Source organism: Pseudomonas sp. HMSC08G10 (genome assembly GCF_001808425.1).
GTDB lineage: Bacteria > Pseudomonadota > Gammaproteobacteria > Pseudomonadales > Pseudomonadaceae > Aquipseudomonas > Aquipseudomonas guariconensis.
The window spans coordinates 1-55,254 of record NZ_KV793297.1; the positions used below are offsets into that span (position 1 = coordinate 1).

The window sequence follows — 55,254 nt, forward strand, 5'->3', positions numbered from 1 at the left end:
ATCTGCGTGAGCAGGTAGGGGTTTTGTCTTTTAGGTCTCTGAAATAAACGCCTATACAAATCGCGTCGCTGCCCTGGCTCCGTCAGCCACGCGCCAGCTCTGCCAGGTGTGCGGTCGCCTCTTCACTCTTGAGGACCAACACGTCCCCTTCCAAGGCGTCGAGAACCACTTCCGAAGTATTGCCAATCAAAGCACCGGAAATGCCTGTGCGGGCCACAGTACCCATAACGGTCACCACCGCATCGAGCTGTTTTTCGGTGTAAGGAATAAGAACGTCTGCCGGGCCTTCGGCAATGTGCAAGTGATCATCAGAAATACCGAATTCGGCCTGAAAGGCCGTGCAGGCTTCGCGATATTGCTGCTCGATGGTTTCGGAGAGCTGGTAAGTCGGGTCAGACGCCGAAAGCATGGGAGAAGGGTGGGCGGTGATGACGTGCAGGTCACCCTTGGCCAGGCCGGCAATCGCATAGCCATGGTCGATGATGCTGGCATGTAGACGCCTGTGGTCTTCATCGTTGTTGCCTACATCCACAGCGGCAAGAATCGCGCCTCCCGTCCAGGGCCGCTCGTTCTTCACCATTAGGACTGCACAGGGGCAATAGCGCAGAAGTTTCCAATCGCTAGGGGTCAGCAGTGCCTTGCGCAGTGGATTGTCTGGCCGGTGCTCCTTGATGACCAGTTCGCAACCTTCGGCCTGCTGCACCTCGATGATGGATTCATGCAGGCTTTCATGCCAGGTCTGTTCATGGGTGATGTTGTCATACCCGTCATCGTGTAGCTGACTGCTCAGCAGGCTGAGTAGGGCACTGTGGTCCTGGCGCTTGTCACACATTAGCAAGTGCAGGCGTGCGCCTGTCACCCCGGCGATGAGCTTGGCGCGTGTCAAGGCGCGACTGTGGGCGTGTTCGGGGTCCAGGACGACGAGTATGCTGCGGACGGCTTGCATGGGCATTAACTCCCTTGGTAGGTGGCGGCCAGTGGCTGACTATAGTCAGCATCCCGCGCAGTGCCGCTTGATATGTATCAGCATAGTCGCTGGCGATCAGCGCCACCGCCGGTATAATCGCCAATCCTGCCGTTGGCCTGTCGTTGTGAGCTTATGTCCCTGATTCCTGAAATCGATGCCTTCCTGGGCTGTCCTACCCCCGACGCTTGGATCGAAGCGGCGCTCGCCGACCAGGAAACCTTGTTGATCGATCACAAAAACTGCGAGTTCAAGGCCGCCAGTACCGCGCTGAGCCTGATCGCCAAGTACAACACCCATCTTGACCTGATCAACATGATGTCGCGCCTGGCCCGTGAGGAGTTGGTGCATCATGAGCAAGTCCTGCGCCTGATGAAGCGTCGTGGTGTTCCGTTGCGACCGGTGTCGGCGGGGCGTTATGCGTCCGGTCTGCGGCGCCTGGTGCGGGCTCACGAACCTGTCAAGCTGGTCGATACGCTGGTGGTTGGTGCTTTCATCGAGGCCCGCAGTTGCGAGCGTTTCGCAGCGTTGGTACCGCACCTGGACGAAGAGCTCGGGGCCTTCTATCACGGCCTGCTCAAGAGCGAAGCGCGCCATTACCAAGGCTACCTCAAGTTGGCCCACCAATATGGTGAGGCCACTGACATCGCTCGGGTCGTAGAGCAGGTGCGTGAAGCCGAGGCGGAACTGATCAGTTCGCCAGATCAGGAACTGCGCTTCCACAGCGGTATCCCAATGGCCATGGCGGCCTGAGCGGTCCGGTGATCGGGCGAGTCAGCGTCGCTGGCCCAACACAAGGCCGATCACCAGCCCCACACCCGCAGAGATTGCCACCGTCTGCCATGGGTGTCCGCCCATATAGTGCTCGGCAGCTTCTATCGCAGGCTGTGCCTTGCCTCGCAGGGTATCCGCGGCCTGGCGTGCTTGGCGCAGCTTGAGGGCGACCTGTGCCCGTAAGGTATCGGCCTCGTCCCCCACCAGCGCAGCACTGTCTTGGAGCAGACGCTCCGATTCTTCGATCAAGGCCTGCAGTTCGCTGAAAACCTGGTCCTTGATTTGTTCGTTGTCGCTGTGCGCGGCGATTTTCCTGGCCATGAATGTGTCCTCGATCGTAGGGGGTTGAGCAATGGATGCCGCGCCGTGCGGAAAGTTGCCGCGGCGTAACGGTTGCTCGCCGCTACAGTGTAAGATAGCGGCCATTTTCAAGCGGTAGGTAATCCCATGAGTTTCAATCTGGCCAACAGAAGCTTCGAGGAACGGGCACAGATCGAGGCAGAGAAGTCCCGGCTGTTCGAACATTGGCAGAACAACCTCGGCAAGGCTAAGGGCGAGGCTGCGCGGTTGATCGGTGAGAAGCCGCGGCGCAAGAGCAAATGGGCGGAATGGGTTCGCGCCGAACTCGATGGCATGTCGCCCCCTGAGTTCGCCAACATGGTGCGCAGCGAAGTCAACAAGATGATGGCCGCGGCCAGCAGCAATCGCTGATCCACACCGCCTACGCGATCACCAGGTCGCGCTACCGACAGTGGGCAGGTCGAGCTTGCCCTTGTCGGTGAAGCGCACGGTCCCTAAGGGGCCGCCAGCCATCTTGCCCTGCAGCACGTAGGGCAACCCTTGCAGTGAGCCCAGCCTTCCCAAACCATAGGCTTGGCGCACCATCGCAAAGGCCGTGACGCTCATGGGCACGACGATGACCGCTTCGTCGTAGCGGCCAATGTGCCCCTTCTGATCGCTGACCCCGGCAGCCAGGGGCTGGCCGTTGACCTCAAGCTTGAGCGCAATGCCGTTGAAATCGACAGGCGCCTCGTTGGGATTTTGCACACGGATTTTCACTGCCATGCGCATTTCAAGCTCCGCGGACGGCAGTGGTTCGATCCCGACGACGCTGATGTTCAATGGATCACGCGCCTGGAACAGGGCGCAGGCATTGAGGGTGAAGGCCAACAGGGCAATCAGCCAGAATCGGAGGCGGCGAGTGGTCATGGCAATGGCCTTGGCGTAACGATCAAGCCCGCAGTGTGGCAAAAGGGTGCAGGCGTTGAAAGACCCTCTGTACAGAGTCCTCCGAAAGACTCAGGCGAAGGCCTCCCGCAGGTCTTCGGCAAAGGCTTGCTGCGCCTCACCCGGTGCTTGGGCACGATGCCGGGCGAGGGTAAAGGGCACGCTGAAATCCAGGCCCGGATCCAACGCCCGTAGCAGCCCGCGCGTCTCCCAGGACGCGGCGCAATGGAGGGGCAGGTAGCCGATGTGGCGCCCCGAAAGGATGAAGGTCAAGGCACTGTCGATCTGCTCGGCCAAGGCAGAGCTGCGTCGGCTCTGGAAGGGCTCACCCGCTTTGAGGAAGCGGTAGGGGTGGCGGACCTGGTCAGCTTCGAGCAACTCCTCCCCCGACACCTGCATAACCGAAAACAACGGGTGTCCCTGGCCGCAATACAGCCGTTGGGTTTCGTTGAACAGCGGCTGGTAATCGAACGCAGCCTGGCTACCGGAGAAGTAGCTGATGGCGTAGTCCAGGCGCTGCTCGAGAAGCAGCCGCTCGAGCTCAGCCGGCGGCGCGCTGATCAACTCCAGTTGCACCGACTCCTCGCGTTGGCGAAAGCGTGCGATGGCATTGGCCAGACGAAGCGTGACGCTGGCGTCCTGGTTCTCGGCCATGCCGATGCGTACCGACCCCAGCAGCCGTCCGCCCACACCATTGGCCTGCTGACGGAACTGCTCGATCTGGACCAGTAACTCCCGGGTAGCCTTGAGCAGCAACTCGCCTTTTTCGGTCAGGCGAAATCCACCCTTGCCACGCCTGCACAGGCGGTATCCCAGGCGGGTTTCGAGGCGCCCCATCTGCTGACTGATGCTGGGCTGACTCAGGCCCAGCACGCCTTGAGCGGCACTGAAGCCGCCGGCCTCGACTACAGTGACGAACAGCCTCAGCAGGTGCAGGTCCGGGTCGTGCAGTTGTCCGAGCATTACATCACTCCTGGTGAATGTCAGCTTTGCAAACTTGCGATTTTTTCAATGTAACCCGGCTGGCATGCTGACGGCATCCACTCATTTGCCGAGGTGTTCGCCATGCGTCGATCGCTGTGTCTGCTGTCCCTGGTCCTGGCTTTGCCGCTCCAGGCCGAAGAGAAGGTCGTCAACCTCTACAGCTGGGCCGACTACGTCGCGGAGTCGACGCTCAAGCGATTCGAGCAGCAGACCGGTTACAAGGTGCGCTATGACACCTTCGACACGCCCGAAGTACTGGAGACCAAACTGCTCACCGGCGGTAGCGGCTATGACGTGGTGGTGCCTTCATCCACGGTGCTGGCCAGGGCCCTCAAGGCCAATGCGTTGCAGCCCTTGCAGGCCCAAGAAATGCCCGGGTACAGCAACCTCGACCCGGATATGCTGGCCAAGCTGGCCGAGACCGATCCCGGCAATCGCTATGCGGTGCCCTACACCTGGGGCACCCTGGGGTTGGGTGTGAATGTCGAGGCGGTGCGAGAACGTCTGGGGGACGTACCGCTGGACAGCCTTGATCTGCTGTTCAAACCCGAATACGCCAGTCGCCTCAAAGGCTGTGGCATCGCCTTGCCCGACTCGCCTCAGGAAGTGATCGGCGTAACGCTCAATTACCTGGGCAAAGACCCATACAGCCAGAGCAAGGCCGATCTGGATGCCGCTCAGGCTTTGCTACGTCAGTTGCAGCCCTCGGTGAGCTACGTGGCCAACGGCCGGCAGATCAATGACCTGGCCAACGGCAGCGTATGCCTGGCGTTGACCTACAACGGCGATGCGGCGATGGCTGCTGACCAGGCGCGTCGTGCCGGCAAGGCCTTCGAAGTGATCTACCGCATCCCGCGCGAGGGGACGTTGGTCTGGCAGGATAATTTGGTCATCCCCAAGGACGCCCCGCACCCGGAGGCTGCTCGCGCCTTCATCGCCTTCATGCTGCGTCCTGAATCCGTGGCCGAACTGACCAACACGCTGTTCTTTGCCAATGCCAACCAGGCTGCCACGCCACTGGTGGACGATGCCGTGCGCAACGACCCGGACATCTACCCATCCGCCGAGGTCCGCCAGCGCTTGTATGGCGACCGCGGCATGGCGCTGTCCGACTTGCGCCAGCGCAATCGGATGTGGACTGCGTTTCGCAGCCGTCAGTAACGAATAACGACAACCAGGAGCTCGACCGTGGAACACGCCCACAACAATGACCAGGCCATGACCCGCGATAGCCTCTACGGTACCGCTGCAGAAAGCACCTACGCTGGCATTACCAGTTTCTCTCGGCGCCGCTATAGCCGTGACCTGCGCGGCGTCGATGTGGTGGTCAGCGGTGTGCCGTTCGATACCGCCACCAGCAACCGTCCCGGGGCCCGCTTCGGACCGCGGGCCATCCGCGCCGCCTCGGTGCAGCAGGCCTGGGCCAGACATTGGCCGTGGACGTTCGACCCCTTCGATCATCTGGCGGTGATCGACTATGGCGATTGCGCTTTCGACAGTGGTACACCCGAGTCGGTCCCGGCCAGCATCGAGGCCCATGCCAGGCAGATCCTCGACGCTGGGTGCGCCATGTTGACCCTCGGGGGCGATCATTTCATCAGTTATCCACTGCTCAAGGCCCATGCCGAGCGCCACGGAGCTTTGGCGCTGATCCACTTCGACGCGCACAGCGATACCTGGCCGGACGAGGAGGGCAAGCGTATCGATCATGGCACCATGTTCTGGCACGCAGCCCGTGAGGGGCTGGTAGACCCCTCCTGTTCTGTGCAGATCGGTTTGCGCACCACTAATGACGACACACAGGGTTTTGCCATTGTCGACGCGCGCCAGGTGCACCGTCAGGGCACCGAGGCTGTGATCGCGGCGATCCGCCAGCGCGTGGGAGATCGACCGGTGTATCTCACGTTCGACATCGACTGCCTCGATCCTGCGTTCGCACCTGGCACGGGTACGCCGGTCTGTGGCGGCCTGAGCACGGTGCAGGCGCTGGAGATCCTGGGCGGGCTGCGCGGCATCAACTTGGTGGGGATGGACATGGTGGAAGTGGCGCCGGCCTATGACCACGCCGACATCACCGCCCTGGCTGGCGCCACGCTGGCCATGGAGATGCTTTGCCTGTATGCCGCTCGGCACAAGGTCGACGCCAAGGTTTGAGAACCTCGATCAAGGCCGCTCGCGCCATTGAGCGATGAGTGGTCCTTGTGTCGCGAAAGCCCAGCAGGGCAATCCCTTGGGCTCATACTGAAACATCAGGAAACCTCTCTCCCTGGATTCGCACTTTTGCTGCGAACCTGTCGCGTCTTAGGCTATCCAACGCTTTAGCGCGCGGTTGCGTATAGGAGGTGGAGCATGAATCCCACGATATCCGCTCTGGTTATCGGCCTTTCGCTGAGCCTGCCGCTGTCGGCCGCACCGTTCCCCGAACCGTTGCTCATTGCCGCCGACCGCAACAATCCCTACAACAGCCCGATCCAGCGCGCCAACCCCAATAGTCGCCAAGGCAGCATGCAGGCCACACCTCCGGTCCGCGGGCCGTCCACTCAGCCGATCATCCGGCCTCCAACGCTGGACAACCGTGGCATAGGCAATGGCGATAACCTGCGGCGCGAGCAGCAAAGCCCGAACCTGGAACCTACTCGGCCGCCGCGTGATAACCAACGCGCGCCTTGAGCCCCACTGGAAGGAACCGAGCATGACCCGTAGAACCTGGCTGGCCACCTTCGCCCTGATACCCCTGTTGGCCCAAGCGGCTCCTGAACAGCGCTTGCCCAGCGAGGAGGGGCAACTGACGGTCAGCACGATTGCCGAAGGTTTGCGCAACCCCTGGGCCTTGGCCTTTTTGCCAGGCGGCCAGGGAATGCTGGTGACCGAGCGCCCCGGCAACCTGCGGGTGGTCAGTGCCGAGGGCAAGGTCGGTCCGCCACTGAGCGGTGTGCCTGTGGTCTGGGCCCAGGGGCAAGGCGGACTGCTTGATGTGGTGCTGTCCCCCGGGTTCACCAAGGACCGCACGATATACCTCTCCTATGCCGAGCAAGGCGCCGACGGCAAGGCCGGTACCGCGGTCGGTCGTGGCCAGCTGTCCCAGGATCTCGCCCGGTTGGAGCATTTCACAGTGATCTTCCGCCAGCAGCCGAAGCTCTCTGAAGGCATCCACTTCGGCTCACGCCTGGTATTCGACCGTGACGGTTATCTCTTTATCGCGTTGGGTGAGAACAACCAGCGTGCCACCGCTCAGGACCTGGATAAACTCCAAGGGAAGATCGTGCGTATCCTCCCGGATGGCGAAATTCCCAAGGACAACCCTTTCGTCGGTCAGGCCAACGTGCGCCCCGAAATTTGGTCCTTTGGCCATCGCAACCAGCAGGGCGCCGCGCTTAACCCTTGGACTGGCAAGCTCTGGACTCACGAGCACGGGCCCCGGGGCGGTGACGAGATCAACATTCCTGAGCCCGGCAAGAACTACGGCTGGCCTATCGCGACCCATGGAATCAACTACTCGCTGTTACCGATCCCCGAAGCCAAGGGCCAGCACGTGGAGGGCACCCAGCCTCCCCACCATGTCTGGGAAAAGTCGCCCGCCATCAGCGGCATGGCGTTCTATGACAGCCCGACCTTCAAGGCCTGGGACCACAACCTGTTCATCGGTGCCCTGGCTACGCAGGAGCTGATTCGCTTGCAGCTCAAGGGTGACAAGATCGTGCATGAGGAGCGCCTGCTGGGTGAGCTCAAGGCGCGCATCCGAGACGTGCGGATCGGGCCGGATGGTTATCTATATGTGTTGACCGATGCGAAGGACGGGGCGCTGCTCAGGGTGGGATTGAGCGAAGACTGACGGGCGTTTGCCCCCAGCAAGCCCGAATGCGTAGGATGCGTTCTTTTACCGAGCGTCAGGGCATGTCCTTCGATCCGCAAACCCTTTATCGCCAAGCTATCGACGAGCATGGGTTCGTCCATGACGGCGCCCAGGCGCTGGCAGTGGACGCGCTCCAGGCGTGTTTCGAGGCGCTGCGATTGGGCAAGCCCACTTTGGGCGTGTACCTTTGGGGCCCGGTCGGGCGAGGCAAGACCTGGCTGATGGATCAGTTCCACCGCAGTCTGCAGGTCCCGTCCCGACGCCAGCATTTCCACCACTTCATGGCCTGGGTGCACCAGCGGCTGTTCCAGCTCAATGGCACCCGTGACCCCTTGCAGGCCTTGGCCAAGGCCCTGGCGACCGAGATCCGCGTGTTGTGCTTCGATGAGCTGTTCGTCAGTGACATCGGCGACGCAATCATCCTGGGGCGCCTGTTTCAGACCCTGTTCGACCAGGGGGTGACGATCGTCGCCACCTCAAACCAGCCGCCGGAGCAGCTCTACCGAGACGGTTTCAACCGTGAGCGCTTCTTGCCGGCGATCGCCGCCATCGGGCGGCACATGCGTGTGCTGAACGTGGCGGGCGAGCAGGACCATCGCCTGCATCCAGGCGCCCTTCGACAACGCTATTGGGTCGCTGAACCCGGGCGGCCCACGGCCCTGGGGGCTGTGTTCGATCAACTGAGCCAGGACGGGCCTGCCACTGACCAGCCGTTGTCGATCGGTTCGCGGCAAATCCGCGTGATTCGTCGCAGTGAACAGGCGATCTGGTGCCATTTCAGCGAGGTGTGCGAGCAACCCTTGTCGGCGCTGGAGTTCATGGGGCTGTGCGACCGCTTTTCGGCGATTCTAGTCCAAGGCATCCCGGCATTGGGCGGTGCCCAGCGGGCGGGACGCATTGCACGTGGCACCGAAGATGGGGCCCAGCGAGTGGTGGCCGGAGACCGCGACTTGCCGACGCTGGCACCCAAGGATGACAGCGTGCGTCGCTTCATCGCCCTGGTCGACGAATGCTACGACCGTCGGGTCGCCTTGTACCTGGAAGCCGAAGTCCCGCTCGAAGCGCTCTACACTCAAGGGTATCTGGCGTTCCCGTACCAGCGGACCCTGAGCCGGCTACGGGAGATGCAACTGCAACGCTTCGCCTGAAGGAGTCGACCATGGAGCCGCTGTCGCATCATCTGCTGACCCAGGCCTACAACAATGGCTGGGCTAACCACCGCCTATACAAGGCATGCCTGCAACTGACCCAGGACGAGTTCGTCGCCCCTCGTTGCAGCTTCTTTCCTTCGATCAAGGCCACGCTCAACCACCTCCTGACGGTGGACTGGTTCTACCTGCATGCGCTGGAGTGCGAACAGCGCGGGGAGGCACCGGACCCGGACGGCGAGCGATTTTTCGAGCCCGAGCAGCCTTTTGCCACCTGTGCAGACCTGCATGCCGAGCAGGCCCAGGCCGACCACCGGCTGATTGCCTATTGCCAGCTTCTGCGCGATGACCAATTGCAACGTTACGTGAGCATCGTGCGTCCGGATCGCCTGCAGCGTGAGCAACGCCTGCGCTTGCTGTCGCACCTGTTCGAGCATCAGATCCATCATCGTGGCCAGGTGCACGCCATGCTCAGTGATACGACGGTGCGTCCGCCTCAGCTGGACGAGTTCTTCTGTGAAGAGGAGGCTTGCCTTCGGGCCGATGACTTCGCCGAGCTGGGATGGACCGAGGCGTTGGTCTGGGGACGCTCGTAAGGGCGGCAGGCCTCGTGCGAGACTGCTCTTGCAAGGCTCAACGTCGGACTACGGTCAGCGTCCGTGCATCCAGCCCAGGGTGATCATCGCCAGTACCAGGTAGCGCCCGCCCTTGGCCAAGGTCACCAGCAGCACGAAGCGCCAGAACGGTTCACGCATGATGCCGGCGATCAAGGTCAATGGGTCGCCGATCACCGGCATCCAGCTCAGCAGCAGCGACCATTGTCCCCAGCGGTGATAACGCTGCTGGGCGCGCTCCAGCTGTTGGGCACTGAAGGGGAACCAACGTCGATCGCGCAGGTGCTCGATGGCCCGCCCCAACAGCCAGTTGACGATCGAGCCCAGCACGTTGCCGAGGGTGGCCACCAGCAGCAACGTCACCCAGGCTTCGGGTTGGCGCAGCAGCAACCCCACCAGCACCGCCTCCGATTGCAGCGGCAGCAAGGTGGCGGCACCGAAGGCGCTGAGAAACAGCGCCCAGAGACTGAGCATCAATAGTTGGCCAGCACTTCGTCCTTGCCTTCCTGGGTCAGGCCGATGACCTGGTAGGCGTCCTTGTGGTCACCCATCTCCATGCCGGGCGAGCCCATGGGCATGCCCGGGACGGCGATGCCCTTGAGGTCATTACGCTTGGCGAGCAGGCGGATCTGTTCGGCCGGCACATGACCTTCGACGAACTTGCCGTTGATCACTCCGGTATGGCAGGACGCAAGACGTGGGGCTACGCCCAGGCGCTGCTTGACCTCGCTCATGTTTGGCTCGACGTGATCGTTGACCGTGAAGCCATTTTCCCGCAGGTGGCTGATCCATTCCTTGCAGCAGCCGCAATTGGGGTCGCGGTAGACGTCGATGGTCTCGGCGGCCTGGGCCAGGCCGGCAATCGCCAGAAGGCCGAGGGAGAACAGGTGTTTGCGCAGCATGGTGATAGTCCTCTAGATACGCAGGCAGATACTGGCGTCTGGATGGGCCGCTTGCATGTCCGCGATGTGCTGGGACACGCGCGAACAGCGTGGTCTGGAAGGGCGGCCCGTAACCCTGAATTGACCCGCAGCATAGCGTAACCGGCCTTCTGGCGCAGCGCAGTCGGTTGCCACCTGTACCGGCGGCCTGCACGATGTTCGCCTTCGCCAGCTGTCAGCGGCCTGAACGCAGCATTACAGATCTGTCAGGCGCTTGTGCTCCAATTCCAGGTCGCGCATCAGCAATCCGTATTCCAGAGAGACTTGTTCGGGAATGGGCAGGTAAACCACATGGCCATCGCCTGGCGCCACCTGGATGGTCTGTTGATGGCGGTCGCGCAGGTGATTCAGGTCGAAGTGATAGTTGCCCCGCGGGGTCATCAGTTCCAGGTGATCGCCCACGGCGAAACGGTTCTTCACCTTGACCTCGGCCAGACCCTCCACCCGTGCGCCGGTCAGTTCGCCCACGAACTGCTGGCGCTCGGAGACCGAGTTGCCGCGTTGATAGTTCTGGTACTCATCGTGCACATGGCGTCGCAGGAAGCCTTCGGTGTAGCCCCGTTGGGCGAGGGACTCCAGATTGCCCATCAAGCCGCGATCGAAGGGCCGTCCGGCCACGGCATCGTCGATGGCCTGACGGTAGGACTGGACGGCGCGGGCGCAGTAGAAGTGCGACTTGGTCCGGCCTTCGATCTTCAGCGAATGCACACCCATTCGGGTGAGCCGCTCCACGTGCTGGATGGCGCGCAGGTCCTTGGCATTCATGATGTAGGTGCCATGTTCGTCTTCGAAGGCTGGCATTTCTTCGCCTGGGCGGTTGCTTTCCTGAAGCAGGAACGCCTGCTCGGTCGGCGCGCCGATGCCCAGGGTCGGCTCGACCTGCTGGACGATTTCACCGGTAGCGTTCTCTGTGGCCGGGGTGGCTTGGTATTTCCAGCGGCAGGCATTGGTGCAGGTGCCCTGGTTGGCGTCTCGACGGTTCAGGTAGCCAGACAGCAGGCAGCGACCGGAGTAGGCCATGCACAGGGCGCCGTGGACGAACACTTCCAGCTCCATGTCGGGCACGTGCTGGCGGATTTCCTCGATCTCTTCGAGCGACAACTCGCGCGAGAGAATCACCCGGCTAAGGCCGAGCTGCTTCCAGAACTCGACACTGGCCCAATTCACCGTGTTGGCCTGCACCGAGAGGTGGATCGGCATCTGCGGGAAGTGCTGGCGAACCAGCATGATCAAGCCCGGGTCGGACATGATCAGGGCGTCGGGCGCCATCTCGATGACCGGGGCGAGGTCCTTGATGAAGGTCTTGAGCTTGGCATTGTGCGGCGCAATGTTGACCACCACGTAGAAGCGCTTGCCCAAGGCATGCGCCTCGCGGATACCCAGCGCCAGGTTGGCGTGGTCGAACTCGTTGTTGCGCACGCGCAGGCTGTAGCGCGGCTGGCCAGCATAGACCGCATCGGCACCGTAGGCGAAGGCGTAGCGCAGGGTCTTGAGGGTGCCGGCGGGAGCCAGCAGTTCGGGCTTGGCGGGAGGGGTCATGTGCGCACCGGGGCAAAGGCGCGGATGCTAAAGCCAGCACGTCGATGCGACATTGATCTGGATCAACGGCACTTTTGCCCAAGCGGCGGGCACTAAAGGGATGACCCCCGCGAGAAAACTCCATGAACCAGACCGCACTGCAGAACAAGGCCCTGACTGTCCTCCTGGCGTTGGTGACCATCGCCTTCCTGTGGATCTTGCTGCCGTTCTACGGTGCGGTGTTCTGGGCGGTGATCCTTGCCATCCTGTTCTCCCCGTTGCAGCGTGACCTGATGCTGCGCTTGGGGGGACGGCGCAACCTGGCGGCAGCCTTGACGTTGCTGGTGTGCCTGCTGATCGCCATCTTGCCGGTGATCATCATTGGTACCTTGCTGGTGCAGGAGGGCGCTAGCCTGTATCAGCGCATCGAGAAGGGCGAGCTGGATATCGCCGGTCATCTGGAAGGTTTCAAGTCATTGTTGCCGGCCTTCGTCCAGAACGCCTTGGAGCGCCTGGGCATGGGCGATCTGGAAGGGCTGCGGGACAAGATCACCAAGTGGGCCACGCAAGGCAGCCAGTTCCTGGCGGGCCAGGCGTTCAGCTTTGGTCAGGGTACGTTCGATTTTCTGGTGAGCTTCGGCATCATGCTGTACCTGTTGTTTTTCTTCCTGCGAGAAGGCGGCGAGCTAGCGCGCAAGGTACGGCTGGCCGTGCCGCTTCCCGAGCAGCAAAAGCGTCGCCTGCAATTGAAGTTCAGCCGTGTGGTACGTGCCACGGTCAAGGGCAATCTGCTGGTGGCCATTACCCAGGGGGCGCTGGGTGGTCTTATCTTCTGGGTGCTGGGCATTCCCAGTGCGTTGGTCTGGGGCGTATTGATGGCGTTTCTGTCGTTGTTGCCAGCGGTGGGGGCGGGCATCGTCTGGGCGCCGGTGGCGGTCTATTTCCTGGCCACCGGCGCAATACTGCCAGGGGTGGTATTGATCGCTTTTGGTGTGCTGGTGATTGGTCTGGTGGACAACCTGCTGCGGCCGATCCTGGTGGGCAAGGACACCAAGATGCCCGACTACCTGATTCTGATTTCCACCCTGGGCGGCCTGGCGGTGTTCGGCCTCAACGGATTCGTCATCGGCCCGCTGATCGCCGCGCTGTTCATGTCCAGCTGGGCGATCTTCACCAGTCGGTTGCAGGTACAGTTGCCGTCATGACCTTTCAGAGAAAGCTGTAGGACACGCCGGCGTAGACACCAAAGCCTTCGCCCGGCGTGGAGCGTGGGTTGTCCTTGCCCTGATCGTCATACCCAGGCGTCACCGTGGCGGCATAGCGTTTGTTGGTCAGGTTGCGCAGGTCCAGCCAGGTCTGCCAGTCCTGCTTCGGAGAGTTCCAGCCCAGGCGGGCGCCGAGGAGGGTGTAGGCATCGGCGTGGTAGCTGTTGGCGTAGTCGACCTGGACTTTGGACGCCATTTGGGTGTTGAGGCCAGCGTAGAAGCCGCTTGGCCAGTCGTAGCGCACCTCGGCCTGGTAATAGTGCATCGGGATGCCTGGCAGGCGGTTGTCGCCGAAGGTATCGTCGTCCCGGTAGTGGAAGTCGCTGAAGGTATAGGCCTGGCGCAGGGATACCCTGCCGATGCCGGCCTGTTCCCAGAGCGTGCTGTCCAGGCTAGCCTCGACGCCTTGGTGTACGGTGGGGCTGGCGTTGAATTCCTTGGGCAGGGCGCCTTGCACGATTTCAACGGCCAGCAGTTCATGACGTACTTGCGAGTAGTACCAGGCCAGGTCCCAACGCCCCAGTTGCGAATCGCCACGTGCACCCAGTTCCAGCGTGGTGGCGGTCTGGTTTTGCATTTCGATCGGTTGGGTAGGGACTGTCGAGCTCCAGATCAGCGACCAAGGGTGTGGAGGTTCCACGGAGCGGCTCAGGTTGCCATACACCTGCACTTGTGGACTGATGTCATACCGCAAGCCCAGACGAGGCGCGTAGTCCCAGTCATGCTGGCTGACCTTGCCGCCATCCTGCGGGTAGGTCACATCGCTTTCGCGGCGGGTATAGATCATTGCCAGGCCGGTGGTCAGCCACAGGTCAGGCATGAGTTCTAGGTCGTTGCCGACATGCAGTACGGTGTCCGAGCCCTGGTAGCTGAAGTCCCGAGTACGAGGGCCGAAGACATCGCCAGTGCGCACGAACTGCGAGGCGCCGCTGTTGGGCAAGTGTTTGGTGGTGCGCCAACCGATGGTGGTGTTGCTCTGATGCCCGAACAGGGTGTCGCGGCGCACATAGTTGAGGGTCCCGCTGACATCGGTGTAGGCGACCTTAAGGCGCATGGGGCCTTCGCGCAGGTCCATCGGGTAGTCGTGGTAGACCAGTCCCGCTTCCAGGCGAGCGTCATCCTCCAAGTAGAAAGTGGTCTTGTTGGCGACCCAAGTGCTACCCGGCTGCGGACGACTGTCGTCTCGGGCCAAGTAGGCTGGATTGGCAGCACGTGGATCATGCTTGACCTGTTCTTTGGTCAGGCGTCCAGCCAGGTCGTTCTCTGTTTCGCGGTAGCGCAGGTAGAAGCGTGTTTCCAGGTTGGGATTGAAGCGATAGCCGACGTTGGCGGCGAAACCCTTGGCGCTGCCGCTGCTGTGTTCCTGATAGCCATCGTATTCGGCGTCGGTCAAGGCCACGTAGTAATCTAGATCACCCAATACCTGTCCGGAGCTCACGTGCCGATGGGCGTATCCGCGACTGCCCACTTCATAGCGCACTTGAGCAGGCGCAGCGTCGTAGCCGGTATGGGTCACATAGTTGATCGCGCCGCCGAGGGCCAATGCCCCCCGGTCGAAGCCATTGGCGCCACGCAGCACTTCGGCACGGCTCAGCCACAGGGGTTCGAACAGCTCGTAGGGCGTGCCCCCTGGGCCCGTCAACGGCAGGCCGTCGAACATCGTGTAGACACCAGAACCATGGGCACCGGGTGCGCGATTGATGCCTGAGCCGCGGATCGAAAGTTTGATGCCATCGTTGCCGGACGACTGGGCGAAGACACCAGGCTGATAGGCCAGCACGTCCTGATTGGTGGCGACGCGCCCTTGCTCGACACGTTGCATGTCGATGAGGTTGGTAGCCCCTGGGACCTCCCGTAGGCGCTGCGCGACAGACTCCAACTCACTTTGCTGCTGGCCTTCGATCACGACCTGCTCCAGCTCCAAAGGCACAGCGGCCATTGTCGAATTGCCGGTAGCAACGACCCATAGGCCGACAGCGCAAGGGAAAGGTGAAACGGGACGCATCGTACAACTCCGGGCAGTAGGGCGGGTAACAGGTGTCAGACGTACGCAAAATCCTTCAGAGCACGTCGCTTTTATGGGGAAAAAGTGCCCCTCTGCATGTAGGACGTTTTGTGTAGAGCGTCTATCTACAACCCTGGGCGCTGGAATCAAGCGGCGACGGCTTCGTAAGGTTCAAGCACATCAAACGTAAATGCCTTTGGGCTCTTATGACCGTAGGAGAGTGCCTCATGAACCTGCAACGCCAACTGGTACCTGACGTCGACGCCGATCAGCCCATCCACCTTACCCCCAGAGAACGGGAAGTGCTGCTGTGGTGCGCCTACGGCAAGACCTCCTGGGAAATCGGCCAGATCGTGGGCTGCAAGGAGTCAACGGTCAATTTCCATGTCAGCAATATCTTGCGCAAGTTCGCCGTGAACACCCGGGTAGCGGCGGTGATCAAGGCGATACGTTACGGCATGCTGAACAATCAGTGAGTGGAGGGCGAGCCGTGAGTCGGGATTCTTACGCCCCATTTGAGTGCCGGCCCAAGCGCTATCTGGTCTACCACGATCCGTTCTGGCCGCGGATAGAGCTTGGACGGTTGCGTGAGCGACTGGGGTTGTCATCGGAGGTCAGCGATACGCGATTGGAGCTCGCCGCCAGGGGCTCGATGGAGGTTGCAGCGCGAGAGTTCGCTGATTGGCGCCGTTGCCTGCGCGAGCGTGGCTATCGGCGGCTGATCGATGTCGACGGTCATGAGCAGGGGCGGGCACTTTCGATTTGCTATCTGCGTCTGGTGGAGGCCCGGACCCGCTGGAGCCTGGCCCAACAGGTCAGGGAAACGACGGTGAGCGGTGCCGGTAGCGAAGCGCTGGGGGGTCAATGCTTGACAGGGCGATGGGTCAATTCTTCGAGACGACGTTCCAGCTGAGAGATGCGCAACTTGTCCTCGATGGTCGCGCGGATGGCTTGCAGATCCAGTGCCGACAGGGCCCGCAACTGATCGAGCAGATCCGCCTCCCAAGCAGAGGGATGCCCTTGAGGGAGGGATGCGCTGGATGTTCGGTTTTGTTGCCCGTCCCCTAGAAGCAGCCAGTCGAGGGACACCCCTTGTTTCTGCGCCAACTCCATGCACAACGCGTAAGGAATACTCCCGCGTATCTTCCAACTGCTCAAGGTTTGCGGGCTGATACTCAATGCTTTGGCAAGTTCGGCATCGGTTCTGGCGCCGGTGAGGTCCTTCATTCGATGCAATATCGCAGACAGGGAAAGTGTACTCATTATGAATACCAAAAAAGGACTGTGTATGAGATCTGTAGGCAAAAATATGCGATAAGAATATATTGGGGGCACCAAACAAATCGGTAACGGTATGAATGATGATCGCAGCGAAAATGCCTACATTTGCTCAGCTATATACCTACAACAACAATCAATCAAGCTTATGGACAAATCTCAGGCAAAAGATAGTCAGGCAGGACGCTTGGTTCGGCTATCGCAGGACGGAGAAAGTACTCAATACGAGTAAATGTTTCTGCAAGCCCATGAGCCGAACCCATCTGGATGGATGGGTGAAGCTCCACTCAGCGTCGGATGGTAAGTAACATGAATTTATCGAGAAGTCTTAAATCGGTGGGGGCGGACACTGACAGTGATCGTCACGGTGTCTTACACGCGGCGAGGGTACCCAAAAGGAGGTGCCTGTGAGCAGCTACAAATTGGTATGCCCTCATTGCACCGGCAAAATGCGGATTCGCACCAGTGAAGGGCGTCATATCTTCCTCCGTATCGCCTACCTGCAATGCGTCAACGAGGCCTGCGGCTGGTCGGTGCGTGCCCAGTTCGAGATGACCCATGAACTCTCCCCCAGCGGTATGCCAAATCCAGATGTCCACCTGCCGAGCGCCTATGGTGAGTTGCGGCGCGCCGCCCACAACCCGGGCTGTACACGCAAGCCGGCGCGTAATGGCAAAAATACACCAAGCACAGCATGACACCCGCCTTCGCCTACATGGAGCAGAAAACAAAACACCCCGCATGTGCGGGGTGTTTTGTTTTTGCAGATTGATCAGCCGATCAATTGCAGGCCGGCTTGTTGGACCAGTTCCAACAGAGGCTGTGGGTACACGCCCAGGACGAAGGCGAGGATAGCGATGGCCAGCAGCATGACGCCGCCAGTGCGCTGTTCCCACTTCAGCGGAGCGTCGTGGCGACGCAGGTTTGGCTCTACCAAGTACAGGGTGACCATGACGCGCAGGTAGTAGTACACGCCGATGGCGCTACCGATTACCAAGGCACCGACCAGCCACCACAGGTGCGACTCGACGCCAGTGGCGATGATGTAGAACTTGCCGATGAAGCCTGCGGTCAGCGGGATACCTGCCAACGACAGCATCATGACGGTCAGTACCGCGGTCAGGTACGGACGGCGCCAGAACAGGCCGCGATATTCGTACAGGGCATCGGCATCGCGACCGGCATAGGGCGAAGACATCAAGGTGATCACGCCGAAGGCGCCCAGGCTGGTGATGACGTAGGTCACCAGGTAAACACCCATGGCCTCCAGGGCCAGGCCCTTGCTGGCGACCAGAGCGATGACCAGGTAGCCAAAGTGGGCGATGGACGAGTAACCGAGCAGACGCTTGAGGTTGCTCTGGGTCAGCGCCAGCAGGTTGCCGATCAGGATCGAGGCGACAGCGATCACGGCCAGTACGGTGCTCAGCACACCGCTGCTGGCGGCAGGGGAGAGCATGAACAGGCGAACGACCACGGCGAATACCGCGACCTTGCTGGCAGTGGCCAGGAACGCGGCGACCGGCGCCGGAGCACCTTCGTACACGTCCGGGGTCCACAAGTGGAACGGTACCAGCGACAGCTTGAAGGCCAGGCCTACCAGCATCATGCCAAGGCCCAGTTGGGCCAGCAGGCTCGGCATGCTGGTGGCAGCCAGTGCCTTGCCGATCTGGTCGAAGGTCAGGCTGCCGGCATCGGCGTACAGCAGGGCCATGCCGAATAGCAGGAAGGCAGAGCCTGCCGCCGAAAGCACCATGTACTTGATACCGGCTTCCAGCGAACGCTTGTTGAAGAATGCATACGCCACCAGGCCATAGACCGGTACCGACAGCAGTTCCAGGCCAATGAACAGGCCAGCCAGGTGGTTGGCGCTGACCAGCACCAGGCCGCCCAGGGCGGACATCAGCAGCAGCAGGTACAGTTCTTCACGGTTGCCCGGGTAGCCCTTGGACCCTTCGCCCAAGTAGGCATGGGCGAGGGTGACGCAGGCCAGCGTTGCCACCAGGATGATCGCCATGTACAGGCAGGCGAACTTGTCGATGGTCACCAGCGAGGTGACCGCCAGCGGCGCGACCTTCAGCGCCGGCAGGATCGACAGCAGGGCCAGGTTCAGGCCCACGGTGGACAGCAGGAAGGTCTGCGAGTGATTGCGCTTCCAGGCGATCGCCAGCATCACCACCACCGTCGTGACGGTGGTGATGAGCATCGGCGCCAATGCGATGAAGTGTTGAGTGGTGAATTCCATAGCGCTCTTACCGGGCCGAAGCGAGTTGAGTGAAAGCGGAACCGATCCACTGCTGCACACCGCTCATGGTGGCGGCAGAGGTGTCCAGGAACGGCTGCGGGTACACGCCGAGCAGGATCAGCAGGCCGGCCAGGCCCAGGACCATGACCAGTTCGCGACCGTCCATGCCGGCCAGTACGGTGTCGGACTTGGCCGGACCGAAGTAGGCGCGGTGGATCATGATCAGCGAGTAGACCGAGCCAAAGACCAGGCCAGTGGTGGCGATCACGGTGATCCAGGGTACATGGACGAAGCTGCCGATCAGGATCAGGAACTCACCGACGAAGTTGCCGGTACCTGGCAGGCCCAGGGAGGCAGCGGCGAAGAACAGGCTGATGGCAGGAAGATAGGCGATGCGGTGCCACAGGCCGCCCATTTCGCGCATGTCACGGGTATGCATGCGCTCGTACAGCTGGCCGGCCAGGATGAACAGCGCCGCGGCCGACAGACCGTGGGCCAGCATTTGGATCACTGCGCCCTGCAGGGCTTGCTGGCTGCCGGAATAGATGCCGATCAGCACGAAGCCCATGTGCGAGACGCTGGAAAAAGCCACCAGGCGCTTGATGTCGGTTTGCGCGAAGGCCAGGAAGGCCCCGTAGAAGATACCGATCAGGCCCAGGGTCATGGCGATTGGCGCGAACTCGGCCGAAGCGTTCGGGAACAACGGCAGGGCGAAGCGCAGCAGGCCGTAGGCCGCGGTCTTCAGCAAGATACCGGCCAGGTCCACGGAGCCTGCGGTCGGTGCCTGGGCGTGAGCGTCAGGCAGCCAGGAGTGGAACGGCACCACCGGCAGCTTCACGGCGAAGGCGATGAAGAAGCCCAGCATCAGCAGGTATTCGGTACCGGCTGGCAGTTCGGCCTTGAGCAGGTCGCTGTAGTTGAAGGTAATGACGCCGGTGCTGTTGTAGTTCACCAGTACCAGGCCAAGGATCGCCACCAGCATGATCAGGCCGCTGGCCTGGGTGAAGATGAAGAACTTGGTGGCGGCGTAGATCCGGGTCTTCTTGCCGTCGGCGGAGCTGTGACCCCAGAGCGCGATGAGGAAGTACATCGGCACCAGCATCATTTCCCAGAAGAAGAAGAACAGGAACAAGTCCAGGGCCAGGAACACACCGACCACACCGCCCAGGATCCACATCAGGTTGAGGTGGAAGAAGCCGACGTGGCGCTGGATCTCTTTCCAGGAGCACAGGACCGAAAGCACACCCAGCAGGCCGGTGAGCAGGATCATCAGCAGCGACAGGCCATCGAGGGCCAGGTGAATGCTGATGCCGAAGCGCTTGATCCACTCGACTTTGTATTCGAGGGTCCAGGCCGGTTCCGCGCCCGGGGCAGGGGCCAGGGTGTAGTCGCCGTTAGCCCACAGCCACAGGCCGATGCCAAGCAGCAGGGACATGGTCAGCAGCGCGATCCAGCGGGGCAGGGTGGCGCCGAAGCGCTCACCCAGCCAGCACAGGAGGCCGCCGATGAAGGGGATCAGGATCAGCCAAGGCAGAATCATGACGGGTTCGTTTCCTTTCGCAAAGTCGCAAGGTTCATAGTCATACCGCGGCCACTACCACGGCGCCGAGTACCAGAACGGCACCCACGGCGATCGAGGCGGTGTACCAGCGCAGCTGGCCGGTTTCGGTCTTGCTCATGGCGACGTGACCGCCGCGAGCCATCCGAGGAATCAGGCCGATGCTGCGGTCAACCGGATCCTTGCGCAGGATGTGGCTGATCAGCAGATAAGGTTTGACGAACAGCTTGTCGTAGATCCAGTCGAAGCCCCAGGCGGCGAACCACCAGGCCGACAGGACGCGACCGATGCCGCTGTTGGCGATTGCGCTGACCAGGGTGCGTTTGCCCAGGAACAGCACCGCTGCCAGCAGGATACCGGCGATGGCGATGGCGCCAGAGACGATTTCCAGCGAGTGCTGCGCTTCGCCGCCGGCATGGCCGACGCTCTGTGGCAGCACGCCAGCCAGAGGCGGGTGGATCCAGGCGCCGACGAAGGTCGACAGCACGATCAGCACACCCAGTGGCAGCCAGTGGGAGATACCGTGGCCGGCGTGGGCTTCGGTCTTCGCTTCGCCGTGGAAGGCGATGAAGATCAGGCGGAAGGTGTACAGCGAGGTCATGAACGCACCGACCAGGCCAGCGTACAACAGGCCGGTATGGCCGCTGGCGAAGGCTTCCCAGAGGATCTCGTCCTTGGAGTAGAAGCCCGCGGTCAGGATCGGCAGGGCGGCCAGGGCGGCACCACCGACCACGAAGCTGGCGTAGGCCAACGGCAGTTTCTTCCACAGGCCGCCCATCTTGAAGATGTTCTGCTCATGGTGGCAGGCAACGATGACCGCACCGGAGGCAAGGAACAGCAGAGCCTTGAAGAAGGCGTGGGTCATCAGGTGGAAGATCGCGCCTTCCCAGGCACCGACGCCCAGGGCCAGGAACATGTAGCCGATCTGGCTCATGGTCGAGTAGGCGAGGATACGTTTGATGTCGGTCTGGACCAGCGCGGCGAAGCCGGCCAGGACCAGGGTCACGCCACCGACGATACCCACCAGGTGCAGGATGTCCGGCGCCAGCAGGAACAGGCCGTGGGTACGGGCGATCAGGTAGACGCCCGCGGTCACCATGGTTGCGGCGTGGATCAGCGCGGAGACCGGAGTCGGACCGGCCATCGCGTCGGCGAGCCAGGTCTGCAGTGGCAGCTGGGCCGATTTACCGACGGCGCCGCCGAGCAGCATCAGGGTCGCCAGCACCATCCAGGTATCGCCTGCCTGGAACTTCTGCGGTGCCAGCACCAGCAGTTCCTGGACGTTCAGGGTACCCAGCTGGGCGAACAGGATGAACAGGCCGATGGCCATGAACACGTCGCCGATACGGGTGACGATGAAGGCCTTCAGTGCAGCGTTACCGTTGTTGCGATTGCTGTAGTAGAAACCGATCAACAGGTAGGAACACAGGCCCACACCTTCCCAGCCGAAGTAGATGAACAGCAGGTTGTCGCCCAGCACCAGGAACAACATGCTGGCGATGAACAGGTTGGTGTACGAGAAGAAGCGCGAGTAACCGGCTTCGCCGCGCATGTACCAGGATGCGAACAGGTGGATCAGGAAGCCCACGCCGGTGACCACGCCGAGCATGGTGATCGACAGACCATCCACGTACAGGGTGAAGTTCGGCGCAAAGCCGTCCACCGACATCCACTGCCACAGCAGCTGGCTATACGCACCGCCTTCAGGCGGCGCGACATTGAATTGCCAGATCACATAGGCGGCCACGGCGGCCGACAGGCCGACGGAACCGACGCCGATCAGCGCGGAAAGGTTCTCCGAGAACCGCCCGCGCGAGAACGACAGCAGCAGGAAGCCGATCAGGGGGAAGACGAAAGTCAGGAAGATAAGGTTCATCCGCGCATCTCACTGGCAGCATCGATGTCGAGAGTGTGGAAGCGGCGATACAGCTGCAGCAGGATCGCCAGGCCAATGCTGGCCTCGGCGGCTGCCAGGCTGATCACCAGAATGAACATCACCTGACCGTCGGGTTGAACCCAACGGGCGCCGGCGACGATGAACGCCAGGGCTGCGGCGTTCATCATGACCTCCAGGCTCATGAGCACGAAGAGGATGTTGCGGCGGACCATCAGGCCAACCAGACCTAAGCAGAACAGGATGCCGGCGACCGCCAGCCCATGCTCGAGAGGGATAGCACCCATGATTTACTCCTTCGCCTCGTTGCGGCCCAGGTGGAAGGCGGTGACGGCCGCGGCCAGCAGCAGCATCGAAGCCAGTTCGACCACCAGCAGGTAAGGACCGAACAGGCTGATGCCCACGGTTTTGGCGTCCACGGTAGTACCGCTGATGGCCGCGCCGCTTGGCTCGGCGAACAGCACGTACAGCAGCTCCAGCAGCAGCAGGGCGGCCAGGAACACGGGCCCTGCCCAGATACCCGGCTTGAGCCAGCCACGCTCCTGGGCGACCGAGGCCGGCCCGAGGTTGAGCATCATCACCACGAAGACGAACAGCACCATGATGGCGCCAGCATAGGCGATCACTTCCAGGGCGCCGGCGAACGGCGCACCCAGGGAGAAGAAGATCATCGCCACGGAGATCAGGGAAATGATCAGGTAGAGCAGGGCGTGCACGGGGTTGGTGCCGGTCACCACCCGAAGGGTGGAAACCACGGCGATCCCGGATGCGAAGTAGAAAGCGAATTCCATCTTTCTGTCCTTATGGGAGCAAGCTCTTCACGTTGATCGGCTCGGCTTCGTTCTGTGCAGCGCCCTTCGGCTTGCCAGCGATCGCCATACCCGCAACACGGTAGAAGTTGTAGTCAGGGTTCTTGCCGGGGCCGGAGATCAGGAGGTCTTCCTTCTCGTACACCAGGTCCTGACGCTTGAACTCGGCCATTTCGAAATCCGGAGTCAGCTGGATCGCGGTGGTTGGGCACGCTTCCTCGCACAGGCCGCAGAAGATGCAGCGCGAGAAGTTGATGCGGAAGAACTCCGGATACCAGCGGCCGTCCTCGGTCTCGGCCTTCTGCAGCGAGATGCAGCCAACCGGGCAGGCCACCGCGCAGAGGTTGCACGCCACGCAGCGCTCCTCGCCGTCGGGGTCGCGGGTCAGGACGATGCGACCGCGGTAGCGCGGTGGCAGGTACACGGGCTCTTCGGGGTATTGCAGGGTGTCGCGCTTGCGGAACCCGTGGGAGAACACCATCACCAGGCTGCGCAGCTGGGTGCCGGTGCCTTTAACGATGTCGCCGATATATTTGAACATGGGTCAAATCCTCACTGGGCCGCGACGGCTGGCGTGTTGTAGAGCACGATCGCAGCGGTCACCAGCAAATTGATCAAGGTCAGCGGCAGGCAGAACTTCCAGCTGAAGTCCATCACCTGGTCATAGCGTGGGCGCGGAATCGAGGCGCGCAGCAGGATGAACAGCATGATGAAGAACGCAGTCTTCAGGGCGAACCACAGGAACGGAACCTGTGGCAGCAGGCCGAACGGGCCGTGCCAGCCGCCGAAGAACAGCGTCACCAGCAGCGCCGAGATCAGGATGATGCCGATGTACTCACCGACGAAGAACATGCCCCACTTCATGCCGGCATATTCAATGTGGTAGCCGTCAGCCAGTTCCTGTTCCGCTTCTGGCTGGTCGAACGGGTGACGGTGAGTCACGGCGACGCCAGCGATGAAGAAGGTGCAGAAGCCGAAGAACTGCGGAATGATGAACCACAGGTTCTGTGCCTGGTAGTCGACGATGTCGCGCATGTTGAACGAACCGACCTGAACCACTACGCCCATCAGCGCCAGGCCCAGGAACACTTCGTACGACACGGTCTGGGCCGAAGCACGCAGGCTGCCGAGCAGGGCGTACTTGTTGTTCGACGACCAGCCAGCGAACAGCACCGCATACACCGACAGACCGGCCATGGCGAAGAAGAACAGCAGACCGATGTTCAGGTCAGCCACGCCCCAGACCGGGGTGATCGGGATGACCACGAAGGCGATCAGCAGGGCGCTCATGGCCACGACCGGCGCCAGGGTGAAGATCATGCGATCGACGAAAGGCGGGTTCCAGTCTTCCTTGAAGAACATCTTCAGCATGTCGGCAGCGATCTGGAACATGCCGAACGGGCCGACACGGTTCGGACCGTAGCGGTCCTGCCACCAACCCAGCAGGCGACGCTCGACGAAGCTGAGCAGCGCGCCGCAGACCACCACCGCCAGCAGGACCACGATGGCCCGGACGACGGTGAGGATCACATCGATCACTTCGGGGGTGAACCAGCTCATTGTGCTGCCTCCTGCAGACCTTCGACGGATGCTCCGAAGATGGCAGGCGGAATGCCGGCCAGGCCTTTCGGCAGCGCGACCAGGCCAGCGCCCAGCTCTTCATTGACACGCAGCGGCAGGCGCAGGGAGACGCCTGCCACGTTCAGGCTAATCAGGGCACCTTCGTTGACGCCCAGGCGGTCGGCCTCGGACTTGGCCAGGGCCACGTAGGCGGCCGGGATGCGCTCTTGCACCGGGGCGGCGCGGGAAGAGGACTCCTCGCTGCCAAACAGGTGGTAGAACGGCACGGCAGTCCAGGTGCCGCGGGCCGGGTTGAAGGCAGCCGGGATGGTGGTGAACCAGTGCAGGCGATCGCCTTGCGGCTCGATCAGGCGCACGCCTGGATCGCCAGCGCGCAGATGGCCGCCGACCTCGTCCTGGAACTTGTTCCAGGCCTGTGGGGAGTTCCAGCCCGGCGACCAGGCGAACGGCACCTGCTGGCGCGGTTCGGCCGAGCCCGAGTAGCCTTCCATGGAGAAGGCGAAGGCAGTGTCTTTGTCTTGCGGGGTACGCGGTTCGTGCACGCTGATGTTGGCGCGCATGGCAGTACGGCCGGAATAGCGCAGCGGTTCACGGGCCAGTTTCAAGCCCTTGATGCGGAACGCGGCCGAAGGCGCTGCGTTGACGATGCCGGCCAGTTGCGGAGCGGCTTCGGCGCAAGCGCTGGTGACGTGATCCAGTTGGGTCCAGTCGACCGGCTTGTTCAGCAGGGTCGCACGCAGGGCGTGCATCCAGCGCCAGCCTTCGTGAACCAGGATGCTGCTGTCGAGGTATTGCGGGTCGAACACCTGGAAGAAGCGCTGTGCACGGCCTTCCTGGCTGACCAGGGTACCGTCGCCTTCGGCGAAGGTGGCCGCCGGCAGCACCAGATGGGCGCGGTCAGTGGTCGGGGTCTTGGAGTGGTCGGCGACGATCACCACCTTGGCCGCGGCCAGGGCAGCGTCAACCTTGGCGGCCGGTACGCGGGCGTACAGGTCGTTCTCCAGCACTACGATAGCGTCGGCCTTGCCGCTGATGATGGCATCCAGCGCGGCGTCGACGGATTCACCGCCCATCATGGCCATGCCGAGGCTGTTGGCTTCTGGCACCACCAGGCTCAGCGAGCCGTTCTTCTCACGCAGCTTCAAGGCCTTGGCGATGTTGGCGGCGGCTTCGATCAATGCAGGGTCGGCCAGGGAAGTGCCGGCGACTACCAGCGGACGCTTGGCGGCGACCAGGGCATCGGCGATGCGCTGGGCCAGAGCCTTGGCTTCGGCGTCCAGGCCGTCAACGGCAGGTGCGCTCGGATCGATGGCGTGGGCCACGGCGAAGCCCAGGCGAGCCAGGTCCGCCGGCGCTGCGTGCACGCACTCCTCGGCGACGTCGTCGAGCTTGGTTTCAGCCAGCGAGGCGATGAACAGCGGATACAGCGCGTGCTGGCCGATGTTCTTGACCGCAGCGTCGAGCCACGGTTGTACGCGCATGGCGTCGGCCATGGCTTCGGCCTTGCCCTTGGTGGCCTGGCGCACGGCCAGGGCGACGCGGGCGGCGGTCTGGGTCAGGTCTTCACCGAGGACGAACACAGCGTCATGGTCTTCGATGTCGCGCAGGGTCGGCACGGGCAGCGGGCTATTGTTCAGCACCTCGAGGGCAAGGCGCACGCGGGCCAGCTCGCCGGCTTCCATACCCGAATAGAAATAGTCGGCGCCGACCAGCTCACGCAGGCCATAGTTGCTTTCCAGGCTGGCGCGTGGCGAGCCGATACCGACGATGGTGCGGCCGCGCAGTAGGTCGGCGGCCTTGTCCAGGGCAGCGTCCAGGCCCAGCTTGGTGCCGTCGGCCAGGTGCGGCTGGCGTGGACGGTCGCTGCGGTTGACGTAGCCATAGCCGAAGCGGCCGCGGTCGCACAGGAAGTACTGGTTGACCGAGCCGTTGAAGCGGTTCTCGATACGGCGCAGTTCACCATAGCGCTCACCGGGGCTGATGTTGCAGCCGCTGGAGCAGCCGTGGCAGATGCTCGGGGCGAACTGCATGTCCCACTTGCGGTTGTAGCGCTCGGAGTGGGTCTTGTCGGTGAACACGCCGGTCGGGCAGACCTCGGTCAGGTTGCCGGAGAACTCGCTCTCCAGCACGCCGTCTTCGACGCGACCGAAGTACACGTTGTCGTGGGCGCCGTAGACACCCAGGTCGGTACCGCCTGCGTAGTCCTTGTAGTAGCGCACGCAGCGGTAGCAGGCGATGCAGCGGTTCATCTCATGGGCGATGAACGGGCCGAGGTCCTGGTTCTGGTGGGTACGCTTGGTGAAACGGTAGCGGCGCTCGTTGTGGCCGGTCATTACCGTCATGTCCTGCAGGTGGCAGTGACCGCCTTCCTCGCACACTGGGCAGTCGTGCGGGTGGTTCGTCATCAGCCATTCGACGACGCTGGCGCGGAACGCCTTGGATTCTTCATCGTCGATGGAGATCCAGGTGCCGTCGGAGGCAGGGGTCATGCAGGACATGACGATACGACCGCGGGTGTCGTTCTCGTCGGTGTACTGCTTGACCGCGCACTGCCGGCAGGCGCCGACGCTACCGAGCGCCGGGTGCCAGCAGAAATAGGGGATGTCGAGGCCGAGCGACAGACAGGCCTGTAACAGGTTGTCCGCACCATTGACTTCGAGCGCTTTGCCGTCTACGTGGATAGTGGCCATGGTTCAAAGTTCTTCGTTGGCCCGCGTGAGCAGGCGTGGCTAATGGAAATCGGTGAGCCTGCGGCCAGCCACGAATCGTTCGGGCCGGCCTGCGGGCTGGCGGATGGCACGGACCATCCGCGATTCATCTTGTTATGCGCCGACCACGACCGGCCCGGTCGGTATCGGCTTGGCCAGATTCGGGCGCAGGGCGTCGCCAGCGCTGGCTGGGGCGACACCGGCCTCGAACTCGGACCGGAAATACTTGATGGCACTGCCCAGAGGCTCGACGGCACCCGGTGCGTGAGCACAGAAGGTACGGCCTGGGCCGAGGAAGTTGACCAGCCCCAGCAGCGTCTCGATGTCCTCGGCGCGGCCTTGGCCTTTCTCCAGGGCGCGCAACATCTTCACGCTCCATGGCAGGCCGTCACGGCACGGGGTACACCAGCCGCACGATTCACGGGCGAAAAACTCTTCCATGTTGCGCAGCAGCGAGACCATGTTGATGCTGTCGTCGACCGCCATGGCCAGGCCCGTACCCATACGGGTGCCGACCTTGGCGATGCCACCGGCATACATCTGGGCGTCGAGGTGCTCGGGCAGCAGGAAACCGGTACCGGCGCCGCCTGGCTGCCAGCATTTGAGCTTGTAGCCATCGCGCATGCCACCGGCATAGTCCTCGAACAGCTCGCGGGCGGTGACGCCGAACGGCAGTTCCCACAGGCCGGGGTTTTTCACCTTGCCGGAGAAGCCCATCAGCTTGGTGCCGTGGTCTTCGCTGCCTTCGCGGGCCAGCGACTTGTACCAGTCGTTGCCGTTGGCGACGATGGCTGGAACGTTGCACAGGGTCTCGACGTTGTTCACGCAGGTCGGCTTACCCCACACACCGACGGCGGCAGGGAAGGGCGGTTTGGAGCGTGGGTTGGCGCGGCGGCCTTCCAAGGAGTTGATCAGTGCGGTTTCTTCACCGCAGATGTAGCGGCCGGCACCGGTGTGCACGAACAGTTCGAAGTCGAAACCGCTGCCGAGGATGTTCTTGCCCAGAAGGCCTGCGGCCTTGGCTTCCTCGATGGCGCGGTTGAGGTTCTTGGCCGCGGTGGTGTATTCGCCACGCAGGAAGATGTAGCCGCGGTAGGCCTTCAAGGCGCGGGCACTGATCAGCATGCCCTCGACCAGCAGATGGGGCTGTTGCTCCATCAGCATGCGGTCTTTCCAGGTGTTGGGCTCCATTTCGTCCGCGTTGCACAGCAGGTAGCGGATGTTCATGGACTCGTCCTTGGGCATCAGGCCCCACTTCACGCCAGTGGGGAAACCTGCGCCACCACGGCCCTTGAGGCCGGAGTCCTTGACGCTTTGGACGATATCATCCGCAGACATTTGCGCCAGCGCTTTGCGGGCGGCGGCGTAGCCGTTCTTGGCCTGGTACTCTTCGAGCCAGATCGGCTCGCCGTCGTCACGCAGTCGCCAGGTCAGCGGGTGGGTTTCAGCCGAGCGCGCGATGCGGTTGGCCGGGCCGAAGGAAGTGATGGTCATACGTAACCCTCCAGCAGTTTGGCGACGCCGGCAGGTTGCACGTCGCCAAAGGTGTCGTCGTCGATCATCAGCGCCGGGGCCTTGTCGCAGTTGCCCAGGCAGCAGACCGGCAGCAGGGTGAAGCGGCCATCGGCAGTGGTCTGGCCCAGGCCGATGCCCAGCTCGCTTTGGATCTGGCTGACCACCGACTCGTGGCCACCGATGTAGCAGACCATGCTGTCGCAGACGCGAATGATGTGGCGACCGACCGGCTGGCGGAAGATCTGGCTGTAGAAGGTGGCCACGCCTTCGACGTCGCTGGCCGGGATGCCCAGGACTTCGCCGATGGCGTAGATGGCGCCGTCCGGCACCCAGCCACGTTCTTTCTGAACGATCTTCAGGGCTTCGATGGATGCCGCGCGCGGATCCTCGTAGTGGTGCATCTCATGCTCGATGGCCGAGCGCTCGGTTTCGCTCAGGACGAAACGGTCGGTTTGGATAAGCGTGTTGTTCATGCTTAGCGGTCCACGTCAGCCATAACGAAGTCGATACTGCCCAGGTACGCGATGAGGTCCGCGACCATGCTGCCTTTGATCACCGATGGGATCTGCTGCAGGTGCGGATAGCTCGGGGTACGGATCCGGGTGCGGTAGCTCATGGTGCCGCCATCGCTCGTCAGGTAGTAACTGTTGATGCCCTTGGTCGCCTCGATCATCTGGAACGACTCGTTGGCCGGCATGACCGGGCCCCACGAGACTTGCAGGAAGTGGGTGATCAGGGTCTCGATGTGCTGCAGGGTGCGCTCTTTGGGCGGCGGCGTGGTCAGCGGGTGATCCGCCTTGTACGGGCCTTCCGGCATGTTGCGCAGGCACTGGTCGATGATGCGGATACTCTGGCGCATCTCCTCGACGCGGACCATGCAGCGATCGTAGGCATCGCCGTTGTGGGCCAGCGGTACTTCGAACTCGAAGTTCTCGTAGCCGGAGTAGGGGCGGGCTTTACGCAGGTCGAAGTCGCAGCCGGTGGCACGCAGGCCGGCACCGGTGGTACCCCACGACAGCGCTTCCTGGGTGTTGTACGCGGCGACGCCGATGGTACGACCCTTGAGGATGCTGTTCTTGAGCGCGGCCTTTTCGTATTCGTCCAGGCGCTTGGGCAGCCACTCGACGAAGTCCTTGACCAGCTTGTCCCAGCCGCGCGGCAGGTCGTGGGCGACGCCACCGATGCGGTACCAGGCCGGGTGCAGACGGAAACCGGTGATCGCCTCGATCACGGTGTAGGCCCGCTGGCGGTCGGTAAAGGTGAAGAACACCGGGGTCATGGCGCCAACGTCCTGGATGTAGGTACCCAGGAACAGCAGGTGGCTGGTGATCCGGAAGAACTCGGCCAGCATGACGCGAATGGTGTCGACCTTCTGCGGCACCTTGATGCCGGCCAGCTTCTCGACGGCCAGGACGTACGGCAGGTTGTTCATCACCCCACCGAGGTAGTCGATACGGTCGGTGTAAGGGATGAAACTGTGCCAGGACTGGCGCTCGGCCATCTTCTCTGCACCACGGTGGTGGTAGCCGATGTCCGGAACGCAGTCGACGATCTCTTCGCCATCCAGTTGCAGGACGATACGGAAGGCACCGTGAGCCGAAGGGTGGTTGGGGCCCAGGTTGAGGAACATGTAGTCCTCGTTGGCGCCGTGACGCTTCATGCCCCAGGCTTCGGGGTTGAAGCGCGCTGATTCCTCTTCAAGCTGCTGCTTGGCCAGGTTCAGGCTGTACGGATCGAATTCGGTGGCGCGCGCCGGGAAGTCCTTGCGCAGCGGGTGGCCTTCCCAGGTCGGTGGCATGAGGATGCGCGACAGGTGCGGATGGCCGGCGAAGTCGATGCCGAACATGTCCCAGACTTCGCGCTCGTACCAGTTGGCGTTTGGCCAGATGCCGGTGACCGACGGCAGGTTCAGGTCGCCTTCGCTCAAGGCCACCTTGATCATCACGTCGCTGTTACGTTCGACCGACAGCAGGTGGTAGAACACGCTGAAATCGGCAGCCGGCAGGCCGCGGCGCTGGGTGCGCAGGCGCTCGTCCACGCCGTGCAGGTCGAACAGCATGCTGTACGGCTTGGCAACGTTGCGCAGGAAGGAGAGGACGTCTTTGAGCTGGGCGCGGTTTACCCACAGGACCGGCATGCCGGTGCGGGTTTCCTGGGCGACGAATGCGTCTGCGCCAAAACGGTTGTGCAGTTCGACGACCACATCTTGGTCGTCAGCCTTGTAAGGCGGAATATAAATAGCGGTGTCCGCTGTCATGGTCTCGGTCGCTTTGAGTCAACGTAGAGAATGAAGCCAGGCCGCCGGCTCCTTCCGGAGCGGGCGGCATGTCGCTGGATCAGACTTCGTCGGGGCTGCGCAGGTTGGTGACCTGGATGCGCTGTTCACGACGCAGGTCTTTCTGGGCGGGCATCTCGGCACGGTAAATGCCTTGATCACCGACAACCCAGGAAAGCGGGCGTCGCTCCTGGCCGATCGACTCCTGCAGCAGCATCAGGCCCTGCAGGAAGGCTTCGGGGCGAGGCGGGCAGCCAGGCACGTAGACATCCACGGGGAGGAACTTGTCGACCCCCTGAACGACCGAGTAAATGTCGTACATGCCGCCGGAGTTGGCGCACGAGCCCATGGAGATCACCCACTTGGGTTCGAGCATCTGCTCGTAGAGGCGCTGAATGATCGGCGCCATCTTGATGAAGCAGGTGCCGGCGACGACCATGAAGTCGGCCTGACGGGGTGAGGCACGGATGACTTCGGCGCCGAAGCGGGCGATGTCATGGGGTGCCGTGAAGGCCGTGGTCATTTCCACGTAGCAGCAGGACAGGCCGAAGTTGTACGGCCAGAGGGAGTTCTTGCGACCCCAGTTGACCGCGCCACGCAGCACATCTTCGAGCTTGCCCATGAAGATGTTCTTGTGGACCTGGTCCTCTAGCAGTTGATCGGTGACGGTTTCCCGTTCACCGACCGGGTACTGCTCGTTGGGCGCATCCGGATCGATTCTGGTGAGATTGTATTGCATGCCAAAGCCTCATTGTTTCAGCTTCGCTTGCCGCTTGCGGCGACCTTCGGGAGCCCAATCGAGCGCCCCGACGCGCCATAGGTAGACAAGACCAGCCAACAGAATTGCAATGAAAACGAGTGCTTCGACGAATCCGGTCCAGCCGCTTTCGCGGACGGACACAGACCATGCATACAGGAAGAGGGCTTCGATATCGAAGATCACGAACAGCATCGCGACCAGATAGAATTTGGCGGACAGGCGCAGACGGGCGCTGCCGACGGGCAGCATGCCGGATTCGAAGGGTTCGTTCTTGGCGCGACCCCAAGCCTTGCTACCGAGCAGGCTGGAGAGGCCGAGCATGAAGGCACACAGGCCGACGACACCCAGGAGGAAGATGGCAAAGCCCCAGTTGTGGGCGATGAGTCCTACCGAATCGGACATGCTAGAAATCCTTATACAGAGACCCAGCTCTGCAGTCTGAAATAAGTAGAGCGGCGACGCGTGTCGCGGTTGCAGTGACCAAATGTCGCAGCTGAATCAATCGGGCTGATTTTATGGGTAAACCCGGTGCAAGTAAAATTTCTGTGGCAAATTTATTCGTAGGATTAAGAACAAAAAAAACTCCTAAATGGCTGAAACCCTTGAGTTTCGGGCATTGCACGCGCTTTTGTTAATTATGTTTCTTGCATCATGTAACGACCTTTTACGCCAGTAATGATAATTAATATCATTTGGCCTGATGTGCTGTTTTAAACCTGGCCTGACGCTTGCAAAGTTCGTTTTTTCAGCGTGTATCTTGCAAATAAGAAAGCCTCTCGTTCTAGCAGCTGGGCTCGCGTCTTGCACCGCTCTGAATCAACAGTTTATCGATTGAGCCACGATAAGCTGACGCGGCGATTGCCCATTGGCCCAGCCAGTAGGCGAGAATGATCAAGAATTGGGCACCGGCGAATGGCATGACGAAGCGGTCGATGCCGATCAGGCTGTCGGAGAACACGAACAGGCCGGCTCCGATTGCAGCCAGCCCACCGCAGGCGAGGGCGCGCCAGAGCATTGCGCCAATCGCCAAGGCATAAAGCGCCACGGGTATCAGCAATGACCCCAGGCCGTGGCTGGCCAGCAGTGCGAACAGCGCGCAGGTGAGCAGTACACATACCGCCAGTGTGGCCAGGGCGGGGCGCCGAGTGATGCGGCAATAGGCATGCAGGTAGGCTAGGTGTGCGCAGAAGAAGGCTGCCAGGCCGAACACGAACCAATCGCGTGGAACGGCCAAAATGATATCGCCCAGTACCGAAAAACCGAGTCCGATACTGATCCAGCGCGTGTAGGGCGTGGCAGGAGCGCTGCATAGCCAGGCAATCAATGCCAGCACTGGCAATGGCTTGGCCAGCAATGCGAGCAGGGTGTTGTCGCTGGCCAATGCATATATATAGAAGGCGGCGGCCGTGAGGGCGATGGCGATCAGATGGCTTGGACGGGGCATGGGCGGTCCTTGCTGCTGGGTAGCCACAAGCATAGACCCATGTTGCCGGCTGTGCTGCGAACGCTGAGAGCTAAGCGGGTTCGTACGCGGTAATCAGAAATACGTGTAGGAACAACGTTGATGCCACTCGATAAAGAAAAGGCCCGACACCTTTGCAGGGGCGGGCCTCGTTCGAAGGGCGTCACACTTAGTGGAACTGCTCTTCCTCGGTCGAGCCGGTCAGAGCGGTTACCGACGAAGCGCCACCTTGAATCACAGTGGTCATGTCGTCGAAGTAGCCGGTGCCGACTTCCTGCTGGTGCGCCACGAAGGTATAGCCTTTGCTGGCGTCAGCGAACTCCTGCTCCTGCAGCTTGACGTAGGCGGTCATGTCGTTGCGTGCGTAGTCGTGCGCCAGGTTGAACATGCCGTGCCACATGTTGTGGATGCCTGCCAGGGTGATGAACTGGTGTTTGTAGCCCATGGCCGACAGTTCGCGCTGGAACTTGGCGATGGTGGCGTCGTCCAGGTTCTTCTTCCAGTTGAAGGATGGCGAGCAGTTGTACGACAGGATCTGGTCCGGGTACTCCTTCTTGATCGCCTCGGCGAAGCGGCGAGCTTCTTCCAGGTCCGGCTTGGCGGTTTCACACCAGATCAGGTCGGCATACGGGGCATAGGCCAGGCCGCGGGCGATGGCTTGGTCGAGGCCGGCGCGGACTTTATAGAAGCCCTCACGCGTGCGCTCGCCGATCACGAACGGCTGGTCGTACGGGTCGCAATCGCTGGTCAGCAGGTCAGCGGCGTTGGCGTCGGTACGGGCCAGGATGATAGTCGGTACGCCAGCGACGTCCGCAGCCAGGCGGGCAGCAACGAGTTTTTGCACGGCTTCCTGGGTTGGGACCAGTACCTTGCCACCCATGTGGCCGCATTTTTTCACCGAGGCCAGCTGGTCTTCGAAGTGAACCCCGGCTGCGCCTGCCTCGATCATGTTCTTCATCAGTTCGTAGGCGTTCAGCACGCCGCCGAAACCGGCTTCGGCGTCTGCCACGATCGGTGCGAAGTAGTCGATGTAGCCTTCGTCGCCTGGGTTCTTGCCTGCTTTCCACTGGATCTGGTCGGCGCGGCGGAAGGCGTTGTTGATGCGCTTGACCACGGTCGGAACCGAATCGACTGGGTACAGCGACTGGTCAGGGTACATGGACTCGGCCGAGTTGTTGTCGGCGGCCACCTGCCAGCCAGACAGGTAGATGGCCTGGATGCCGGCCTTGACCTGCTGGACTGCCTGGCCGCCGGTCAGGGCGCCCATGCAGTTGACGAAATCTTTTTCAGGGCGGAAGGACGGGTGGGCACCTTCGGTGACCAGCTTCCACAGTTTCTCTGCACCCTGGCGGGCGAAGGTGTGCTCCGGCTGCAGGGAACCACGCAGGCGGACGACATCGGCGGCGGTATAGGTACGGGTCACGCCTTTCCAGCGCGGGTTTTCGGCCCAGTCTTTCTCAAGGGCTGCAATTTGCTGTTCGCGTGTCAGTGCCATGGAAATAAAACCTCGTCGCATCAGTCTTTGAAGTAAGTGCTTGTGCTCTGCGGTTCAGAAGCCTGGCGGCTGTCCTGTCCGGCGGAAGGTGAGTGCGTACGAGGGAGGCTCGAAGGGGAAGAGGTGCAGGGCCGGGCGAGGTGTGGCGGCAGGTCGGCTCGTGGATGCCTTGCTGCGGTGCGACAGGACTGCCAGGTGCTGCGGTGATGCGCTTCCGTCCCTCGGGACAACTTCTTCGTTGCAGTCACTATCCCGTCGAACCGCCTTGTGGGCCGTATAGACACGAGACGCCCCCAGGGGTAAGGAGGAGCGCGTCTCGAAGGCCCTTGCCAGGGCCTCTGATTAGCGGGAGCGAGGCCATCATGCCCTTGGGAAAAAGTGCCTGTCAAATGTTTTGTAGTGGTTTTTTCTGCTTACTACATCTTTGGTCTAATGAGACTCTCCGGTCAGTTTCAGAGCCTTTGGTCGAGGCCTTGAATTGCCTGGGATCAGTCAAGAAGGTCGACTTTGACGCGTAATGTCATGTTTTCACCCCGTTGGGTGCTGTAGGTGTAGCTTGAGGCGCTACGTTCGGCTTGACTCTGCTGATTGTACCCGGCCAGGGTGATCCACTCGCCGAGCTTGCCGGTGACGGTCGTGTCGGTGCTTTGAACTTTTACTACATCCTGACGTTCAAGGCTCATTCGATCATTATTGGTGCTTATTTGCAGACGAACCGTATCGCCGCTCAGGCTCGGCGTGACATAGAAACCCTGGGTGACATTGCGGTATTCAGTGTCGCTTTGAATGCGTCCGTAGCCGTCGGTGCTGGTACTGGTGATGGGAATGCTCTGACCGATCTGGATCAATGCCGGCTGGCCTTCGCTGGCCTGGATCTGCTGCATCCCGCCCTCACGGTTGCTCGTGCCGTAATGGATGATGCGGGCGTTGCCACGGTTGTCCTGGAAATTGCTGTCGTCGTTGTCGACGCTGATCAACAGGCGCTTGGGCGCAGTGTCGAGCTGTTGCAACAGGGCGCGCAGGTCACCGATACGCTCGGGGCTGGCATTGACGATCAGCTTGTTCTCGAAGGTGCTGACCGTGCCGTCCTTGCCCAGGAATGACTGAGCGGTAGGCAGCAGTTCGGCGCTGGTGCGATGTTGCAGTGGCAGCACCTCGGTGGCCGCCTGGGCGGTGAGGCTGATGGCCAACAGAAAAGACGTGATGAAGGGGCGTAGCGGCATGTCCATGATCTCCGCAGGTGGAATGATCATGATGGCAAATTTGTCGCGCCTCTGCTGGGTCTGGATCACAGGCTGGGCAGCTCATGTTGCTTGGGGGCTTGCGAAGGCCCCGCAGCAGGCTGCCTGAACCTTTGACAGGGCCTGGCAGTCGCAGCACAAGAAGCCCAAAGGATTGTCCTGATGCTGCGTTTGCTCGTCTTGTTGATCTGTCTGCCCTTGAGCGCGGCCGTGGTCGCACAGCAACCCTTGCGCATCCAGCAACTGCAACGTTGTGGCGACCTGCTGGGCGACGGTCCGCAACGATGGTGTCTGCGGGTCCAGGGGCTGGAGCAGGGCAAGCCTGCGGTGTGGCTCGGTGACCAGCCGTTGTCCGAAGCGCACGTGGTGCGTCAGGGCGACACGCTCACATTGACCCTCGATCTGCCCCGCCAGCGCAGCGCCCCGTTGTGGCTCGAAGCCCGCGGCCAGAGGAGCAATCCGGTTTGGCTCACGCGCCAGCGCAGCCATGTGCTGGCCGCAGGGCCCGACGAAGTGGCGAAGAACATGGATGGCCTGACCACCTACCTGAACCTGGTCAGTGTATTGATCGAGGAACATCACGACGGTCTGCGCCAAGCGCAGCGCATCGCCGACAAATATGGCGCCCAGGTCGTCGGCGCGATTGCACCGCTCAACGTCTATCAGTTGCGCTTGCCGGTCCATGACCTGGTGCAGCGGGACGCGATGATCCTGCGTATCGGCAGCGAAACCAGTGTGGATGCAGTGATCGTCGAGGAGTCCGCGCCCGAACGCGGCGAGGAAGGCGCTGTGCAAGTCGCCAAGCCGCCCATCGACCAGGCCCAAGAATGGGCTGCCAATCGCTTCATGGACGCCTTGTATTACTACCAGCGCCGTATGCCGGCCTCAAAGGTGCCCGTAAAGCCATTGCGGATCGGCGTGATCGAGCGGGCGGTGGACTTCGATGCTCCGGCATTCATGGCCTACCGCGGCGCTTGCGGTGCGGGCGAAACCTGTGTGTACGCCCGGGATGGCGACCAGGCGCAAAGCCATGGCACGCAGGTCACCGGGATTCTCGCCGGACGAGGCGGCGAGGGCGCGCCAGGCGGCTTTCTCACTGGGCTGGGCAAGGCCGGGCCGGGCTTCGAGGTGATCGTCGAGCGCAATGCCGATGCTGGAATCACCGCCAACATCGCCGCCTCGGTGAACCTGGTCGAGGATGGCGTGAGGGTGCTGAATTGGAGCTGGGGCATCCACCGCGTCGGGGCCAGGGACGTGCGGGGCGATGAGGTGGACTCGCTGGTACGCTCGGGGCTCGCCATGAGCGGTTATGAAGAAGTGCTAGAGGAATTCTTCCTGTGGTTGCGCAAGGCGCATCCGGATGTGGTAGTGGTCAATTCGGCAGGTAACGGTGCTTCCTGGTCTGGCAGGGATGAGTATCGCCTTCCGTCGTCATTCATCACCGATCAGTTGCTGGTGGTCGGCGGCCACCAGCGCAGCGACCAAGCCGTTGCGCTCGAAAGCCCGACCCACGTGACCAAGCGGCGCAGCTCCAATGTCGACATGCGTGTGGACATCAGTGCTGCTGCCTGCATCCGTCCTGCGCCGCAAGGCCGGGTCCATTGCGGTACCTCCTATGCGACTCCGCTGGTCACTGCCACAGTGGCTGCCATGCTATCGATCAACCCGCAGCTGACCCCCGACCAGGTGCGCATGCTGCTGCGCCGCAGTGCGCTGACCTTGGGCCCGCAGCAGGATTTCGAAGCCATGGACGCCGAAGACCTGACCGCGCCGATCCTGCCTTCCGAACGCGATGGCCAGTTGCAGCATCCGGATTTGGGGCGTTCGGCGCGTCTGGACATGCTGCGGGCACTGGACCTGGCGGTACAGAGTCGCGAGCGCGTGCGCTGAGCTGCCGATCGGTGGTCGCTATCGGACAAATCTCGTAACATCGCGCCCCTCGATTTTTCATCCCGGTCGCTTCTGCATCCGGACACGACACAGGATCCCCATGAAACCCGCCCGACTTCGCGCCGACGTGCTCGCTGGCCTGACCACGTCTTTCGCCCTGGTGCCTGAATGTATTGCCTTCGCCCTGGTGGCCCACCTCAACCCCCTCATGGGCCTGTACGGTGCCTTCATCATCTGTACCCTGACCGCGCTGTTCGGTGGGCGCCCCGGGATGATCTCCGGTGCCGCAGGCTCCATGGCAGTGGTGATCGTCGCCCTGGTGGTGCAGCACGGTGCCCAGTATCTATTGGCCACGGTGCTACTCGGTGGGGGTGTGATGATCCTGTTTGGCGTACTGCGCCTGGGCAAACTGGTGCGCCTGGTGCCGTATCCGGTGATGCTCGGGTTCGTCAATGGCCTGGCGATCGTAATTGCCCTGGCCCAGTTGGAGCACTTCAAGGACGGCGAGCACTGGCTCAGCGGCTCACCGCTGTACCTGATGGTCGGCCTGGTGGCACTGACCATGCTGGTGGTCTACGTGCTGCCGCGCCTGACCCGCGCCGTGCCTCCGGCGCTGGTCGCGATTCTTGGCGTCGGTCTGCTGGTCTATCTGCTTGGTTTGCCGACCCGCACGTTGGGCGACATGGCGCACATCGCTGGCGGTCTGCCACGACTGGCCCTGCCAGAGGTGCCGTGGAATCTTGAGACGTTGAAGATCATCGCGCCCTACGCAGTGTTGATGGCAATGGTCGGCCTGCTGGAAACCCTGTTGACCTTGAACCTCACCGATGAGATCACCGAAAGCCGTGGCTACCCCGATCGCGAATGCGTGGCGCTCGGGGCGGCCAACATGGTCTCGGGGCTGTGTGGCGGCATGGGTGGCTGCGCGATGATCGGCCAGACCGTGATCAACCTCAGCTCCAATGGCCGCGGCCGGCTGTCGGGCGTGGTCGCGGGCGGGATGATCCTGCTGTTCGTGTTGTTCCTCTCGCCGCTGATCGAGCGTATCCCGCTGGCGGCGTTGGTTGGCGTGATGTTCGTGGTCGCCCAGCAGACCTTCGCCTGGGCATCGCTTCGAGTGTTGCGCAAGGTGCCGGTCAGCGACGTGCTGGCAATCATCGCAGTGACGGTGGTGACGGTATTGACTGACCTTGCGACTGCCGTGCTGTTCGGCATCGTCATCGCCGCGATCAACTTTGCCTGGCAGCACGCCCGCGAACTCTATGCCGACAGCCATCTGGACGAGGCGGGCGGCAAGGTCTATCAAGTGCACGGCACGCTGTTCTTCGCCTCGACCACGCCGTTTCTCGATCAGTTCGACCCGGCGCAGGATCCAGCCAGCGTTACCCTGGACTGCAAGCACCTGAGCTTTGTCGACTACTCGGCGATCGCGGCGTTGAAGACCCTGCGCGAACGCTATGCCAAGGCTGGCAAGCACCTGCGCGTGGTGCACCTGTCGGAGCGTTGCAAGAAGCTGCTCAAGCGGGCAGGGGAGCAGCATTGAGCAGGGCTTTTGCCCGCATCGGCCCCTTCGCGGGTGAACCCGCGAAGGTGTCTGGTCACTTGCCGCTACAGCGGATTACTCCCCTTTGCTCTTCTTGACGATGCTGTCGGCGATGCTTGCCGGCGCCTCTGCATACTTGGTGAACTCCATCGAGTAGCTGGCCCGGCCCTGGGTCATCGAACGCATGTCGGTGGAATAGCCAAACATCTCGCCCAATGGCACTTCGGCACGGATCACCTTGCCGGCGGGGCTGTCCTCCGAGCCCTGGATCATGCCGCGCCGACGGCTCAGATCGCCCATGATGTCGCCCAGGTATTCCTCGGGCGTGACCACCTCGACCTTCATCACCGGCTCCAGCAGCACGGCACCGCCTTTCTGGGCCAGTTGCTTGGTAGCCATGGACGCGGCAATCTTGTAGGCCATCTCGTTGGAGTCCACGTCGTGGTACGAGCCGTCGTACACCGCGGCCTTGAGGCTGATCAGCGGGTAACCGGCCAGCACGCCATTTTGCATCTGCTCCTCGATGCCTTTCTGGATGGCGGGAATGTACTCGCGTGGCACCACGCCGCCGACGATCTCGTTGATGAATTCCAGGCCTTCCTTGCCATCGTCGCCCGGTGCAAAACGGATCCAGCAATGGCCATACTGGCCGCGTCCGCCGGACTGGCGGATGAAGCGCCCCTCGATTTCGCAGGTGTTGCGGATCTTCTCGCGATAGGCCACCTGCGGCTTGCCGATATTAGCCTCGACGTTGAACTCGCGGCGCATGCGATCGACGATGATGTCCAGGTGCAGCTCACCCATGCCTGAGATGATCGTCTGGCCGGTCTCCTCGTCGGTCTTGACCCGGAACGAGGGGTCCTCCTGGGCCAGCTTGCCCAGGGCGATGCCCATTTTTTCCTGGTCGGCTTTGGTCTTGGGCTCAACGGCCACGGAAATCACCGGGTCGGGGAAATCCATGCGCTCGAGGATGATCGGTTTGTTCATGTCGCACAGGGTGTCGCCGGTGGTGACATCCTTCATGCCGATCAGTGCGGCGATGTCGCCGGCGCAGACGTTCTTGATCTCGGCGCGCTGGTTGGCGTGCATCTGCACCATGCGTCCGACCCGTTCCTTCTTGCCCTTGACCGAGTTGAGCACGGCGTCGCCGGAACTGAGCACGCCAGAATAGACGCGGGCGAACGTCAAGGTGCCCACGAACGGATCGGTGGCGATCTTGAAGGCCAAGGCCGAGAACGGTTCGTTGTCGTCGGCGTGGCGCTCCAGGTGCTTTTCCTCGTCATCTGGGTCGATGCCCTTGATCGAAGGAATCTCGCTGGGGGCGGGCAGGTAGTCGATCACGGCATCGAGCATCAGAGGCACGCCTTTGTTCTTGAAGGACGAGCCGAGGATGGTCGGCACGATCTCGTTGGCCAAGGTGCGTTGGCGCAGCCCGGCCTTGATCTCGTCAACGCTCAGCGCTTCACCCTCGAGAAACTTCATGGTCAGCTCGTCATTGGCTTCGGCGGCGGCTTCGACCATGTGCGCGCGCCATTCATCGGCCAGCGCGCGCAGCTCGGCGGGAATCTCCTCTTCGCGATAGCTGGTGCCCTGGTCGGCGTCGTTCCAGTAGATGGCTTTCATCTTCACCAGGTCGATCTGCCCGGCAAAGTGCTCCTCGCTGCCGATGGCCAGCTGGATCGGTACCGGGTGGTGGCCCAGGCGCTGATCGATCTGCTTGACCACCCGCAGGAAATCCGCGCCCTGGCGGTCCATCTTGTTGATGTAGGCCAGGCGCGGCACATGGTACTTGTTGGCCTGGCGCCAGACTGTCTCGGACTGCGGCTCGACGCCGTCGGCGCCACTGAACACCACCACCGCGCCGTCGAGCACGCGCAGCGAGCGCTCCACCTCGATGGTGAAATCGACGTGGCCGGGGGTGTCGATGATGTTGAAACGGTACTTGTCGGCAAACTGCTTGGTCGAGCCCTGCCAGAATGCCGTGGTCGCCGCCGAGGTGATGGTGATGCCGCGCTCCTGCTCCTGGGCCATCCAGTCCATGGTGGCGGCGCCGTCATGAACTTCGCCCATTTTATGGTTGACCCCGGTGTAGAACAGGATGCGTTCGGTGGTGGTGGTCTTGCCGGCGTCGACGTGGGCGACGATGCCGATGTTGCGGTACAGCTCGATGGGAGTCGTGCGGGCCATGGTCATTCACCTGTGGGTGAGCGGGTTCTCCCAAGGTAGCAGACGATGGCGCTGCTGATGGGGCCCACGCCAAGTATCCGACGGTTGCCAAGGGGGGCTGATGTGCCGCCTAATCCAGGCCCTGCCTAATGATCTGCCTGGAGTCGCCCATGGCCCTCGAAGTATCGCTGCAGACCTGGTGCCAGCAGCACCCGTTGATCGCTGACCTGGTGCGCCACGCCCCGGTCACTTGGTTTAATCCTGGTGTCGCACCGAGTGCCCAGGCGTTGGGCGATGTACCGCTGGGGGCAGGCGATATCGCCGAGGCCAGCGCACGGTTGACGCGGTTTGCACCGTTCATCGCCTCGGCCTTCCCGCAGACCCAAGCCGCCGGTGGGTTGATCGAATCGCCACTGTTGCCTTTGCCCGGCCTGCAGGCTGCCTTGTGCGATGAGCTCGACCTCGCGCCGCTCGGCACGCTTTGGCTCAAGGCAGACAACCTGCTGCCAATCTCAGGCTCGATCAAGGCCCGTGGCGGTATCTATGAAGTGCTCAAGCACGCCGAGGGTCTGGCCCTGGCCGGCGGCCTGCTCAAGCCTGGAGATGATTACGCAACGCTCGACAGCGAGGCGGCACGGGCCTTCTTCAGCCAGTACAGCATCGCCGTCGGCTCGACCGGCAACCTGGGGTTGTCCATCGGCGTCATGGGGGCGCGCCTGGGGTTGCGCACGACGGTCCACATGTCGGCCGATGCCCGTCAATGGAAGAAGGATCGCTTGCGGGCCTGTGGTGTCGAGGTGCGCGAATACGACGCCGATTACGGCGTCGCGGTCGAGCAGGGGCGGCGCGAAGCCGATGCCGATCCCAAATGCCACTTCGTCGATGACGAAAATTCCACCGACCTGTTCCTGGGCTATGCCGTGGCGGCCGAACGCTTGCGCGGGCAGTTGCAGGCGGCGGGCATCGTCGTCGATGCCGAGCATCCGCTGTTCGTCTATTTGCCCTGTGGCGTGGGCGGTGGTCCAGGGGGCGTGGCCTTTGGCTTGAAGCAGGCGTTCGGCGATGCGGTGCACTGCCTGTTCGCCGAGCCCAGCCACTCGCCGTGCATGCTGTTGGGGGTGTACACCGGTTTGCATGAGCAGGTGTCGGTCTATGACTTCGGTCTGGACAACCACACCGCCGCCGACGGACTCGCGGTCGGCAGGCCTTCAGGGTTTGTCGGGCGTGCCATGCAGCGCCTGATCGACGGTTACTACACCGTCAGCGATGCCGAACTGTTCCGCTTGCTGGCGCTGGTGGAGAAGCTAGAAGGGCTGGCATTGGAGCCTTCGGCGCTGGCGGGCGTGCCGGGCATGGGCCGGGTGTTGCAGGAAAACCAAGGCTATCGTCAGCGTCTGGGCCTGGATGAGCGGCGCATGGCCAATGCCACCCACCTGGTCTGGGCGACAGGCGGCAGCATGGTGCCGCGTGAGGAGATGGACGCTTACCTGGAAAAAGGCCGTGCCATCGTGCATGGCCGCCAGGGGCGCTAAGCCCGGCGGCCAAGCGCCCGGGTCAGTCGGCCAGGGCTTGCAAGTGCCACTGGCCGTCGGTTTCGCGGGCCAGGCCGCTGGCCGGCAGCAGGGCCAGCAGACGCTCGTGCAGGGCGGTTTCGGTGAACGTCTTGACGGTGGCCAGGTCCAGCGCGCCAGTCAGTGGCAGATCGTTCTTGGTGTAGGACAGCCAGGCCTTCTTCAGCACCAGCAGGACATCGCTCCCCGCGGTGTTGGCGAAGCGCCGGTGCACGGTACGGCCTTCGAGTGCGAAGGTGTGCTGGTGGCTGTAGCCACTTTCGTCGCCGCCCCGTTCCAGGCAGCGGTGGCAGCGGCAGGCGCCTTCGCCGAAGGCATTGCGCAGGTAGGCGTTGAAGTCCACGACGGGCTTGAGACTCAGGCGTTTGTCGACTTCGAACAGGTCGGCGATCAGGGGTTCTTCGGCGCTCACTCGGGATCCTCGTGTGGTGGGGCGTGCATCGGCGGGCACCCTAACAGATTTCAGGGCTGCGGTCTCGGGACGGGCGGATGCCTGTGAACGAGCCGTTTGCCCGGGCAAATGCGCGCGCGGTACTCGCGCGCGCGCATCGCCTGCCGTAACCTACGCACCCTTGGCGCCCGATGCGCCGTCCCTTTCCTATGAGGCAACCCGATTGAGCAAGTACCCCTACATCGCCACCGTGACCGTCAGCGCCGAAGACCGTGGGGGTGATGCCGAAGCCATGGAAAACCCCAATATGCGCGTGGGCCTGGAAGCGGTCACCGAAACGCTGAAGAAGGTGCACTTCGTCGGCACCCTGGCCGCGCCGGAAAAGTCTGCCACGCACATCTGCGTGACGCTGGAGAACGGCCTGACCTACTACGGCCCGATCGTCAACGGCCACGCCGAACTCGAAGGCGGCTGGATCGCCTTCGAGTCCGACATGCTCACCCCCGAAGAGTTGGGCCTCTAACGCCTCAGCCCAGCGCGGCGAGGCACTGTTCGAGGATATCCAGGCCTTCTTCGAGGACCTGCGGCTCGATCGTCAGCGGTGCCAGCAGGCGAATGATGTGCCGCGCCTTGCCGCTTGGCATCAACAGCAGGCCTTTGGCGCGGGCCGATTCGAGTACCTTGGCCAGTTGGGCTGGCGCGGGGCTGCCGTCGGCATTGACCAGCTCCAGCCCGCGCATCGCTCCGGTGCCGGTCAGGCGACCTAGCGCCGACGTCAGCCCGGTGGCCTTCCAGCGCTGGTAGCGACCTACGATGGCCTGCTCCTGGCGCTCTCCCCAGGTCGCGAGATTCTCGTCGGTCATCTGCTCCAGGCTGGCCAAAGCCGCCGCGCACGCGATCGGGTTGCCCGAATAGGTGCCACCCAAGCCGCCCTTGGGTAGAGAGTCCATGACCGCCTTGCGGCCGACCACCGCGCCCAGTGGCATGCCACCGGCGATGCTCTTGGCCAACAGCAGCAGGTCAGGCTCGATGCCCAGGCGAGGGAAGGCGAAGCGCTGACCGGTGCGGCCGAAGCCAGACTGGATCTCGTCGATGATGATCAGGATGCCGTGCTCGTCGCAGAAGCGGCGCAGTGCCTGGGCAAAGGTCGGGTCCAGGGCCAGGAAGCCGCCTTCGCCTTGCACGGGCTCGAAGATGAACGCTGCGACGTCTTCTACCGCCAGTTCCACGCTGAACAGCCTGTCCATGGCTTTGAGCGCCTGCTCACAGGTGACGCCGGTGTCGGCGCTGGGGTAGGGCAGGTGGTACACCGGCCCGGGCAATTCACCCACGCGTTGCTTGTACGGCGCGACCTTGCCGTTGAGGTTGAGGGTGGCCAGGGTGCGACCATGGAAACCACCGTCGAAGGCCACGATGGCGCGCTTGCCGGTGGCGCCACGGGCGACTTTCAGCGCGTTCTCCGCAGCCTCGGCGCCGCTGTTGGTGAGCATCCCTGCCAGGGGGTAGCTCACCGGTACGAAGTGCTGCAAACGCTCCATCAGCGCCAGGTAGGGGCCATGGGGGGCAGCATTGAATGCATAGTGGGTCAGGCGTGTGGCCTGGGTCTGGATGGCCTGGACCACAGCCGGGTTGCAATGGCCCAGGTTCAGAACGCCGATACCGCCGACAAAGTCGATGTAACGTGTGCCGTCGGTGTCCCAGACTTCGGCATTGCGGCCATGGGAAAGTGTAATCGGATGAACAATTGCAATGGACTGGCTGATACTTTCCTGATTCATGTGCACGCAAACCTTGGTTTGATTTTCTTATTATCCAAGCGCGGCGAAGTGTCGTTTCGCAAACGAATTATTCGATTGCGGTCATTCCAAAAATTCTTGTTTTTCATGGGCGAGCTTCCTGTGCAGCCCTTCGCGGCCTGTCGCCAGCGCCCACACTAAACTTCAGTCGCCCTGTGCCACTCGCTCCAGGATCCACTGCACGAACGCTCGCACCTTCGGTACCTCCGCCGCATGCTCGGCGTGGGCGATGAAGTGCTTGCCATTGCTGGGTACCGGATGATCCCAGGCCACCACCAGCTTGCCTTCGGCCAGCTCCTCGGCGACCAGGTATCGCGGGATCAGGGCGATGCCGCAACCTGCGATGGCGGCGCGGATGCACAGGTAGAACGTGTCGAAACGTGGGCCGTGATAGCTGTTTTCGCTGTGCAGCCCAAGGCCCAGGAACCACTCGTGCCAGGCCTCGGGCCGCGAAGCGCATTGCAACAGGCGATGCTGGGTCAATGCTTGGGCGCTGTCGAAGCGGTGTTGGGCCCGTAGCGACGGCGCACACACCGGCACCACCGCCTCGCTGAACAGTTCGATGCACGTCGCGCCAGGCCAGGTGCCCTGCCCGAAGAAAAAGGCGATGTCCGCCCTGGACTGGACCAGGTCGAAAGGTTCCAGCTCGTTACGGATGTCCAGGTGGATACGTGGGTGACGATCGCCGAAACCCTTGAGCCTGGGCACCAGCCAGCGGGCTCCGAACGTCGGCTGGGTGGCGATGCGCAGCACCTCGGTTTCATCGCCGTAGCTCAGGATGTAGCGGCTAGAGATGTCGATCTGGGTGAGGATCTTGTTCACTTCGGTCAGGTACAGCGCGCCGGCCGGTGTCAGTTGCAGGCGCCTGCGGATGCGCTGGAACAGCGGGTGCGCCAGCATGTCCTCCAGTTGCGCCACTTGCTTGCTCACGGCGCTCTGGGTCAGGTGCAGTTCCTGCGCCGCCCGCGTGAAGCTCAGATGACGAGCGGCCGCTTCGAAGCACTGCAGGGCGGTGGAAGAAGGCATCAGGCGTTTTGACATGAGCGGTGAGTACCCCGTGAATTTGGAAGGATTTCATTCCGCAATGGAATCATGTGCTTCGAAAAGGTCGTTTGTTGACCTCGTCTTATTAGATTAATACTGACCTGTATCAACGATGACAACCCGCTGTTGAAACAGGAGAAGAACAATGACTGTCGACGCGTTCGAACGTCTCGGCGCGGCTGAAATTTTATTTGCCATCGGCAAATACCAGCGTCCAACTGCACGGCATCGATAAGGGCCTGCGCCTGATCTGATCGAAAACAACAAGAACACGAAAGCAACGATTTTTGCCTTCTGCTCCCTTTTCAGCCGCCGCTGGCGGCGGCCGACCCATTCGAGGGTTCCCCATGGCATCGCCACACCTAAAAAAACAACGCTCGCTGCAACATGGCCTGACCTCGCGTCAGGTCTCCATGATTTCCATCGCCGGCATCATCGGAGCCGGCCTTTTCATCGGCTCTTCCAACGCCATCGCCACCGCGGGGCCCGCGATCCTGATCTCCTACGCCATGACTGGCCTGCTGGTCTTGCTGGTGATGCGCATGCTGGGCGAAATGGCGATTGCCAACCCCAACAGTGGTTCATTCTCCACCTATGCCGCCGAGGCCATCGGACCCTGGGCGGGTTTCACCATCGGTTGGCTGTACTGGTGGTTCTGGGTGCTGATCATCCCGGTCGAAGCGATTGCCGGCGCGGATATCCTCCATGCGTACTTCCCCGGCGTGCCGTCCTGGTTGTTCGCGTTCCTGATCATGGTCGTGCTGTCGGCCACCAACCTGATCAGCGTGAAGAACTTCGGTGAATTCGAGTACTGGTTCGCGCTGGTCAAAGTGATCGCCATTCTTGCGTTCATCGGCATCTGCAGCATGGCCGTGTTGGGCGTCTGGCCGCTGGCGGAGGTCTCCGGTGTCAGCCATCTGTGGGCCAGCGGCGGCTTCATGCCCAACGGCTTTGGCACGGTGCTCGGCGGCGTGTTGATTACGATTTTCTCGTTCTTCGGCGCCGAGATCGTCACCATTGCGGCCGACGAGACCGCCAACCCGAAAGACAAGATTCGCCGCGCTACCAACCTGGTGGTGTATCGCATTGCCATCTTCTACCTCGCCTCGATCTTCCTGGTGGTGTCGCTGGTGGCCTGGAACGACCCGGGCCTGAAGGCGGTGGGGTCCTTCCAGCGCGTGCTCGAGGTCCTGAATGTGCCGGGCGCCAAGCTGATGGTTGACCTAGTCGTACTGGTGGCAGTCACCAGTTGCATGAACTCCGGTCTCTACACCGCTTCACGCATGCTCTATTCGCTGGGTGCACGGGGCGAGGCGCCGCGGATGATCAAGCGTATCTCCGGCAATGGCGTGCCGACCGTGGCAGTCGTGCTGTCGACCCTGGCAGGTTTCGCCGGTTGCTTCGTCAACTATGTGTTGCCTGGCAAGGTGTTCGGCTTCCTGTTGTCGACCACCGGCGCCATCGCCTTGCTGGTGTACTTGGTGATCGCCGTGTCGCAGTTGCGCATGCGGGCGCGTGCCGAGCGCGAAGGCACGGAGCTTGCGCTGAAGATGTGGTTGTTCCCTTGGCTGACCTGGCTGGTGATCGGGCTGATCGTCATGGTGCTGGGCTACATGCTGTTCAGCGATGCGTATCGCTACGAGACGCTGATGACGGCGGGGGTGACCTGCTTCATCCTGCTGATTGCCCTGACCCGCAGGCGTGGTATCTCGGTGCTGGCCCCGGCAACGGATCGGTAGCGCAAAACGAGGCTGCCAACGCAGCCTCGTCGTTGGCGGGGGAAGGGTGGGGCGCTACCATCGGTGGCGTCTTCTCCGCATACCAACAAGCACAGGACGCGTATGAACGAACACGTACTTTCCCAGCAGGAGCTGGCGGCCCCTGAGGGTACCTGCTACGGCTGTGGCTGCTCGCACCCCAGCGGACTGCACATCAAGAGCCATTGGGATGACGATGGTATTCACCTGGTCTGTCGCCACTCGCCCGACAGCAGCTTCATCGGCTGGCCGGGGCTAGTCTATGGTGGCTTCCTGGCCATGCTGGTGGATTGCCATTCCAACTGGACGGCCATGGCCTATCACTACCGGGCCGAAGGACGCGAAGCGGGGAGCCTGCCGCGAATCGATTGCGTCACCGGCACCCTCAGCCTGACGTACCTCAAACCCACGCCGATGGGCGTGGAGCTGGTGCTCAAAGCACGTGTCGAAGGTGAAGTCGGGCGCAAGACCCGGGTCATCTGCGAAGTCTGGGCAGGCGATGTTCTGACCGTGACGGCTGACTCGGTGTTCGTGCGCGTGGATACCGAGAAGCTCAAGCTCAAGGCCCATGGTTTGTCTTGAGTGCTGCTATCGGCAGACGGTCCTGAGCCGTCTGCCGAGTGGTCAACGCCCCAATTCGTTGAAAAACCTTACGTGCTTGTCAGGTGAGTCCTATGCGGCTCGTCCAGGGTTACGAATAGGCTGGTCTGGTTTTCGCAACCGACGGTCTTGGATGTTCGTTTAATCCCACATAAAGCTCCCACTCTCGCCGTTGCGACGCAGGCGAGGTTCTGCTGAGCATCCGAGACTTTTCCTACCCCCCTGATGCAAACGCGTGCGTGATCGCGGCGGGAGCTCCGTGCCCATGCGCCTTGCACCGAGGAGTTGTTTTCATGCGTGCCAGATCCATCCGCAATCTCATGCCTCTGGGCGGCCTGTTACTGGCTCTGGGCGGCTGCGCCAGTGTTGTCGTGCCGACAGAACAGATCGAGCTGACCCGTAACGCGGTCAATCGTGCCGTGGCCGCCGATGCGACCCAGTATGCGCCCGTCGAAATGCGTGCGGCCCAAGACAAACTCAACGCCATGGAGCGGGCGATGGGCCAGCAGGACATGGCTCAAGTCCGCACCCTCGCCGAACAAGCCGAGGCCGATGCCAGCTTCGCCGAGCGAAAGGCCCAGGCGAGCAAGGCACAGGCACAACTTAGTGCCGCCCGCGAAGGCATCGAAGTGCTAAAGCGGGAAATGCTCGAAGCACCCGACACCCTGCCTGCCGTGACCGCCGAATAAGGAGCTGACCATGTCGAAATCGTATCTGTTGCCTTGTGTCTCGGTGCTCGCACTGGCGTTGGCCGGTTGTAGCGCGACGCCAGAAAACCCAAGCTTGCTGGAGGCCCGCGAGGCATATTCGGTCCTGCAAAGCAAGCCTGACGCCAGTCGCCTTGCCGCCCTGGAGACCCAGGAAGCCTACCGTGCCCTTGGCAAGGCGGAGCTGGCCTCGCTCAAGGACCGCAAGGACATGCAGGTCGAGCAGCTCGCCTACCTGGCCAACCGCAAGATCGAGACGGCCGAGCAGACCATTGTGCTGCGTCAGGCCGAGGCCGGTCTTCAGCGTATCGAGGCCCAGCGTACCGAGGCGCGCCTTCAGGTGCGTACCGCCCAGCTCAAGGCGTTGCAATCGCTCAAGTCCCAGCAGACCGAGCGTGGCACCGTCGTGACGTTCGGCGATGTGCTGTTCGACACCGGGCGAGCGCAACTGCGTCCGAGCAGCGACCGCGATATCCAGAAGCTGGCCGCATTCCTCAACGACAACCCTGAACGCAAGGTGCTGGTAGAAGGCTTCACCGATGCCACTGGCAGCGATGCATTTAATCAGAAGCTGTCCGAACAGCGCGCCGTTTCCGTGGCGATGGCGCTGCGCCGTCAGGGCGTGGAGCCTGGCCGCATCACCACTGGCGGTTATGGTAAGCAATACCCGGTTGCCTCCAATGCCGATGCGCATTCCCGGCAGCTCAATCGTCGTGTGGAAGTGATCATTTCCAAAGGTGCAGAGCGCGTTCCGACGCGCTACTGATGTGACGGATGGCGCATCCACGGGCGCGCCATCGGAAACACTGCACGGTCCTTGTGGGAGCGGGTTCACCCGCGAATGCGGTAGTGGATTCACCAACGTATTCGCGGCTAAACCCACTCCCACGCATGGCGGCGAAATCCCCAGTAACAACCGATGGCCAAACCACCAGGTTACCCCTACAGTGGTCATTTCCTCGTTTTCAGGAAGTGCCCATGACCGATCTCAGCGCTTTTCCCATCACCCGCAAATGGCCGGCGCGTCATCCCGAGCACCTGCAGTTGTATTCCTTGGCCACGCCCAACGGCGTCAAGGTCTCGATCATGCTGGAGGAGATCGGCCTGCCCTATGAAGTGCACAAGGTCAGTTTCGACAACGATGACCAGATGAGCCCTGAGTTCATCTCCTTGAGCGCCAACAACAAGATTCCTGCCATCCTCGACCCCAACGGGCCGAACGGTGAGCCATTGCCGCTGTTCGAGTCCGGCGCGATCCTGCAGTACCTGGCTGAGAAGACCGGCCAATTGCTCAGCCAGGACCCGGCCACCCGTTACCAGACCCTGCAATGGCTGATGTTCCAGATGGGCGGGATCGGGCCGATGTTCGGCCAGGTCGGGTTCTTCCATTTCTTCGCGGGCAAAGAGTACGAGGACAAGCGCCCGCGGGACCGCTACGTCAATGAATCCCGGCGCCTGCTGGGCGTGCTCGACCGGCATCTGTCCGGGCGCGAATGGATGGTGGGTGCCTACAGCATCGCCGACATCGCCATCTTCCCGTGGGTGCGCAACCTGGTGGAGCGCTACAACGCACGGGAGCTGGTGCGGTTCGATGAGTTCAAGCAGGTGCAGCGAGTGCTTGAGGCCTTCCTGGCCCGGCCTGCCGTGCAGCGGGGCCTGAAGATTCCGGGCTGAGTCTGCAGGTGTTCAGGGTCGCGACGCGGCCCTGAACCTTCAGAATACCTGGCACAGCAGCCAGTACAGGCATCCGGCCAGCAACATTGCTGCCGGCAAGGTCAACACCCAGGCCATCAACAGATTGAACAGCGTCCGGCGCTGGACGCCTGAGCCGTTCGCCACCATGGTCCCCGCGACACCGGATGACAGCACGTGGGTGGTCGACACCGGCAGACCGAACAGGTCCGCCGCACCAATGGTGCACATGGCCACCACTTCTGCCGAGGCGCCCTGGGCATAGCTCAGGTGGGTCTTGCCGATCTTTTCCCCCACCGTGACCACGATGCGTCGCCAGCCCACCATCGTGCCCAGGCCCAATGCAATGGCGACCACCACCTTGACCCACAGCGGGATATAGCGGGTGGCATCGTCCAGTTGCTGTTTGAACACCATTATCTGGCGGTGGGTATCGGCGTCGAAGCGTGCCAACTGTTGCTTGTCGATGAGGCGGATGGTTTCGCTCGCCAGGTACATGTCGTTGCGTATGTTGGCCATGGCTTCGGCCGGCACCCGGTTGAGCGAGCCATAGCCTCTGACCTGTTCGCCGATCATCCCGCTGAGTGCGGCCAAGGCGGGGACCAGCTGCTGGCTCGCCTTGGGCTCGGCAATGAAGGCGACCAGCGCCTGACGGGGGTCGCCCGGTGCTGCTTGAGGCGCACTGCGCACCAGCGCTTGACGGGTGCTTTGGGCGATGACAGAGAACTGCTGTGCCTGCTCGGTGGGCATGGTCTTGTTCAGCGCGTAGGCCATTGGCAGGGTGCCCACCAGAATCAGCATGATCAGCCCCATGCCTTTCTGGCCATCATTGGACCCATGGGCGAACGACACGCCGGTGCAGGTCAGGATCAACACGCTGCGGATCCACCATGGTGGAGGTGTCTGCCCTTGCGGTGCCTGGTACAGCTCGCGACGCTTGGTCAGCAGGCGCATTGCCAGCAACAGCAAGGCGGCGCAGGCGAAGCCGATCAGCGGCGAAAACAGCAGGGCATAGCCCACCTTGCCGGCTTGGGCCCAGTCCACCCCGCTGGTACCTGCGCGGCCATGCATCAGGGCGTTGGCCACGCCGACGCCGATGATGGAGCCGATCAAGGTGTGTGAGGACGAGGCTGGCAGACCCAGCCACCAGGTGCCCAGGTTCCAGATGATTGCCGCCAGCAGCAAGGCGAACACCATGGCAAAGCCGGCCGTTGAGCCGACCTGAAGAATCAACTCCACCGGCAGCAGCGCAATGATGGCGAAGGCCACGGCACCGCTGGACAGCAGCACGCCAAGGAAATTGCACAGGCCAGACCATACCACCGCTACCGACGCCGGCAACGAATGGGTGTAGATCACCGTGGCGACCGCATTGGCCGTGTCATGAAAGCCATTGACGAACTCGAAGCCCAGGGCGATCAGCAGCGCCAGGCCCAGCAGCAGGAAGGGAGTGAAGGTAGTAACGACGGTGCCGCTGGCGCTGACATCCTGTTTCAGGCTCCAGGCGGTGTAAGCCACAGCGGCCAGCAGCAGGCCGATGAACAGCGTGAGGGTGCCGCGGCCGGGTCTGTGCGACAACGGCGGGCGGGCGTCGCAGTGGGCCAGGTCGGTCTGGTTGGCCAGTGACGAGGTTGCCATGGAGGGCTCCGGGTGGCGTCGGGCAAAGATGCCAGGCGGGCAAAGCATAGAAGGCAATTCAGAGTCTGCACGTGACCTTGGTCAATGAAGGCCCTAGGCTGATGGGAAAGCCTGGCGTAGGAGAACGTCGTGATCCGTTGCAAACGTGTCTACGATCTAATGGAGGCCGAGGACGGTCAGCGGGTGCTGGTCGACCGCCTGTGGCCACGCAACAAACGCAAGGACGACCTTCACGGCCGATGGTTGCGAGAGGTCGCACCCTCCGATGAGTTGCGTAAGGCGTTTCATCATGGCGAGGTTGATTTCGCCGGTTTCACCCAGCGCTACCAGCAGGAGCTCGCGGCCCATCCCGAGCATTGGTACCCCCTGCTGGATCTAGCGGCCAATGGCACCTTGACCTTGCTCTATGCCGGCAAGGACACCAAGCACAATAACGCCTTGGTGCTGGCCGGGTGGCTGGAGGATGAACTGGAGCGCCGTGGACCGGGTAGTTCACCGGTGTGCTATGCCCCGTAGATTGACTGGAAGAGCGCTCCAAATGCCCTTCGAACTGACCCCCGCCACCGACGCCTACCGCACCTTCGCCCGCGATCTGACCCGGCGCGCCATGCTGCCTTACTACCGGGAGTTCGACCTGCTGTGGATCGAGGAGGCCTTCGATGAAGCCTGGGGTTGGCGCGAACAGTGGCTGGTGACGCAGGAGGGGCACGTGCTGGGTTTTTGCAGTCTCAGCCAGGATCGTCAGGCCCTGTTCATCCGCGAGTTGCACCTGCTCCCGGAGCACAGGGGGCGTGGTGTCGGCGCTTGGGTATTGGAGACCTTAGCCCAGTGGGCAGGGCAACGGGGGCTGCCCTTGCTCAGATTGATGGTGTTCAAGAGCAATCCTGCGCGTCAGCTCTATCGGCGACATGGTTTCGTCGAGATGGGCGAGGACGACTGTTTCGTGCGTATGCAACGCAGGGTCGCGCCGAAAAGCTGACTGTCGAGACGGATCGTGACCAATGGCGCAATGATGGCTTGCCAGGATTGGATCCCACTTGGCATAGTGCCATCCGGGGTGATGGCCACTCGCTTGAAGGTCACCATTTCCGTGGGATTCATGGACAGCAAGGGAAGGGAGTCGAATGAGTGGAATTGGTCCGCGGCTGCGGGAAGAGCGTGAGCGCCTTGGCCTCACCCAGCGGGTGTTCGGCGACATTGGCGGTGTCGAGCCCAATGCCCAGGGCAAGTATGAAAGTGGTGAGCGCACGCCGCGGGTCGATTATCTGGCCGCACTGGCCAAGCGCGGCGTTGACGCGCTCTATGTGCTCAGTGGTGCGCATACCCCAGCCCCACTGGACAGCCTGACCGTCGATGAAGACCGCGTGCTGGCGCTTTTCCGCCGACTGCCTGAGGCCGATCAGGTCGCCTTGCGCCACCTGTTGCAGCGTCTGGCTGGAGAGGCGGGCGAGCGCGATGGTGGCCAGGTACGCACATCGGGCCGGTCTGTGATTTTCGATGATGCATTGACCTAGTGACCGCTGCGCGCAAGGAGGCGAAATAGCCAACCAGGTCACTAGGTCAGCAGTGAAAAATTTTGTTAAGGTGGCGGGATCCAATCGCCCCATTGACGAGGTGTCTGTTTGATTAGGGTCTTGGTGGTCGATGATCACGATCTGGTGCGTACCGGCATCACGCGCATGTTGGCCGATATCGATGGCCTGCAGGTGGTGGGGGAGGCGGATTCCGGCGAGTCGGCACTGAAGCTGGCCCGGGAGCTTAAGCCGGACGTCGTCCTGATGGATGTGAAAATGCCAGGCATCGGCGGCCTGGAGGCGACCCGCAAGTTGTTGCGCAGCCATCCGGACATCAAAGTGGTCGCGGTCACCGTGTGTGAGGACGACCCGTTCCCCACGCGCCTGATGCAGGCCGGGGCGGCCGGTTACCTGACCAAGGGGGCAGGGCTGGACGAAATGGTCCAGGCTATCCGCCTGGCCTTTGCCGGCCAGCGCTACATCAGCCCGCAGATCGCCCAGCAGCTGGCGCTCAAGTCATTCCAGCCCCAGGGCTCGCCGTTCGATGCCTTGTCGGAGCGGGAGATCCAGATCGCGTTGATGATCGTGGGCTGCCAGAAAGTGCAGATCATCTCCGACAAGTTGTGCCTGTCGCCCAAGACCGTCAATACTTACCGTTATCGGATCTTCGAAAAACTCTCGGTCACCAGCGACGTCGAACTGACCTTGCTGGCCGTTCGCCACGGTATGGTTGACGCAAGTCTGTAAGGCCCCATGTCTCAAATCTTCGATGCCAGCGCATTCCTGGCGACCTGCAGCGGTCGCCCAGGCGTCTACCGAATGTTCGACGCCGAG

The 55,254-nt window shown here is 62.2% G+C and carries 56 protein-coding genes (1 of these 56 only partly in view); 26 read left to right on the top strand and 30 right to left on the bottom strand.

All coding sequences use genetic code 11. The annotated features are described in order from the left end of the window. Positions 1-82 precede the first annotated feature (82 nt). Positions 83-946 (bottom strand): universal stress protein, encoded by an 864-nt coding sequence (locus tag HMPREF3173_RS05370; RefSeq protein ID WP_070571824.1) that lies wholly within the window; start codon positions 944-946, stop codon positions 83-85. A 153-nt stretch (positions 947-1,099) separates the two neighbouring features. Here HMPREF3173_RS05370 and HMPREF3173_RS05375 point away from each other — a divergent pair, with 153 nt between their 5' ends. Continuing rightward, on the top strand, positions 1,100-1,717 hold the full coding sequence (locus HMPREF3173_RS05375) for a MiaE family protein (RefSeq protein WP_070571825.1): 618 nt from the start codon (positions 1,100-1,102) through the stop codon (positions 1,715-1,717). A gap of 21 nt (positions 1,718-1,738) precedes the next feature. Here the strand turns inward: HMPREF3173_RS05375 and HMPREF3173_RS05380 are convergent, their stop codons facing one another. Then, positions 1,739-2,059: an ElaB/YgaM/YqjD family protein gene (locus HMPREF3173_RS05380; protein WP_070571826.1), complete on the bottom strand. Its 321-nt coding sequence runs from the start codon at positions 2,057-2,059 to the stop codon at positions 1,739-1,741. Between the two features lie 126 nt (positions 2,060-2,185). Between HMPREF3173_RS05380 and HMPREF3173_RS05385 the strand changes: the two genes are divergently transcribed. Then, entirely contained in the window at positions 2,186-2,449 is a 264-nt protein-coding gene (locus tag HMPREF3173_RS05385; protein WP_070571827.1) for a hypothetical protein, read from the top strand. 18 nt (positions 2,450-2,467) lie between these two features. Here the strand turns inward: HMPREF3173_RS05385 and HMPREF3173_RS05390 are convergent, their stop codons facing one another. Together HMPREF3173_RS05390 and HMPREF3173_RS05395 are read right to left on the bottom strand one after the other, a co-directional pair. Continuing rightward, positions 2,468-2,947, bottom strand: a complete 480-nt coding sequence (locus tag HMPREF3173_RS05390; protein ID WP_043209101.1) for an LEA/WHy family protein — start codon at positions 2,945-2,947, stop codon at positions 2,468-2,470. Positions 2,948-3,037: 90 nt separating this feature from the next. Continuing rightward, on the bottom strand, positions 3,038-3,928 hold the full coding sequence (locus HMPREF3173_RS05395) for a LysR family transcriptional regulator (RefSeq protein WP_070571828.1): 891 nt from the start codon (positions 3,926-3,928) through the stop codon (positions 3,038-3,040). Between the two features lie 102 nt (positions 3,929-4,030). Between HMPREF3173_RS05395 and HMPREF3173_RS05400 the strand changes: the two genes are divergently transcribed. The 6 genes from HMPREF3173_RS05400 to HMPREF3173_RS05425 all read left to right on the top strand — a co-directional run bounded on the left by HMPREF3173_RS05400 (position 4,031) and on the right by HMPREF3173_RS05425 (position 9,546). Continuing rightward, complete coding sequence (locus tag HMPREF3173_RS05400; protein ID WP_070571829.1) at positions 4,031-5,110, top strand: extracellular solute-binding protein; 1,080 nt, start codon at positions 4,031-4,033, stop codon at positions 5,108-5,110. A gap of 27 nt (positions 5,111-5,137) precedes the next feature. Then, complete coding sequence (gene speB, locus HMPREF3173_RS05405) at positions 5,138-6,103, top strand: agmatinase (RefSeq protein ID WP_070571830.1); 966 nt, start codon at positions 5,138-5,140, stop codon at positions 6,101-6,103. Positions 6,104-6,298: 195 nt separating this feature from the next. Further along, a complete protein-coding gene (locus HMPREF3173_RS05410) occupies positions 6,299-6,619 on the top strand; it encodes a hypothetical protein (protein WP_043209110.1) in 321 nt (106 codons plus the stop codon). A 22-nt stretch (positions 6,620-6,641) separates the two neighbouring features. After that, positions 6,642-7,781 carry a PQQ-dependent sugar dehydrogenase gene (locus tag HMPREF3173_RS05415; protein WP_070571831.1) on the top strand — a complete coding sequence of 380 codons (1,140 nt, stop codon included), beginning with the start codon at positions 6,642-6,644 and terminating at the stop codon, positions 7,779-7,781. Positions 7,782-7,843: 62 nt separating this feature from the next. Further along, complete coding sequence (gene zapE, locus HMPREF3173_RS05420; RefSeq protein ID WP_043209116.1) at positions 7,844-8,950, top strand: cell division protein ZapE; 1,107 nt, start codon at positions 7,844-7,846, stop codon at positions 8,948-8,950. An 11-nt stretch (positions 8,951-8,961) separates the two neighbouring features. Beyond that, complete coding sequence (locus tag HMPREF3173_RS05425) at positions 8,962-9,546, top strand: DinB family protein (RefSeq protein ID WP_043209118.1); 585 nt, start codon at positions 8,962-8,964, stop codon at positions 9,544-9,546. 54 nt (positions 9,547-9,600) lie between these two features. Here HMPREF3173_RS05425 and HMPREF3173_RS05430 read toward each other — a convergent pair whose 3' ends face one another. The 3 genes from HMPREF3173_RS05430 to yegQ form a co-directional block, all read right to left on the bottom strand. Beyond that, complete coding sequence (locus HMPREF3173_RS05430) at positions 9,601-10,038, bottom strand: YqaA family protein (protein WP_070571832.1); 438 nt, start codon at positions 10,036-10,038, stop codon at positions 9,601-9,603. After that, entirely contained in the window at positions 10,038-10,466 is a 429-nt protein-coding gene (locus HMPREF3173_RS05435) for a DUF411 domain-containing protein (protein WP_043209122.1), read from the bottom strand. The genes HMPREF3173_RS05430 and HMPREF3173_RS05435 overlap by 1 nt, the downstream gene beginning before the upstream one ends. A 234-nt stretch (positions 10,467-10,700) precedes the next feature. Beyond that, positions 10,701-12,044, bottom strand: coding sequence for a prephenate-dependent tRNA uridine(34) hydroxylase TrhP (gene yegQ / locus HMPREF3173_RS05440; RefSeq protein WP_070571833.1), 1,344 nt, complete (start codon positions 12,042-12,044; stop codon positions 10,701-10,703). A 122-nt stretch (positions 12,045-12,166) separates the two neighbouring features. Between yegQ and HMPREF3173_RS05445 the strand changes: the two genes are divergently transcribed. After that, positions 12,167-13,228: an AI-2E family transporter gene (locus HMPREF3173_RS05445; protein WP_070571834.1), complete on the top strand. Its 1,062-nt coding sequence runs from the start codon at positions 12,167-12,169 to the stop codon at positions 13,226-13,228. 4 nt (positions 13,229-13,232) lie between these two features. Here the strand turns inward: HMPREF3173_RS05445 and HMPREF3173_RS05450 are convergent, their stop codons facing one another. Then, positions 13,233-15,293: a TonB-dependent receptor family protein gene (locus tag HMPREF3173_RS05450; protein WP_070571835.1), complete on the bottom strand. Its 2,061-nt coding sequence runs from the start codon at positions 15,291-15,293 to the stop codon at positions 13,233-13,235. A gap of 227 nt (positions 15,294-15,520) precedes the next feature. Here HMPREF3173_RS05450 and HMPREF3173_RS05455 point away from each other — a divergent pair, with 227 nt between their 5' ends. Both HMPREF3173_RS05455 and HMPREF3173_RS23805 read left to right on the top strand, forming a co-directional pair. Continuing rightward, a complete protein-coding gene (locus HMPREF3173_RS05455; protein WP_043209129.1) occupies positions 15,521-15,769 on the top strand; it encodes a helix-turn-helix domain-containing protein in 249 nt (82 codons plus the stop codon). Between the two features lie 14 nt (positions 15,770-15,783). After that, a complete protein-coding gene (locus tag HMPREF3173_RS23805) occupies positions 15,784-16,206 on the top strand; it encodes a head completion/stabilization protein (protein WP_083299940.1) in 423 nt (140 codons plus the stop codon). Here the strand turns inward: HMPREF3173_RS23805 and HMPREF3173_RS05460 are convergent. Then, on the bottom strand, positions 16,155-16,556 hold the full coding sequence (locus tag HMPREF3173_RS05460) for a helix-turn-helix domain-containing protein (protein WP_043209131.1): 402 nt from the start codon (positions 16,554-16,556) through the stop codon (positions 16,155-16,157). The two genes, HMPREF3173_RS23805 and HMPREF3173_RS05460, sit on opposite strands and share 52 nt — an antisense overlap. A gap of 422 nt (positions 16,557-16,978) precedes the next feature. On the opposite strand from HMPREF3173_RS05460, the gene HMPREF3173_RS05465 reads away from it, so the two are divergent. Then, positions 16,979-17,269, top strand: coding sequence for an Ogr/Delta-like zinc finger protein (locus HMPREF3173_RS05465; protein ID WP_043209133.1), 291 nt, complete (start codon positions 16,979-16,981; stop codon positions 17,267-17,269). A 74-nt stretch (positions 17,270-17,343) separates the two neighbouring features. On the opposite strand, the gene nuoN is transcribed toward HMPREF3173_RS05465, so the two are convergent. From nuoN to HMPREF3173_RS05545, 16 genes are all read right to left on the bottom strand, one after another. Continuing rightward, complete coding sequence (nuoN, locus tag HMPREF3173_RS05470; RefSeq protein ID WP_043209136.1) at positions 17,344-18,813, bottom strand: NADH-quinone oxidoreductase subunit NuoN; 1,470 nt, start codon at positions 18,811-18,813, stop codon at positions 17,344-17,346. Positions 18,814-18,820: 7 nt separating this feature from the next. Beyond that, a complete protein-coding gene (gene nuoM / locus HMPREF3173_RS05475) occupies positions 18,821-20,353 on the bottom strand; it encodes an NADH-quinone oxidoreductase subunit M (protein WP_043209137.1) in 1,533 nt (510 codons plus the stop codon). Between the two features lie 40 nt (positions 20,354-20,393). Then, on the bottom strand, positions 20,394-22,247 hold the full coding sequence (gene nuoL / locus HMPREF3173_RS05480) for an NADH-quinone oxidoreductase subunit L (RefSeq protein WP_070091880.1): 1,854 nt from the start codon (positions 22,245-22,247) through the stop codon (positions 20,394-20,396). Continuing rightward, positions 22,244-22,552: an NADH-quinone oxidoreductase subunit NuoK gene (gene nuoK, locus HMPREF3173_RS05485; RefSeq protein ID WP_023631349.1), complete on the bottom strand. Its 309-nt coding sequence runs from the start codon at positions 22,550-22,552 to the stop codon at positions 22,244-22,246. The genes nuoL and nuoK overlap by 4 nt, the downstream gene beginning before the upstream one ends. A gap of 3 nt (positions 22,553-22,555) precedes the next feature. Next, positions 22,556-23,056 (bottom strand): NADH-quinone oxidoreductase subunit J, encoded by a 501-nt coding sequence (nuoJ, locus tag HMPREF3173_RS05490; protein ID WP_070571836.1) that lies wholly within the window; start codon positions 23,054-23,056, stop codon positions 22,556-22,558. A gap of 10 nt (positions 23,057-23,066) precedes the next feature. Beyond that, positions 23,067-23,615, bottom strand: a complete 549-nt coding sequence (gene nuoI / locus HMPREF3173_RS05495; RefSeq protein WP_043209143.1) for an NADH-quinone oxidoreductase subunit NuoI — start codon at positions 23,613-23,615, stop codon at positions 23,067-23,069. Positions 23,616-23,626: 11 nt separating this feature from the next. Beyond that, positions 23,627-24,634, bottom strand: a complete 1,008-nt coding sequence (gene nuoH / locus HMPREF3173_RS05500) for an NADH-quinone oxidoreductase subunit NuoH (protein WP_043209145.1) — start codon at positions 24,632-24,634, stop codon at positions 23,627-23,629. After that, positions 24,631-27,345: an NADH-quinone oxidoreductase subunit NuoG gene (nuoG, locus tag HMPREF3173_RS05505; RefSeq protein WP_070571837.1), complete on the bottom strand. Its 2,715-nt coding sequence runs from the start codon at positions 27,343-27,345 to the stop codon at positions 24,631-24,633. Before nuoG ends, nuoH begins: the two co-directional genes overlap by 4 nt. Before the next feature lie 132 nt (positions 27,346-27,477). Then, entirely contained in the window at positions 27,478-28,857 is a 1,380-nt protein-coding gene (gene nuoF, locus HMPREF3173_RS05510) for an NADH-quinone oxidoreductase subunit NuoF (RefSeq protein ID WP_043209150.1), read from the bottom strand. Continuing rightward, positions 28,854-29,351: an NADH-quinone oxidoreductase subunit NuoE gene (gene nuoE / locus HMPREF3173_RS05515; RefSeq protein ID WP_043209152.1), complete on the bottom strand. Its 498-nt coding sequence runs from the start codon at positions 29,349-29,351 to the stop codon at positions 28,854-28,856. Before nuoE ends, nuoF begins: the two co-directional genes overlap by 4 nt. 2 nt (positions 29,352-29,353) lie before the next feature. Further along, positions 29,354-31,135, bottom strand: a complete 1,782-nt coding sequence (nuoC, locus tag HMPREF3173_RS05520) for an NADH-quinone oxidoreductase subunit C/D (RefSeq protein WP_043209154.1) — start codon at positions 31,133-31,135, stop codon at positions 29,354-29,356. 79 nt (positions 31,136-31,214) lie between these two features. Further along, positions 31,215-31,892, bottom strand: coding sequence for a NuoB/complex I 20 kDa subunit family protein (locus tag HMPREF3173_RS05525; protein WP_043209157.1), 678 nt, complete (start codon positions 31,890-31,892; stop codon positions 31,215-31,217). A gap of 9 nt (positions 31,893-31,901) precedes the next feature. Then, a complete protein-coding gene (locus HMPREF3173_RS05530; RefSeq protein ID WP_043209159.1) occupies positions 31,902-32,315 on the bottom strand; it encodes an NADH-quinone oxidoreductase subunit A in 414 nt (137 codons plus the stop codon). A gap of 379 nt (positions 32,316-32,694) precedes the next feature. Then, positions 32,695-33,357, bottom strand: coding sequence for a lysoplasmalogenase (locus tag HMPREF3173_RS05535; protein WP_177343685.1), 663 nt, complete (start codon positions 33,355-33,357; stop codon positions 32,695-32,697). A gap of 187 nt (positions 33,358-33,544) precedes the next feature. Then, entirely contained in the window at positions 33,545-34,870 is a 1,326-nt protein-coding gene (gene aceA / locus HMPREF3173_RS05540) for an isocitrate lyase (RefSeq protein ID WP_043209162.1), read from the bottom strand. 488 nt (positions 34,871-35,358) lie between these two features. Then, on the bottom strand, positions 35,359-36,123 hold the full coding sequence (locus HMPREF3173_RS05545) for a secretin N-terminal domain-containing protein (protein ID WP_177343686.1): 765 nt from the start codon (positions 36,121-36,123) through the stop codon (positions 35,359-35,361). Between the two features lie 150 nt (positions 36,124-36,273). Here HMPREF3173_RS05545 and HMPREF3173_RS05550 point away from each other — a divergent pair, with 150 nt between their 5' ends. Together HMPREF3173_RS05550 and HMPREF3173_RS05555 are read left to right on the top strand one after the other, a co-directional pair. Beyond that, complete coding sequence (locus tag HMPREF3173_RS05550; protein ID WP_070571839.1) at positions 36,274-38,001, top strand: S8/S53 family peptidase; 1,728 nt, start codon at positions 36,274-36,276, stop codon at positions 37,999-38,001. A 100-nt stretch (positions 38,002-38,101) separates the two neighbouring features. Next, a complete protein-coding gene (locus tag HMPREF3173_RS05555) occupies positions 38,102-39,544 on the top strand; it encodes a SulP family inorganic anion transporter (RefSeq protein ID WP_043209167.1) in 1,443 nt (480 codons plus the stop codon). Between the two features lie 75 nt (positions 39,545-39,619). Here the strand turns inward: HMPREF3173_RS05555 and fusA are convergent, their stop codons facing one another. After that, positions 39,620-41,731, bottom strand: a complete 2,112-nt coding sequence (fusA, locus tag HMPREF3173_RS05560) for an elongation factor G (protein WP_070571840.1) — start codon at positions 41,729-41,731, stop codon at positions 39,620-39,622. A gap of 149 nt (positions 41,732-41,880) precedes the next feature. Here fusA and dsdA point away from each other — a divergent pair, with 149 nt between their 5' ends. After that, positions 41,881-43,242: a D-serine ammonia-lyase gene (gene dsdA, locus HMPREF3173_RS05565; protein WP_070571841.1), complete on the top strand. Its 1,362-nt coding sequence runs from the start codon at positions 41,881-41,883 to the stop codon at positions 43,240-43,242. Between the two features lie 22 nt (positions 43,243-43,264). On the opposite strand, the gene HMPREF3173_RS05570 is transcribed toward dsdA, so the two are convergent. Next, positions 43,265-43,693, bottom strand: coding sequence for a hypothetical protein (locus HMPREF3173_RS05570; RefSeq protein WP_070571842.1), 429 nt, complete (start codon positions 43,691-43,693; stop codon positions 43,265-43,267). A 202-nt stretch (positions 43,694-43,895) separates the two neighbouring features. Here HMPREF3173_RS05570 and HMPREF3173_RS05575 point away from each other — a divergent pair, with 202 nt between their 5' ends. Then, positions 43,896-44,195 carry a hypothetical protein gene (locus HMPREF3173_RS05575; RefSeq protein WP_043209175.1) on the top strand — a complete coding sequence of 100 codons (300 nt, stop codon included), beginning with the start codon at positions 43,896-43,898 and terminating at the stop codon, positions 44,193-44,195. A gap of 4 nt (positions 44,196-44,199) precedes the next feature. Here HMPREF3173_RS05575 and HMPREF3173_RS05580 read toward each other — a convergent pair whose 3' ends face one another. Both HMPREF3173_RS05580 and gcvA read right to left on the bottom strand, forming a co-directional pair. Beyond that, the gene (locus tag HMPREF3173_RS05580) at positions 44,200-45,450 is read right to left on the bottom strand and encodes a 2-aminoadipate transaminase (RefSeq protein ID WP_070571843.1); all 1,251 of its coding nucleotides are present in this window, start codon (positions 45,448-45,450) and stop codon (positions 44,200-44,202) included. A gap of 162 nt (positions 45,451-45,612) precedes the next feature. Further along, on the bottom strand, positions 45,613-46,509 hold the full coding sequence (gcvA, locus tag HMPREF3173_RS05585) for a transcriptional regulator GcvA (RefSeq protein WP_070571844.1): 897 nt from the start codon (positions 46,507-46,509) through the stop codon (positions 45,613-45,615). 350 nt (positions 46,510-46,859) lie between these two features. Between gcvA and HMPREF3173_RS05590 the strand changes: the two genes are divergently transcribed. From HMPREF3173_RS05590 to HMPREF3173_RS05610, 5 genes are all read left to right on the top strand, one after another. Then, entirely contained in the window at positions 46,860-48,251 is a 1,392-nt protein-coding gene (locus tag HMPREF3173_RS05590) for an amino acid permease (RefSeq protein WP_070571845.1), read from the top strand. A gap of 102 nt (positions 48,252-48,353) precedes the next feature. Continuing rightward, the gene (locus HMPREF3173_RS05595; protein ID WP_043209182.1) at positions 48,354-48,851 is read left to right on the top strand and encodes a PaaI family thioesterase; all 498 of its coding nucleotides are present in this window, start codon (positions 48,354-48,356) and stop codon (positions 48,849-48,851) included. Between the two features lie 311 nt (positions 48,852-49,162). After that, positions 49,163-49,558 (top strand): DUF4398 domain-containing protein, encoded by a 396-nt coding sequence (locus tag HMPREF3173_RS05600; protein WP_070571846.1) that lies wholly within the window; start codon positions 49,163-49,165, stop codon positions 49,556-49,558. 10 nt (positions 49,559-49,568) lie between these two features. Continuing rightward, positions 49,569-50,342: an OmpA family protein gene (locus HMPREF3173_RS05605; protein WP_070571847.1), complete on the top strand. Its 774-nt coding sequence runs from the start codon at positions 49,569-49,571 to the stop codon at positions 50,340-50,342. Between the two features lie 212 nt (positions 50,343-50,554). Then, positions 50,555-51,250, top strand: a complete 696-nt coding sequence (locus HMPREF3173_RS05610) for a glutathione S-transferase N-terminal domain-containing protein (RefSeq protein ID WP_070571848.1) — start codon at positions 50,555-50,557, stop codon at positions 51,248-51,250. Between the two features lie 39 nt (positions 51,251-51,289). Here the strand turns inward: HMPREF3173_RS05610 and HMPREF3173_RS05615 are convergent, their stop codons facing one another. Beyond that, positions 51,290-52,906 carry an inorganic phosphate transporter gene (locus HMPREF3173_RS05615; RefSeq protein ID WP_070571849.1) on the bottom strand — a complete coding sequence of 539 codons (1,617 nt, stop codon included), beginning with the start codon at positions 52,904-52,906 and terminating at the stop codon, positions 51,290-51,292. Positions 52,907-53,035: 129 nt separating this feature from the next. On the opposite strand from HMPREF3173_RS05615, the gene HMPREF3173_RS05620 reads away from it, so the two are divergent. The 5 genes from HMPREF3173_RS05620 to uvrC all read left to right on the top strand — a co-directional run. After that, positions 53,036-53,422: a DUF488 domain-containing protein gene (locus HMPREF3173_RS05620; RefSeq protein ID WP_070571850.1), complete on the top strand. Its 387-nt coding sequence runs from the start codon at positions 53,036-53,038 to the stop codon at positions 53,420-53,422. A gap of 22 nt (positions 53,423-53,444) precedes the next feature. Further along, positions 53,445-53,885 carry a GNAT family N-acetyltransferase gene (locus HMPREF3173_RS05625; protein ID WP_070571851.1) on the top strand — a complete coding sequence of 147 codons (441 nt, stop codon included), beginning with the start codon at positions 53,445-53,447 and terminating at the stop codon, positions 53,883-53,885. A 145-nt stretch (positions 53,886-54,030) separates the two neighbouring features. After that, on the top strand, positions 54,031-54,420 hold the full coding sequence (locus HMPREF3173_RS05630) for a helix-turn-helix domain-containing protein (RefSeq protein ID WP_043209197.1): 390 nt from the start codon (positions 54,031-54,033) through the stop codon (positions 54,418-54,420). A 108-nt stretch (positions 54,421-54,528) separates the two neighbouring features. Then, positions 54,529-55,167, top strand: a complete 639-nt coding sequence (uvrY, locus tag HMPREF3173_RS05635; RefSeq protein ID WP_043209199.1) for a response regulator transcription factor GacA — start codon at positions 54,529-54,531, stop codon at positions 55,165-55,167. 6 nt (positions 55,168-55,173) lie between these two features. Next, positions 55,174-55,254 carry the 5' portion of an excinuclease ABC subunit UvrC gene (gene uvrC, locus HMPREF3173_RS05640; RefSeq protein ID WP_070571852.1) on the top strand. 1,743 nt of this gene lie beyond the right edge of the window, so the window shows 81 of its 1,824 coding nt (coding positions 1-81); it begins with the start codon at positions 55,174-55,176; its stop codon lies off the right edge, out of view.

What these genes read in the sequence shown, in the direction of transcription:
- HMPREF3173_RS05370 (WP_070571824.1), bottom strand. Translation starts at nt 946, where the DNA reads ATGCAAGCCGTCCGCAGCATACTCGTCGTCCTGGACCCCGAACACGCC.
- HMPREF3173_RS05375 (WP_070571825.1), top strand. Translation starts at nt 1,100, where the DNA reads ATGTCCCTGATTCCTGAAATCGATGCCTTCCTGGGCTGTCCTACCCCC.
- HMPREF3173_RS05380 (WP_070571826.1), bottom strand. Translation starts at nt 2,059, where the DNA reads ATGGCCAGGAAAATCGCCGCGCACAGCGACAACGAACAAATCAAGGAC.
- HMPREF3173_RS05385 (WP_070571827.1), top strand. Translation starts at nt 2,186, where the DNA reads ATGAGTTTCAATCTGGCCAACAGAAGCTTCGAGGAACGGGCACAGATC.
- HMPREF3173_RS05390 (WP_043209101.1), bottom strand. Translation starts at nt 2,947, where the DNA reads ATGACCACTCGCCGCCTCCGATTCTGGCTGATTGCCCTGTTGGCCTTC.
- HMPREF3173_RS05395 (WP_070571828.1), bottom strand. Translation starts at nt 3,928, where the DNA reads ATGCTCGGACAACTGCACGACCCGGACCTGCACCTGCTGAGGCTGTTC.
- HMPREF3173_RS05400 (WP_070571829.1), top strand. Translation starts at nt 4,031, where the DNA reads ATGCGTCGATCGCTGTGTCTGCTGTCCCTGGTCCTGGCTTTGCCGCTC.
- HMPREF3173_RS05410 (WP_043209110.1), top strand. Translation starts at nt 6,299, where the DNA reads ATGAATCCCACGATATCCGCTCTGGTTATCGGCCTTTCGCTGAGCCTG.
- HMPREF3173_RS05415 (WP_070571831.1), top strand. Translation starts at nt 6,642, where the DNA reads ATGACCCGTAGAACCTGGCTGGCCACCTTCGCCCTGATACCCCTGTTG.
- zapE (WP_043209116.1), top strand. Translation starts at nt 7,844, where the DNA reads ATGTCCTTCGATCCGCAAACCCTTTATCGCCAAGCTATCGACGAGCAT.
- HMPREF3173_RS05425 (WP_043209118.1), top strand. Translation starts at nt 8,962, where the DNA reads ATGGAGCCGCTGTCGCATCATCTGCTGACCCAGGCCTACAACAATGGC.
- HMPREF3173_RS05430 (WP_070571832.1), bottom strand. Translation starts at nt 10,038, where the DNA reads ATGCTCAGTCTCTGGGCGCTGTTTCTCAGCGCCTTCGGTGCCGCCACC.
- HMPREF3173_RS05435 (WP_043209122.1), bottom strand. Translation starts at nt 10,466, where the DNA reads ATGCTGCGCAAACACCTGTTCTCCCTCGGCCTTCTGGCGATTGCCGGC.
- yegQ (WP_070571833.1), bottom strand. Translation starts at nt 12,044, where the DNA reads ATGACCCCTCCCGCCAAGCCCGAACTGCTGGCTCCCGCCGGCACCCTC.
- HMPREF3173_RS05445 (WP_070571834.1), top strand. Translation starts at nt 12,167, where the DNA reads ATGAACCAGACCGCACTGCAGAACAAGGCCCTGACTGTCCTCCTGGCG.
- HMPREF3173_RS05450 (WP_070571835.1), bottom strand. Translation starts at nt 15,293, where the DNA reads ATGCGTCCCGTTTCACCTTTCCCTTGCGCTGTCGGCCTATGGGTCGTT.
- HMPREF3173_RS05455 (WP_043209129.1), top strand. Translation starts at nt 15,521, where the DNA reads ATGAACCTGCAACGCCAACTGGTACCTGACGTCGACGCCGATCAGCCC.
- HMPREF3173_RS05460 (WP_043209131.1), bottom strand. Translation starts at nt 16,556, where the DNA reads ATGAGTACACTTTCCCTGTCTGCGATATTGCATCGAATGAAGGACCTC.
- nuoN (WP_043209136.1), bottom strand. Translation starts at nt 18,813, where the DNA reads ATGGAATTCACCACTCAACACTTCATCGCATTGGCGCCGATGCTCATC.
- nuoM (WP_043209137.1), bottom strand. Translation starts at nt 20,353, where the DNA reads ATGATTCTGCCTTGGCTGATCCTGATCCCCTTCATCGGCGGCCTCCTG.
- nuoL (WP_070091880.1), bottom strand. Translation starts at nt 22,247, where the DNA reads ATGAACCTTATCTTCCTGACTTTCGTCTTCCCCCTGATCGGCTTCCTG.
- nuoK (WP_023631349.1), bottom strand. Translation starts at nt 22,552, where the DNA reads ATGGGTGCTATCCCTCTCGAGCATGGGCTGGCGGTCGCCGGCATCCTG.
- nuoJ (WP_070571836.1), bottom strand. Translation starts at nt 23,056, where the DNA reads ATGGAATTCGCTTTCTACTTCGCATCCGGGATCGCCGTGGTTTCCACC.
- nuoI (WP_043209143.1), bottom strand. Translation starts at nt 23,615, where the DNA reads ATGTTCAAATATATCGGCGACATCGTTAAAGGCACCGGCACCCAGCTG.
- nuoH (WP_043209145.1), bottom strand. Translation starts at nt 24,634, where the DNA reads ATGAGCTGGTTCACCCCCGAAGTGATCGATGTGATCCTCACCGTCGTC.
- nuoG (WP_070571837.1), bottom strand. Translation starts at nt 27,345, where the DNA reads ATGGCCACTATCCACGTAGACGGCAAAGCGCTCGAAGTCAATGGTGCG.
- nuoF (WP_043209150.1), bottom strand. Translation starts at nt 28,857, where the DNA reads ATGACCATCACTTCCTTCGGCCCGGCCAACCGCATCGCGCGCTCGGCT.
- nuoE (WP_043209152.1), bottom strand. Translation starts at nt 29,351, where the DNA reads ATGAACAACACGCTTATCCAAACCGACCGTTTCGTCCTGAGCGAAACC.
- nuoC (WP_043209154.1), bottom strand. Translation starts at nt 31,135, where the DNA reads ATGACAGCGGACACCGCTATTTATATTCCGCCTTACAAGGCTGACGAC.
- HMPREF3173_RS05525 (WP_043209157.1), bottom strand. Translation starts at nt 31,892, where the DNA reads ATGCAATACAATCTCACCAGAATCGATCCGGATGCGCCCAACGAGCAG.
- HMPREF3173_RS05530 (WP_043209159.1), bottom strand. Translation starts at nt 32,315, where the DNA reads ATGTCCGATTCGGTAGGACTCATCGCCCACAACTGGGGCTTTGCCATC.
- HMPREF3173_RS05535 (WP_177343685.1), bottom strand. Translation starts at nt 33,357, where the DNA reads ATGCCCCGTCCAAGCCATCTGATCGCCATCGCCCTCACGGCCGCCGCC.
- aceA (WP_043209162.1), bottom strand. Translation starts at nt 34,870, where the DNA reads ATGGCACTGACACGCGAACAGCAAATTGCAGCCCTTGAGAAAGACTGG.
- HMPREF3173_RS05545 (WP_177343686.1), bottom strand. Translation starts at nt 36,123, where the DNA reads ATGATCATTCCACCTGCGGAGATCATGGACATGCCGCTACGCCCCTTC.
- HMPREF3173_RS05550 (WP_070571839.1), top strand. Translation starts at nt 36,274, where the DNA reads ATGCTGCGTTTGCTCGTCTTGTTGATCTGTCTGCCCTTGAGCGCGGCC.
- HMPREF3173_RS05555 (WP_043209167.1), top strand. Translation starts at nt 38,102, where the DNA reads ATGAAACCCGCCCGACTTCGCGCCGACGTGCTCGCTGGCCTGACCACG.
- fusA (WP_070571840.1), bottom strand. Translation starts at nt 41,731, where the DNA reads ATGGCCCGCACGACTCCCATCGAGCTGTACCGCAACATCGGCATCGTC.
- dsdA (WP_070571841.1), top strand. Translation starts at nt 41,881, where the DNA reads ATGGCCCTCGAAGTATCGCTGCAGACCTGGTGCCAGCAGCACCCGTTG.
- HMPREF3173_RS05580 (WP_070571843.1), bottom strand. Translation starts at nt 45,450, where the DNA reads ATGAATCAGGAAAGTATCAGCCAGTCCATTGCAATTGTTCATCCGATT.
- gcvA (WP_070571844.1), bottom strand. Translation starts at nt 46,509, where the DNA reads ATGTCAAAACGCCTGATGCCTTCTTCCACCGCCCTGCAGTGCTTCGAA.
- HMPREF3173_RS05590 (WP_070571845.1), top strand. Translation starts at nt 46,860, where the DNA reads ATGGCATCGCCACACCTAAAAAAACAACGCTCGCTGCAACATGGCCTG.
- HMPREF3173_RS05595 (WP_043209182.1), top strand. Translation starts at nt 48,354, where the DNA reads ATGAACGAACACGTACTTTCCCAGCAGGAGCTGGCGGCCCCTGAGGGT.
- HMPREF3173_RS05600 (WP_070571846.1), top strand. Translation starts at nt 49,163, where the DNA reads ATGCGTGCCAGATCCATCCGCAATCTCATGCCTCTGGGCGGCCTGTTA.
- HMPREF3173_RS05605 (WP_070571847.1), top strand. Translation starts at nt 49,569, where the DNA reads ATGTCGAAATCGTATCTGTTGCCTTGTGTCTCGGTGCTCGCACTGGCG.
- HMPREF3173_RS05610 (WP_070571848.1), top strand. Translation starts at nt 50,555, where the DNA reads ATGACCGATCTCAGCGCTTTTCCCATCACCCGCAAATGGCCGGCGCGT.
- HMPREF3173_RS05615 (WP_070571849.1), bottom strand. Translation starts at nt 52,906, where the DNA reads ATGGCAACCTCGTCACTGGCCAACCAGACCGACCTGGCCCACTGCGAC.
- HMPREF3173_RS05625 (WP_070571851.1), top strand. Translation starts at nt 53,445, where the DNA reads ATGCCCTTCGAACTGACCCCCGCCACCGACGCCTACCGCACCTTCGCC.
- HMPREF3173_RS05630 (WP_043209197.1), top strand. Translation starts at nt 54,031, where the DNA reads ATGAGTGGAATTGGTCCGCGGCTGCGGGAAGAGCGTGAGCGCCTTGGC.